Annotated in this window: 55 protein-coding genes and 1 tRNA gene (1 of these 56 running past the window's edge); 38 read left to right on the plus strand and 18 right to left on the minus strand. The window is 35.4% G+C overall.

Translation table 11 applies throughout. The features are described 5' to 3' along the window. A protein-coding gene (locus IJE64_RS09745) for a Coenzyme F420 hydrogenase/dehydrogenase, beta subunit C-terminal domain (RefSeq protein ID WP_292785308.1) crosses the window boundary here: on the plus strand, window positions 1-525 show its 3' portion. The gene continues 681 nt to the left of window position 1, outside the view; 525 of the gene's 1,206 nt are visible here — the last part of the coding sequence; the start codon falls outside the window, past its left edge; the stop codon is at window positions 523-525. An 86-nt stretch (window positions 526-611) separates the two neighbouring features. Here IJE64_RS09745 and moaA read toward each other — a convergent pair whose 3' ends face one another. Together moaA and mobB are read right to left on the minus strand one after the other, a co-directional pair. Beyond that, window positions 612-1,541: a GTP 3',8-cyclase MoaA gene (moaA, locus tag IJE64_RS09750; protein ID WP_292785310.1), complete on the minus strand. Its 930-nt coding sequence runs from the start codon at window positions 1,539-1,541 to the stop codon at window positions 612-614. A 1-nt stretch (window position 1,542) separates the two neighbouring features. Beyond that, window positions 1,543-2,580 (minus strand): molybdopterin-guanine dinucleotide biosynthesis protein B, encoded by a 1,038-nt coding sequence (gene mobB / locus IJE64_RS09755; protein ID WP_292785312.1) that lies wholly within the window; start codon window positions 2,578-2,580, stop codon window positions 1,543-1,545. 400 nt (window positions 2,581-2,980) lie between these two features. Here mobB and IJE64_RS09760 point away from each other — a divergent pair, with 400 nt between their 5' ends. The 9 genes from IJE64_RS09760 to IJE64_RS09800 all read left to right on the plus strand — a co-directional run bounded on the left by IJE64_RS09760 (window position 2,981) and on the right by IJE64_RS09800 (window position 10,070). After that, window positions 2,981-3,442 carry a 4Fe-4S binding protein gene (locus IJE64_RS09760; RefSeq protein ID WP_292785314.1) on the plus strand — a complete coding sequence of 154 codons (462 nt, stop codon included), beginning with the start codon at window positions 2,981-2,983 and terminating at the stop codon, window positions 3,440-3,442. 1 nt (window position 3,443) lies between these two features. Continuing rightward, window positions 3,444-4,535 carry a tungsten-dependent formylmethanofuran dehydrogenase subunit FwdF gene (gene fwdF / locus IJE64_RS09765; RefSeq protein ID WP_292785316.1) on the plus strand — a complete coding sequence of 364 codons (1,092 nt, stop codon included), beginning with the start codon at window positions 3,444-3,446 and terminating at the stop codon, window positions 4,533-4,535. A gap of 8 nt (window positions 4,536-4,543) precedes the next feature. Beyond that, window positions 4,544-4,774, plus strand: a complete 231-nt coding sequence (locus IJE64_RS09770; RefSeq protein ID WP_292785318.1) for a ferredoxin family protein — start codon at window positions 4,544-4,546, stop codon at window positions 4,772-4,774. A gap of 12 nt (window positions 4,775-4,786) precedes the next feature. Further along, complete coding sequence (locus IJE64_RS09775) at window positions 4,787-5,356, plus strand: molybdopterin dinucleotide binding domain-containing protein (RefSeq protein WP_292607480.1); 570 nt, start codon at window positions 4,787-4,789, stop codon at window positions 5,354-5,356. Beyond that, on the plus strand, window positions 5,346-6,722 hold the full coding sequence (locus IJE64_RS09780) for a formylmethanofuran dehydrogenase subunit B (RefSeq protein ID WP_292785320.1): 1,377 nt from the start codon (window positions 5,346-5,348) through the stop codon (window positions 6,720-6,722). Before IJE64_RS09775 ends, IJE64_RS09780 begins: the two co-directional genes overlap by 11 nt. Before the next feature lie 7 nt (window positions 6,723-6,729). Further along, window positions 6,730-8,448 carry a formylmethanofuran dehydrogenase subunit A gene (locus IJE64_RS09785; protein WP_292785411.1) on the plus strand — a complete coding sequence of 573 codons (1,719 nt, stop codon included), beginning with the start codon at window positions 6,730-6,732 and terminating at the stop codon, window positions 8,446-8,448. A gap of 2 nt (window positions 8,449-8,450) precedes the next feature. Continuing rightward, entirely contained in the window at window positions 8,451-9,326 is an 876-nt protein-coding gene (locus IJE64_RS09790; protein ID WP_292785322.1) for a formylmethanofuran dehydrogenase subunit C, read from the plus strand. Between the two features lie 41 nt (window positions 9,327-9,367). Then, entirely contained in the window at window positions 9,368-9,658 is a 291-nt protein-coding gene (locus IJE64_RS09795) for a DUF2097 domain-containing protein (protein WP_292785324.1), read from the plus strand. Window positions 9,659-9,779: 121 nt separating this feature from the next. After that, window positions 9,780-10,070 (plus strand): DUF2097 domain-containing protein, encoded by a 291-nt coding sequence (locus IJE64_RS09800; RefSeq protein ID WP_292785326.1) that lies wholly within the window; start codon window positions 9,780-9,782, stop codon window positions 10,068-10,070. Here the strand turns inward: IJE64_RS09800 and IJE64_RS09805 are convergent, their stop codons facing one another. The 4 genes from IJE64_RS09805 to IJE64_RS09820 all read right to left on the minus strand — a co-directional run bounded on the left by IJE64_RS09805 (window position 10,071) and on the right by IJE64_RS09820 (window position 14,875). Beyond that, window positions 10,071-11,753 carry a DUF128 domain-containing protein gene (locus tag IJE64_RS09805; protein WP_292785328.1) on the minus strand — a complete coding sequence of 561 codons (1,683 nt, stop codon included), beginning with the start codon at window positions 11,751-11,753 and terminating at the stop codon, window positions 10,071-10,073. 76 nt (window positions 11,754-11,829) lie between these two features. Then, a complete protein-coding gene (gene glnA / locus IJE64_RS09810) occupies window positions 11,830-13,185 on the minus strand; it encodes a type I glutamate--ammonia ligase (RefSeq protein ID WP_292785330.1) in 1,356 nt (451 codons plus the stop codon). 293 nt (window positions 13,186-13,478) lie between these two features. Then, window positions 13,479-14,645, minus strand: coding sequence for an aldo/keto reductase (locus IJE64_RS09815; protein ID WP_292785332.1), 1,167 nt, complete (start codon window positions 14,643-14,645; stop codon window positions 13,479-13,481). 120 nt (window positions 14,646-14,765) lie between these two features. Continuing rightward, window positions 14,766-14,875: transfer RNA gene (locus IJE64_RS09820), tRNA-Met, on the minus strand. Window positions 14,876-15,017: 142 nt separating this feature from the next. Between IJE64_RS09820 and IJE64_RS09825 the strand changes: the two genes are divergently transcribed. Then, window positions 15,018-16,268: an adenosylhomocysteinase gene (locus IJE64_RS09825; protein WP_292785334.1), complete on the plus strand. Its 1,251-nt coding sequence runs from the start codon at window positions 15,018-15,020 to the stop codon at window positions 16,266-16,268. 23 nt (window positions 16,269-16,291) lie between these two features. Continuing rightward, window positions 16,292-16,942, plus strand: a complete 651-nt coding sequence (locus IJE64_RS09830) for a DUF2119 domain-containing protein (protein ID WP_292785336.1) — start codon at window positions 16,292-16,294, stop codon at window positions 16,940-16,942. A gap of 201 nt (window positions 16,943-17,143) precedes the next feature. Here the strand turns inward: IJE64_RS09830 and fen are convergent, their stop codons facing one another. From fen to cyaB, 6 genes are read right to left on the minus strand one after another with little or no spacing between them, the layout of a single operon-like run. After that, complete coding sequence (fen, locus tag IJE64_RS09835) at window positions 17,144-18,127, minus strand: flap endonuclease-1 (protein ID WP_292785338.1); 984 nt, start codon at window positions 18,125-18,127, stop codon at window positions 17,144-17,146. A gap of 7 nt (window positions 18,128-18,134) precedes the next feature. Beyond that, a complete protein-coding gene (locus tag IJE64_RS09840) occupies window positions 18,135-18,695 on the minus strand; it encodes a chorismate pyruvate-lyase family protein (RefSeq protein WP_292785340.1) in 561 nt (186 codons plus the stop codon). Between the two features lie 10 nt (window positions 18,696-18,705). Beyond that, the gene (locus IJE64_RS09845; RefSeq protein ID WP_292785342.1) at window positions 18,706-19,269 is read right to left on the minus strand and encodes a chorismate lyase; all 564 of its coding nucleotides are present in this window, start codon (window positions 19,267-19,269) and stop codon (window positions 18,706-18,708) included. A 9-nt stretch (window positions 19,270-19,278) separates the two neighbouring features. Continuing rightward, complete coding sequence (gene hacA, locus IJE64_RS09850; RefSeq protein WP_292785344.1) at window positions 19,279-20,532, minus strand: homoaconitase large subunit; 1,254 nt, start codon at window positions 20,530-20,532, stop codon at window positions 19,279-19,281. Between the two features lie 9 nt (window positions 20,533-20,541). After that, window positions 20,542-21,705, minus strand: a complete 1,164-nt coding sequence (locus IJE64_RS09855) for a homocitrate synthase family protein (protein ID WP_292785346.1) — start codon at window positions 21,703-21,705, stop codon at window positions 20,542-20,544. Window positions 21,706-21,763: 58 nt separating this feature from the next. Then, complete coding sequence (cyaB, locus tag IJE64_RS09860) at window positions 21,764-22,303, minus strand: class IV adenylate cyclase (RefSeq protein WP_292785348.1); 540 nt, start codon at window positions 22,301-22,303, stop codon at window positions 21,764-21,766. A 354-nt stretch (window positions 22,304-22,657) separates the two neighbouring features. Between cyaB and IJE64_RS09865 the strand changes: the two genes are divergently transcribed. The 20 genes from IJE64_RS09865 to IJE64_RS09960 all read left to right on the plus strand — a co-directional run bounded on the left by IJE64_RS09865 (window position 22,658) and on the right by IJE64_RS09960 (window position 41,162). Next, entirely contained in the window at window positions 22,658-23,203 is a 546-nt protein-coding gene (locus IJE64_RS09865) for a TATA-box-binding protein (protein WP_292785350.1), read from the plus strand. A 13-nt stretch (window positions 23,204-23,216) separates the two neighbouring features. Further along, window positions 23,217-24,920, plus strand: coding sequence for a phosphoserine phosphatase SerB (gene serB, locus IJE64_RS09870; protein ID WP_292785352.1), 1,704 nt, complete (start codon window positions 23,217-23,219; stop codon window positions 24,918-24,920). A 40-nt stretch (window positions 24,921-24,960) separates the two neighbouring features. After that, on the plus strand, window positions 24,961-25,122 hold the full coding sequence (locus IJE64_RS09875) for a hypothetical protein (protein ID WP_292785354.1): 162 nt from the start codon (window positions 24,961-24,963) through the stop codon (window positions 25,120-25,122). Window positions 25,123-25,233: 111 nt separating this feature from the next. Beyond that, window positions 25,234-27,387 (plus strand): DNA topoisomerase I, encoded by a 2,154-nt coding sequence (gene topA, locus IJE64_RS09880; protein ID WP_292785356.1) that lies wholly within the window; start codon window positions 25,234-25,236, stop codon window positions 27,385-27,387. Window positions 27,388-27,683: 296 nt separating this feature from the next. Continuing rightward, window positions 27,684-30,416: an STT3 domain-containing protein gene (locus tag IJE64_RS09885; protein ID WP_292785358.1), complete on the plus strand. Its 2,733-nt coding sequence runs from the start codon at window positions 27,684-27,686 to the stop codon at window positions 30,414-30,416. A 72-nt stretch (window positions 30,417-30,488) separates the two neighbouring features. Next, window positions 30,489-31,583: a GTP-binding protein gene (locus tag IJE64_RS09890; protein ID WP_292785360.1), complete on the plus strand. Its 1,095-nt coding sequence runs from the start codon at window positions 30,489-30,491 to the stop codon at window positions 31,581-31,583. An 11-nt stretch (window positions 31,584-31,594) separates the two neighbouring features. Then, window positions 31,595-32,140 (plus strand): adenylate kinase family protein, encoded by a 546-nt coding sequence (locus IJE64_RS09895; protein WP_292785362.1) that lies wholly within the window; start codon window positions 31,595-31,597, stop codon window positions 32,138-32,140. 272 nt (window positions 32,141-32,412) lie between these two features. After that, on the plus strand, window positions 32,413-32,778 hold the full coding sequence (locus tag IJE64_RS09900) for a ribonuclease P protein component 4 (RefSeq protein ID WP_292785364.1): 366 nt from the start codon (window positions 32,413-32,415) through the stop codon (window positions 32,776-32,778). Continuing rightward, window positions 32,747-33,004: a YhbY family RNA-binding protein gene (locus IJE64_RS09905; RefSeq protein ID WP_292785366.1), complete on the plus strand. Its 258-nt coding sequence runs from the start codon at window positions 32,747-32,749 to the stop codon at window positions 33,002-33,004. Before IJE64_RS09900 ends, IJE64_RS09905 begins: the two co-directional genes overlap by 32 nt. 95 nt (window positions 33,005-33,099) lie before the next feature. Then, window positions 33,100-33,537, plus strand: a complete 438-nt coding sequence (locus tag IJE64_RS09910) for a 30S ribosomal protein S19e (protein ID WP_292785368.1) — start codon at window positions 33,100-33,102, stop codon at window positions 33,535-33,537. Between the two features lie 21 nt (window positions 33,538-33,558). Continuing rightward, window positions 33,559-33,921 carry a DNA-binding protein gene (locus IJE64_RS09915; protein WP_292785370.1) on the plus strand — a complete coding sequence of 121 codons (363 nt, stop codon included), beginning with the start codon at window positions 33,559-33,561 and terminating at the stop codon, window positions 33,919-33,921. A gap of 5 nt (window positions 33,922-33,926) precedes the next feature. Further along, window positions 33,927-34,511 carry a hypothetical protein gene (locus IJE64_RS09920; protein ID WP_292785372.1) on the plus strand — a complete coding sequence of 195 codons (585 nt, stop codon included), beginning with the start codon at window positions 33,927-33,929 and terminating at the stop codon, window positions 34,509-34,511. Window positions 34,512-34,531: 20 nt separating this feature from the next. Beyond that, a complete protein-coding gene (locus IJE64_RS09925; RefSeq protein WP_004032463.1) occupies window positions 34,532-34,687 on the plus strand; it encodes a 50S ribosomal protein L39e in 156 nt (51 codons plus the stop codon). 11 nt (window positions 34,688-34,698) lie between these two features. Beyond that, window positions 34,699-34,944 carry a 50S ribosomal protein L31e gene (locus IJE64_RS09930; protein WP_292741864.1) on the plus strand — a complete coding sequence of 82 codons (246 nt, stop codon included), beginning with the start codon at window positions 34,699-34,701 and terminating at the stop codon, window positions 34,942-34,944. A 45-nt stretch (window positions 34,945-34,989) separates the two neighbouring features. Then, window positions 34,990-35,664 carry a translation initiation factor IF-6 gene (locus IJE64_RS09935; RefSeq protein WP_292785374.1) on the plus strand — a complete coding sequence of 225 codons (675 nt, stop codon included), beginning with the start codon at window positions 34,990-34,992 and terminating at the stop codon, window positions 35,662-35,664. Window positions 35,665-35,688: 24 nt separating this feature from the next. Next, window positions 35,689-35,913, plus strand: coding sequence for a 50S ribosomal protein L18Ae (rpl18a, locus tag IJE64_RS09940; RefSeq protein ID WP_292785376.1), 225 nt, complete (start codon window positions 35,689-35,691; stop codon window positions 35,911-35,913). Window positions 35,914-35,930: 17 nt separating this feature from the next. Continuing rightward, window positions 35,931-36,365, plus strand: coding sequence for a prefoldin subunit alpha (gene pfdA, locus IJE64_RS09945; RefSeq protein ID WP_292785378.1), 435 nt, complete (start codon window positions 35,931-35,933; stop codon window positions 36,363-36,365). A 134-nt stretch (window positions 36,366-36,499) separates the two neighbouring features. After that, a complete protein-coding gene (ftsY, locus tag IJE64_RS09950; RefSeq protein ID WP_292785380.1) occupies window positions 36,500-37,855 on the plus strand; it encodes a signal recognition particle-docking protein FtsY in 1,356 nt (451 codons plus the stop codon). Between the two features lie 14 nt (window positions 37,856-37,869). Continuing rightward, window positions 37,870-39,657, plus strand: a complete 1,788-nt coding sequence (locus IJE64_RS09955) for a putative glycoside hydrolase (protein WP_292785382.1) — start codon at window positions 37,870-37,872, stop codon at window positions 39,655-39,657. A 5-nt stretch (window positions 39,658-39,662) separates the two neighbouring features. Next, window positions 39,663-41,162, plus strand: coding sequence for a hypothetical protein (locus IJE64_RS09960; protein ID WP_292785384.1), 1,500 nt, complete (start codon window positions 39,663-39,665; stop codon window positions 41,160-41,162). 3 nt (window positions 41,163-41,165) lie between these two features. On the opposite strand, the gene IJE64_RS09965 is transcribed toward IJE64_RS09960, so the two are convergent. Then, window positions 41,166-41,543 carry a DUF4258 domain-containing protein gene (locus IJE64_RS09965; protein WP_292785386.1) on the minus strand — a complete coding sequence of 126 codons (378 nt, stop codon included), beginning with the start codon at window positions 41,541-41,543 and terminating at the stop codon, window positions 41,166-41,168. 39 nt (window positions 41,544-41,582) lie between these two features. On the opposite strand from IJE64_RS09965, the gene IJE64_RS09970 reads away from it, so the two are divergent. Continuing rightward, window positions 41,583-43,040, plus strand: a complete 1,458-nt coding sequence (locus IJE64_RS09970) for a sodium-dependent transporter (RefSeq protein ID WP_292785388.1) — start codon at window positions 41,583-41,585, stop codon at window positions 43,038-43,040. Window positions 43,041-43,265: 225 nt separating this feature from the next. Here IJE64_RS09970 and IJE64_RS09975 read toward each other — a convergent pair whose 3' ends face one another. Next, window positions 43,266-43,502, minus strand: coding sequence for a hypothetical protein (locus tag IJE64_RS09975; protein ID WP_292785390.1), 237 nt, complete (start codon window positions 43,500-43,502; stop codon window positions 43,266-43,268). 317 nt (window positions 43,503-43,819) lie between these two features. On the opposite strand from IJE64_RS09975, the gene IJE64_RS09980 reads away from it, so the two are divergent. From IJE64_RS09980 to IJE64_RS09990, 3 genes are all read left to right on the plus strand, one after another. Next, entirely contained in the window at window positions 43,820-44,137 is a 318-nt protein-coding gene (locus tag IJE64_RS09980; RefSeq protein WP_292785392.1) for a hypothetical protein, read from the plus strand. A gap of 1,372 nt (window positions 44,138-45,509) precedes the next feature. Further along, window positions 45,510-47,687 (plus strand): Ig-like domain-containing protein, encoded by a 2,178-nt coding sequence (locus tag IJE64_RS09985; RefSeq protein ID WP_292785394.1) that lies wholly within the window; start codon window positions 45,510-45,512, stop codon window positions 47,685-47,687. Window positions 47,688-47,749: 62 nt separating this feature from the next. Beyond that, window positions 47,750-48,685, plus strand: a complete 936-nt coding sequence (locus IJE64_RS09990) for a hypothetical protein (protein WP_292785396.1) — start codon at window positions 47,750-47,752, stop codon at window positions 48,683-48,685. A gap of 228 nt (window positions 48,686-48,913) precedes the next feature. Here IJE64_RS09990 and dmpI read toward each other — a convergent pair whose 3' ends face one another. Next, the gene (gene dmpI, locus IJE64_RS09995) at window positions 48,914-49,102 is read right to left on the minus strand and encodes a 4-oxalocrotonate tautomerase DmpI (RefSeq protein WP_292785398.1); all 189 of its coding nucleotides are present in this window, start codon (window positions 49,100-49,102) and stop codon (window positions 48,914-48,916) included. Window positions 49,103-49,165: 63 nt separating this feature from the next. Here dmpI and IJE64_RS10000 point away from each other — a divergent pair, with 63 nt between their 5' ends. Together IJE64_RS10000 and IJE64_RS10005 are read left to right on the plus strand one after the other, a co-directional pair. Then, on the plus strand, window positions 49,166-49,624 hold the full coding sequence (locus IJE64_RS10000; protein ID WP_292785400.1) for a deoxyuridine 5'-triphosphate nucleotidohydrolase: 459 nt from the start codon (window positions 49,166-49,168) through the stop codon (window positions 49,622-49,624). Further along, window positions 49,621-51,150, plus strand: coding sequence for a thiamine pyrophosphate-binding protein (locus tag IJE64_RS10005; protein WP_292785402.1), 1,530 nt, complete (start codon window positions 49,621-49,623; stop codon window positions 51,148-51,150). The genes IJE64_RS10000 and IJE64_RS10005 overlap by 4 nt, the downstream gene beginning before the upstream one ends. On the opposite strand, the gene IJE64_RS10010 is transcribed toward IJE64_RS10005, so the two are convergent. The 3 genes from IJE64_RS10010 to IJE64_RS10020 are packed head-to-tail and all read right to left on the minus strand — an operon-like array spanning window position 51,142 to window position 52,394. After that, a complete protein-coding gene (locus tag IJE64_RS10010; protein WP_292785404.1) occupies window positions 51,142-51,405 on the minus strand; it encodes a hypothetical protein in 264 nt (87 codons plus the stop codon). The two genes, IJE64_RS10005 and IJE64_RS10010, sit on opposite strands and share 9 nt — an antisense overlap. Next, complete coding sequence (locus IJE64_RS10015; protein WP_292785406.1) at window positions 51,398-51,973, minus strand: DUF2953 domain-containing protein; 576 nt, start codon at window positions 51,971-51,973, stop codon at window positions 51,398-51,400. Before IJE64_RS10015 ends, IJE64_RS10010 begins: the two co-directional genes overlap by 8 nt. Before the next feature lie 10 nt (window positions 51,974-51,983). Beyond that, a complete protein-coding gene (locus IJE64_RS10020) occupies window positions 51,984-52,394 on the minus strand; it encodes a GerW family sporulation protein (protein WP_292785408.1) in 411 nt (136 codons plus the stop codon). Window positions 52,395-52,765: the final 371 nt, after the last annotated feature.

The raw sequence follows: 52,765 nt of genomic DNA on the forward strand, positions 1-52,765 counted from the left end.
AAAGGTGCAGAAATATTAGACAAAGTCATTGAAGCTGGTTTAATTGCAACCGAAGAACCTATCGAAAAAGGTATCAAAATCAGAGAAAACATCAACAACTTCATGCTTAAAGAATCTCAAGCTAAAAAGGATGTTGATTACGCTGGAACTACTGGAGACATTATTGACGTATTCTACCAATACGAAGATGAATTCTCTAAATGTATGAAATGTTACGGTTGTCGTGAAGCATGTCCATTATGTTTCTGTGAAGACTGCTGTCTTGAAGCTGAAGGTCCTGAATGGGTACCTGGCGGATACACTCCTGCAGCTCCATTCTTCCACTTAACACGTTTAGTACACATGGTTGACGCATGTACCAACTGCGGTCAATGTTCTGAAGTATGTCCATGTGAAATCCCTGTTGCTAAAGTATGGAGTACCGTAAACAACAAAGTAAGAGAAACCTATGGATACATCCCAGGTATGGGTAGTGAAGATCCACTTCCATTCACTGATCACGTATCCAAAGCAAAATGGTTATAATTGGGATTTTTCCCTATTATATACCTTTTCTTTTTTTTGAATTGAAAAATTAACAATGTTATATTAATTGTCAAAAAATATAGGAATCATTTGTTAAATGGTTCTCTGTTATTGATGCCGTCCAGAAATATTTTCTCTAATTCTTCATCACTTTCGCCATTTCTGACATGAGAAATCAATTCGACAAGATTGTCGTTTCTAAGCAGGCATGGTTTGATTTTACCGTCAGGTGTTATCCTTAATCTGGAGCAATTTGCACAAAATGTAGAGTTGTCAACAGGCTTGACTACCTCGATTTCTCCACCGTCTATGTAATATTTTTTACGGCCCTGCATAAACTTACGTTCATGCACCTCATCAGCCATATCAGACAGCCTTTCTTCAATCATGTCAAGCTTATAGTGATAGTCAGCACTGAATTTGTCATCATCGCAGTTTTCACTTTCAATCAGCTCAATCAATTGAAGCACAATATTGTTCTCCTTACAGAATTTGAACATATCCTTCACTTCATTCTGATTGATGTCCTTCATGATTACCATATTGATTTTAACGGGATATAGGCCGACTTCAACAGCCTTTAGGATTCCTGCCTTTGCAGATTCAAGATAATCCTTTTTGGTGATGAACTCATAAGTTTCAGGGTTCAATGTATCAAGGCTGACATTCACCCTGTCCAGGCCCGCATCCTTTAGGCCTTGGGCGTATTTTTCAAGGTAGGTTCCATTTGTTGTCATGGATATGTCTTTAAAGTCAAGGCTAGCTACCTTTTCAACAATCTCAACGATATCCTTTCTGATTAATGGTTCTCCACCTGAAATTCTTATTTTTTTAACACCAATATTTTTGGCAATTTTACAGATTGTATACAGTTCGTCAGCAGTCATTTCCTGCTTTGAGGAAACCATTCCATCATGATGGCAATATACGCAGTTCACATTGCACCTGTTTGTGATTGTGATTCTCAGTGAAATGATTGGTCTTTGATAATTGTCCTTGATGAATTCATCCGCCATGTTAATCTTCCACCGTTATTTCGATTTTCTCAATTTCCTCATCTGTATGCAGTGAATTTATGACCGCATAGATGGTTTCCTTTAGGATTCCTGATGTGAATTCATTTAAACCAACATCATGACCGTTTGTCTTGAGGGCAATTTCAGAATCGACCAATTCATCGTTTTCGATGTCTGAAATTGTGATATTTATTAAGTTAACATTATCTTCAGTTTTTATGGATTTTATCATTGCCTTTATGGAGTTGGAAACAATTTTTCCTGTAAACCGATTTATTTCTAGAGGCTTGCCGTTAATCTTAATGCCGCATTTTGAATAAGCGTTGTCTATAGGTGTTTTGTTGTCAAGAATCAACAATTCGATTTTTTCAACCTTTTCAACATCATATTCATCCAGGTTCAGTACATTAACCACACCCAGCACGCTTTGCTTTAAAAAATCGCTCACGAATCTGTTCAGTCCCACTACGTGCCCGTCAATGGAAAGATAGCTGTGGACATCATCCAACTCATTCACGGTCAAATTTCCATCACGAATTTCTCTGGCTATTGCCTCGCCATTGTTAAAGCCGCAGTTATTGGCAAATAGGGTATCCACTATGTCATGCCCTCTTTTTTCGATTAAATCCGCAAGTTCGCTGACTCCTTCATCATCTATTGTGAATGAATCTACCTCGGCAATTGTGTATTCGTCTCTAACGTCAGGGGATGTGATGATTTTTGGATAGTTATAGCTTTTGTATCCTTCAATTATGACAAAATCGAAGTTATCGAAGTGTTTTAGCAGATATAATATTCTGTTTAGGTCATGCTCTTTTCTTGCATTAAAAAAAGTGGTTGATCCTACACCCACAACCAGATTTGCGCCTGCCTGTTTGTGCTTCCAGGTATCGGTATTCTCCTTGTCCATCTCTATTGAATGGTGTGAATGTTTGATGGAAGCAACATTATAGCCTCTTTTTGTCAGTTCACTGATTACCTTTACGGTCAGTGAAGTTTTTCCCGTATTTTTCTTTCCCACAATAGATGCGATTTTCATTTTATAATCCCCTATTTTAATATTAGTTTTTCAACATTAATAATACTATTTTTTATGTGATGTGTAGTTACTACACATTTTTTTGTCTTGCCTTAAAATTTTGCGATTTTTTTAGTTTTTTATTATTTTCCCCAATGATTTTTATTACATTTTTGCTAAAAATAACCGATATAACTACATTTAACTATCGAATTTTAACGTTTATAATAACTATATCCTCCATAAAATTGCTTTTTGATAATATTGATGAACATAGATCTTTCATTGCTTATTTATACATCTTTCATTATTTTTTCAAAAAAATTTAGTGTAGTTTCTACACAGTAGTATATAAAGCTTGTGTCTTAATTCTATTAGGCAAATATATTTATATAAGTAAACATATGTGTAATCATTACACATGGTGGTTCAAATGCCAAAACATATTGCATCTGGTTTGAAATATTTGGCGGCAGTCAAGTTGAAGGATGCCGGTGAAAGTCACCAAGCGATTGCAAACGAGTTGGGTGTTGACAGGTCTACCATTTCACATTATCTGAATGGCAGCAATTTGTCTTGGAACTCAATTGATGTTGCAAGAACTATAACGGAGCTTTCCCCCAGGGATTTTCTGAAAATGGCTGAAGCTATTTTGGATGAACCAGAACAGAGTCGTAAAATTGTGAATATTTGCCGAGAAAGAGATTTCGAAGTAACTATAAAAGATTCTTGTATTGGTTGCGGATTATGTGTAAATGCATGTTCGATGAAAGCTATTAAATTAGAATCATTAACGGCGCATGCAGACTCCATACACTGTTGCGGTTGTCAGCTTTGTGAAGATGAGTGCCCAACTAATTCTATAAACATTTTGGAGATTTAATATGATTAGAAATTTAAAAGAAGTTAAAGACAACAACTTTGACATTACAAGGTCAGCGGAGGAAGTAAGAAATTTGTCTTTCAATGATCATGTTTGTCTTGGATGTGGGATTTGCGAATCCACTTGTCCTGTTGAAGCAATTACATTAAATGCAATTGCTATTGACTCTCGTGTAGGTTTCGAAACTTACTTCAGTGGACATGACAAGATTGGTCAAAATATCAAAGAAGACCCTGACATCCAAAGGATAAGCATAGATGAAAGCAAATGTGTATTATGTGGTATGTGTAGTGGATTATGCCCTGTAGACGCATTAGTATTAACTATTAATGATGTCCCTATCAAAGAAATTGAAGCATATCCTCATTACAATGCATTCTCAGAAATTGATGACGATGAATGTATCTACTGTAAGAGATGTGAAATTGCATGTCCTCGTGATGCAATCGTCATTGAAAGAATATTGCCAAATCGTGCAGACTTAGTAACTGGTGAAATTGAAGTAAATGAAGACGACTGTATTTACTGTGGCGTATGTCAAGAATTATGTCCTGCAGAAGCTATAGTTGTTGATAGTGAAACTGGAAAAGAATCTATTGTTATTGACAAAGATAAATGTGTATACTGTTTAGTATGTAAAAAATCTTGTCCTACTAATGCTATTAAAGCACTTTGTAGAGCTTGTTCTTACGGAGAATACGATTTAGATCCTGCAAAAGCTGTTGTTACAGGTAACTCTGTAATCGACCCAGATGCATGTGTATACTGCGGATGGTGTGAAGGAGTATGTCCTACCGATGCAGCTAAACACAAAAAACCATTTGAAGGAACTATTGAAGTAGATCAAGACAAATGTCAAGCTTGTGGTGCTTGTGTAGATATTTGTAGTTGTAATGCTTTAGCATTCCCTGTATCAACCGGTCCTGGTTCTAGATTAGATTATATTGTTGCTAATCCGGATTACTGTATTAAATGTAAAGCATGTGCTAACGCATGTCCTAACGATGCTATTACAGTTAAAAGAACTGAAATTGATCACACTCCTATAAACTCAACTACTTGGAAAGAAGCTTTAGATGCTATTAAAGACTAGGTGATTATATGGAACTTAAAGTTAATCAAGATAATTGTTTAGGATGCGGGATTTGTGTAATTGCTTGTCCTGTTAATGCAGCTATCAGTCCTGAAAATGCTGGTGGTGCTGGTGCAAAGACTGAAGAAGTTATTATGATGGTAGAAAACGGATTTATTAAACTTTTCAGTCCTGAAAAATGTGAATTGTGTGGAACATGTCAAATGTTTTGCCCAGTAAATGCTATATGGTTAGAATAGGGGGATTATTATATGCATTATGCTAATACTTATTTAGAAAAACCTGTAGTGCCTGATGTAAAAATTACTGGTGAAGGAACTACCGATGTTTTAAAATGTATGTTAAACACCGGTTCTGACATCTACCAAGGTGCTTGTAAAAAAAGAGGATCCACCTTAAAAGAAGAATACAAAAACGCTTCTGGTACTTGCTACATGGATCCTAGAGACATGGCAAAATTAGGTGTAAACAACTGGGATACTGTACTTGTAAAAACCGATTTCGGTGAAGTAGTAGTAAACTGTGCAGTTTCAAGAGATGCACCTCACGAAGGTACCGTATTCATTTGTAAAGGTCCTTGGGCTAACACTATTGTAAGCCACGACACTTACTGTTGTTCCGACCCTACTTACAAAGGTATTCGTTGTACTGTAGAAAAAACTGATAGAAAAGTATTACTCATGGCAGACTTAATGAGATGGGTATACAAAAAATATGTTGATGAAGAAGATGACGATGTTGTTGAAAACATGGATTCTTTAGGTGAATTGCCTGTTTATCACGGACGTAAATGGGAGGAGTTGATTGACCATGACTTATGAACCACCTGTAACTGATTATGATTACATTGTTGAAAATTGTACCTGTGCATTCTGTGGTTGTAACTGTGATGACTTAGATTACTTGGTAAAAGATAATCATGTTGTTGCTGTAAGACACGCATGCAGGTTAGGGGCAAGTAAAATTATGGAAGATATGGACCAAAGATTACTTGTTCCAATGATTAGGGATGAAAACGGAGAACTTAAGGAAGTAGATTGGGATACTGCTTTAGACAAAGCTGCCGAATACATTGCTAACTCCATCAGACCAGTATTCTACGGATGGTCTGAAACTTCTACTGAATGTATGAAAGAAGGAGTAGCATTAGGTGAATACATCGGTGCTGTATTAGATAACCAAGCTACTATCTGTCACGGTCCTTCCTTGCAAGCTGTACAAAATGCAGGTTACCCTATTCAAACTTTAGGTGAAGTTCAAAACAGAGCAGACGTTATTGCTTACTCTGGAAGTAACGCTATGAACTCTCACCCAAGACACATGGCAAGATATGCTGTATTCTGTCGTGGATACTTCAGACAAAGAGGAAGATTTGACAGAACTGTTATTACCATGGATCCAAAATTCTCAGATACTGCAAAATGTTCTGACAAATGGATTGGATTTGAACAAAACGGAGACTACGGTTTCTACAACGCTATTAGAGCTGTACTCAGAGGAAAAGAATTATATCAAGATGTAATTTCTGGAATTCCTAAAGAAGATATTTACGAATTAGCAGAAGAAATGAAAAACGCTGAATTTGGTGTTCTCTTCTTCGGTTTAGGTTTAACCCACACTTTATCAAAACAAAGAAACATTGATATTGCAATTAAGATGGTACAAGACTTAAACAGATTCTCCAAATGGGGTCTCACTCCAATGAGAGGTCACTTCAACGTAAACGGTTTCAACATTTTCATGGCATTCGAATGTGGATTTGCTTTCGGTGTTGACTACTGTAGAGGTTACCCAAGATATATGATGGGTGAAACCAACACTATCGATTTATTAGTAAGAAAAGAACCAGACTGTTTCATGGTTATTGCAGCTGACCCAGGTGCTCACTTCCCTAATGGAGCAAACCAACATTTAGCTAACATTCCTGTTATTCAAATCGATATTCACTGGGGTCCATCAACCGAATTGGCTGATGTAGTATTGCCTGGTTCATTCATTGCTGTAGAATGTGCCGGTACCAGTTATCGTATGGATGGAGTTCCTATCTACATGAAGAAAGCTATCGACAAACCAGAAACCTGTCGTGACGACGAATGGATTGTCCGTGAATTGAAAGAAAGAGTAATGAAACTCAGAGAAGAGCCAAACGTAGCTCCAAAATATGTGCCAAATCCAAACGCACTCTAAAGGTGATATAATGGAATATATTCTTAAAAATGGTATTGTCTACGACCCTGCTAATGAAGTTAACGGGGAAAAGATGGACGTTATGTTCAAAGATGGTATTATTGTAGATAATGTTTCTGCAGATGCTAAAGTCTTAGACGTTACCGATAAAATAGTCATGCCAGCAGGTATTGACCCTCACGCACACGTTGCAGGTCCTAAATTAGTAGTAGGAAGATTATACAGGCCTGAAGATTCCAGAAGAGGTGTTACTCAAAAAACTAAAGTAATTAGATCAGAATCTGGATTCTCCATTCCAAGTTGTCCTGCAACCGGTTACAGATACTCAAGATTAGGTTACGGTACTGTTGTAGAAGCAGCTATGCCTCCTCTTGAAGCAAAACACACTCACGAAGAAATTGCAACTATTCCAATGATTGATATTCCAGCAATGCCATTATTCGGTAACAACTGGTTTGTAATGGAATATGCAAAAGAGAATAATATTGAAGACATCGCAGCATTCGTAGCTGCATGGTTGAAAATCTCAAAAGGTTACGGAATCAAAATCGTAAACCCATGTGGAAGTGAAGCATGGGGATGGGGTATGAACGTACACGGTGTAAATGATAAAGCACCATACTTTGACGTAACTTCCAAAGAAGTTATCATCGCTTTAGCAAAAGCTAACGAAATGTTAAACTTACCTCACTCTATACACATTCACCCTAACGACTTAGGACACCCTGGTAACTACACCACAACTTTAGAAACCATGGATGCAGTTAAAGACGTTAAAAAAGGTTCCAAAGCAGCTGAAATCAGAGACCAAACTATGCACGTTTGTCACTTGCAATTCCACTCTTACACTGGTAACAGTTGGAAAGATGCTGGATCTGCTGCACCTGAACTTGCTGATTACATTAACAAGAATAAACACATTACTTGTGATGTAGGTCAAGTTACATTAGATGAAACCACTACCATGACTGCAGACGCTCCTATGGAATACGACTTATTCAAATTGTCCGGTCTCAAATGGACCAACAAGGATATTGAATGTGAAACCGCAGCAGGTATCATTCCATGTATCTACTCTGGTAAAAACCCTGTTAACACATTACAATGGGCTATTGGTCTTGAATTGTTCTTAGGAATTGAAAACCCATGGCAAGTATGTTTAACTACTGACCACCCTAATGCAGGACCATACACAAGATATCCTAGAATCATCTCCTGGTTGATGAGTAACCAAAGAAGAATGGAAATGATTGAAAACAGAGAAGTACACAAATGGGCAGAAAAAAGAACTACTCTTGCAACTCTCGACAGAGAATACGATTTCTACGATATTGCAACTATTTCCAGAGCTGCTCCTGCTAGAATCTACGGATTCACAGACAGAGGTGCACTTACTCCTGGATACAGAGCAGACATTGCTGTATATGACATAAATCCTAATGATATTGACCCATCTAGAGAAGCTGCTGCAATTGAAGAAGGTTTCAATGTTGCTGATTACACTATTAAAGATGGTCAAATCTTAGTAAAAGATAAAGAAATTGTTAAAGTTAAAGAAAGTCAAAACATTTGGGTTAACGTAAAAGGATGGGAACAAAACGAACAAAAAGTAATCGACAACATTATGCCATTCTTTACTCAATACTACTCAGTTAAATGGGAAAACTACCCAGTACACGACCACTATGTATCTAACCCAATTAGAGTAGACGTTGATGGTAAATAGGGGTGTTTAGTTTGAAAACAATTACATTTGATCAAATAAAAACTTCTTCAATCGCTTTAGAATTCGATGAATTAATTCCTGATGAAATTTATTCATGGACTGAAGCTGATTTCGCAAAATATCAAGTTCCAATTGGAAACTCCAGATTCCCAATCACTGATTTCTTTGAAATCACTGTAGAAGGAGAAGCTAATGGACCTGATGAAGTTGAAATGATTCTTAACGGTGATTTAAACAGAGTTAAATACATCGGTTGTAAAATGAGTGCTGGAAACATCGTCTGTAACAGTAGTGTAGACTTACACGTAGGTGCAGAAATGTCCGGTGGATCCATCCTAGTCAAAGGTAACGCAGCTGCTCACGCAGGAAGAGAAATGTCTGGAGGATACCTTGAAATTGAAGGAAATACCAAAGAATTCACTGGTGCTTCTTACATTGGTGAATGGAGAGGTATGACCGGTGGAGAAATTGTTGTTGGCGGTAACGCTGGTAAACAATGTGGTGAATGTTTAACTGGTGGAAAGATTCACGTTAAAGGTAACTGTGATATCTTAGCCGGTATTCACATGACCAAAGGTATCATCGAAATCGATGGTGACGTAAACCGTTGGCCTGGTGGTCAAATGAAAAACGGTAACATTATTATTCACGGATTCCTCGGAAGATTACTCGAAGGATTTGTGCTTGATGGTATCGTAGTTGACCCTGAAGTTGATGGAATCACTTTTGAAGGTAAATACATTAAATATACTGGAGATATTGGTCTTAACGGTAAAGGTAATCTTTACTTAGGTGCTGAAACTAACAAAGAAAAATTAGCTAGTTACGGCGAATTAGACGACGAATATACTTCAATCAGAGAATACAGGAATTTATAATTCCTTCTCTTTTTTCTTTTTTTTAAAATGTAGGCGATATTATGGTAGAAGAAATTCAAATGACCTTTGATGAAGCAGTCGAATATGTCAGAAATGAAGTTAAGGTTAGAGATATATTGGAAATATCCTATAATCGTATTTTTGCTCCTGGTGAAGTTTTAGGAATCACTGAAGAAGATGAAGTAACTGGCGAAGGTCTTAGGGTTGCAATGCAATTAACTGGTGAAATATTAAACCAATCCATAGAAATCGATCTTAATGAGATTGAGGATGATTTAATAGAAATGCGCCACATCACTGATGATAAAGAAATCATCATTGAAATTTTATAATCTCTTTTTTTTAATTATCATGTCTGATTCGATTTTCATTGAAAATTATTTTTGTTCGATTATATACAAACAAATTTATATATGATGACTTATAGTATATGGTATAGTGAGGTTGATTGTCATGAAAGAATTAGAATTAACCACAAAAGATGCTATAAACTACCTAAAAGAAAATGTAAAGATACATGATAAGATTGAAATATCTTATAATAGGGTTTTTGCAGAAGGGGAAGTCTTGAATGTTGATTTTTCCGAATATTTCGGTGAACCGGGTTTTAGATTGCTGGTTTCACTTGATGAAAGCGATATAGGCTCTACTGTTGAGATTGACATATATGAATTTGAAGAGGATATAATTGAATTCGTCCATTATCCTAAAGATGGGGAAGAAGTGGATGTTACTGTAATCTAGTTACAATCTGTCCATTTCTTCAAATGGTATTAATTTTTCAATAGCTTTAACTTCAATGTCTATTCCTTTTTCTTTTATTGCACCGATAGCGTTAAGTCCACTTCCTGCAACAACACCGAAATTATAATTATCTGCTTTTGCATTGTAAGTTACTTCTCTAGGCTTTCCTATTTTATAGATTGAAAATCCTGTATTTTTTAATATTTCAAGTAAGTAGACTGCATAATCTCGTGCAATATACGGAACCTCTTTAAAGCTGGCCAATATCTTTTTGGTTCCGATATTTGAAGATATTGAGGTCATGTTCTTTGATAGGAATATTTTGTGAGGATCAATTGTTGTTCCATTGTAGGATATTAGATCAATGAACAATGGAGGTTCGGTTAACTCAAGCAATCCTCCATAAATCGGATTGGACATGATTCCATTGTTTATTAATAGTCCATCAATGCTTAAGCTGCAGATTGTGGCTATTCCTACTTTGCTGTCGTCAGTTGGATGGTCAACAAGCTTATAATAAGGATTAATGTATTTTGGATTTGAATTGTATGTCTCTTCCATTATGGCTATTGCGTTGTCCAGCTCGTCCTTTTTAATGTATGATACATTTGCTATGATGTCCCCTTTTCTTTTTTCGACATTAAAGTTGACTTGTTGGATTAAATTCCATGATTTTGAAAGTAAAAATGGGATGTGCGGGTGAATTTTTTGATTTACAGGTTTTAATGTTGGTTTGTTCACGTTTGTAATTGGAGACAATGTTTTAAAATCGGTTATTTCTTCAGCTATCTTAATGTCTATTTCCTCTCCAAGCTCTTTGATTGCGCAGAATGGTGTTATCCCTCCAACAATGGATATTCCAACCATTCCTTCAGGCACTGGTATTCCTAATGTGTTTTCGCCCTCATTTGAGATGTTAATGATGCCGCCTATTCCAATCTTGTTTAATTGGTTGATTATGTCGACGGCTTTTTGCCTGCCTATTGCAGGTATTAATCTGAAGTTTGCAGGTATGATTCCGCTTCCTTTGGTAATCACGTCCAAAACAGATGTTTGATTGGTGTTTGAAAAGGCATCCAAGGGAGTCACGGATGTCTTTTTGTAGGATATTAATTCTGTAAATTTGGTTGGGTGGTTGTCTTCAATTTTTAAGAGCCCGCCGTATTTGAGTTGTGTAGGTATTCCTTCGTTTAGAAGTATCCCGTCGATTGTTGTTCCACACAATGTTGTTACTTCAATTTCACCTTTGCTTCCAACTTTATTTAAATTGACATAAGGACTAACAGAAAGACCGGTTTCAATAATTTCTTTCATTATATTGATTGATTCTTCATTATAAATGATTGACCTATTGACAACAACATTTCCGCTTTGTGCCATATAGTCGAAGTCTGCCAAATAAATCATTTCTTCAAATTTTGAATGGATAAAATCAACCTGATCGTAAATCAATCCTTTCTCTAATTTTTCACGACCCAAATCCGTAATTTGCCTTCCGGAGTATCCCATTCTCTCGGTATATCCCTTTTCATCCAATATCTGCATATGATATCTTACTGCACGCTCTCCTAAATTAAATCCTTTGTTTTTTAGTTCATCAGCTATTAATTTAGAACCGGTTGGTTTATCCTGTGCACTTAATATCCTTAAAATCTCTATCATTCGGTGTTCTGATTCTGACATAAAAATAGCTCCCTATTTTAAATTTAATCATAAATGGTTATCATTAAATTCAAAATAAAAAAAATAATATTTAGATTTAGATATCTAAATATTTTCTTTGTTCGTATCCAAATACTTGGACACGGTATTCGTCCCATTCTTGGTATTTGAGCTCTAGGAATTTTTCACTGATGTGAGGGCCTAAAGCGCCAAGGATTAATGGATCCTCTTCAAGAGCATGGTAAGCTTCCCATAAACTTGATGGTAAGACTTTAATGCCCATTTCTTCCCTTTCTTGTTCGGTTAACTGGTAAATGTTGATTTCGGTAGGTTCACCTGGGTCAATCTTGTTCTGAATACCGTCGATACCTGCCTCTAACATTACAGCAAATGCAAGGTATGGGTTACATGCAGGGTCAGGTGCCCTATATTCGATACGGGTTGCTTTTCCACGAGCTGCTGGAACTCTGATTAAAGCGGATCTGTTTTTAAGACCGTATGCTCTGTATACTGGAGCTTCATAACCTGGCACTAAACGTTTGTATGAGTTTACAATAGGGTTAGTGATTGCGGTTAATGCAGGTGCGTGTTTAAGTAATCCTCCCATGAAGTGGAGAGCATCTTTTGACAGACCGGTTTCTGAATCAGGGTCGGAGAATAAGTTTTTGTCTCCTTTGAATACGGATTGGTGACAGTGCATTCCACTACCGTTTACACCGAAGAACGGTTTTGGCATGAATGTTACCCTGTAATCCAATTGATCAAATGTAGCCATGTTGTCTACAATAGCTTTGATAGCTTGTTTGAATGTAATTACTGCATCTGCAGTTTTAAGAGCATCTCTAAATCTGAATGCAATTTCGTTTTGACCCGGAGCCACTTCGTGGTGAGAAGCTTCAACTTCAAAGTCCAATTCCTCTAAGTTTAAAGTTAGCTCTCTTCTGAAGTCAGGTCCTTTGTCTAAAGGTTCCACATCAAAGTAACCTGCTTCATCGTATGGCATCGGATATCCGTTTTCGTCAATGTCAACAATAAAGAATTCAGGTTCAGGACCGATGTTATATTTCAATCCCATTTTTCCGATTTTTGCTAAGGATTTTTTAAGAACGCTTCTTGGGTCTCCAATGAATGGTTCGTGTTCTGGGGTCCATACATCACAGATGAATCTACATACAGCAGATTCTTCAGGTCTCCAGGATAATCTGGAGTAAGTGTTGATGTCCGGTTTTAAAACGAGGTCACTTTCATTGATTCCGACGAATCCTGCAATTGAAGATCCGTCAAATAACATTCCTTCAACGATTAGGTCTTCCATATCTTCTTCATTGAATGGAATGACAATATTTTTTACTGTACCATTTATATCGACAAATTGTAAACGGATAAATTTAATGTTGTCCTCTTTCATTTGTTCGATAACGCTTTGCATTTTTTCTTCATCAATTTCGCTCATAAGATCATGCTCCAATATTTCTAAATAATATTGAGTAAATTAAAGTAGTCGGAAAGTATCTTCCTACCTTGGAAATATATTTCCATCTTATTGTATATAAATGTTTTGAAAATTAGTAATTAATGTTTATTATGTGCGTTTTCATATATTAATGTATAATATTTATTTTTTTTAATGGAAATTTCAGTATTGATTTTAAAATTTCATAGTATTTTGTTTAAATTTGAATAAAAAATGAGTAAAATGTTGGGTCATTGTTTAAATTCCAACACTAAAATTTAACTTTTACAAGTTCAGAAATGGTCAAATTCACTTCCAAAGTATTCATGCACCTTTTCAAGTTCTTCGGGAATATTTAGCATTTGAGTGCAGAACGGCAAACATTCCATGCATTGCACGCAGCTGTCCGCCCTTGAATCATCATCCATTAATGTGAAATATTGCATTGCACTGGCTTTAGGGTCATTCAACATATGTGCAATATTGTATTCGGTTAAGCAATTGATGATGTCAACGCCATGCGGACATGGCATGCAGTAACCGCATCTAGTGCATTTGTTTCCAACTGTCTGTCTGTATTCCCTTGCAACTTCCCTTATGATTTCATGATCATAATCGCTGATTTCGTCCATTTTTGAGGCAGTTTCGATATTCTGCTTGACTTGTTGCAGTGAGGTCATGCCGCTTAAGACACAGTCAACATCATCCCTGTTCCATAAATACTGCAGCGCCCATTCGACAGGAGTCCTTTTAACCTCTGCCACGTTCCATAAATCCTGAACTGCTTGAGGTATATTTTGAACCAAGCTGCCTCCGCGAAGAGGTTCCATAACCATGCTGCCAACATCCACCTCTTTTAGATAGTTCAATCCCATCACTCCAGATTGGTAATACTCGTCAAAGTAGTTCATTTGGGTCATTACAACCTCCCATTTGGGGTATTCGTCAAGCACTTCGATTACATAATCGACTTCCATGTGTGAAGAGAAGCCGACATGCTTCACTTTGCCGCTTGATAGGCAATCGTCAAGAAAATCAAAGACCTCCAAATCCTTGACCTTATACCAGTCAGGCTCTGTAAGTGAATGAAGCAAGTAGATGTCTATATAATCGGTCTGGAGTTTTTTGAGTTGTTCATCAAGATAGTAGTCGAATTCTTCTTTTTTATCGATGGCCCATATCGGTGATTTTGTTGATAAGATGATGTCGTCTCTGTAGCTATTTTCATTTAAAAAATTTCCTAGGAATATTTCACTGTTCCCTCTTCCTTCTAATGTGGCGCTATGATATGGATAAGCGGTATCGATAAGGTTTATTCCATTTTCAATTCCATAAGTCAGCATCTTTGATGATTCTTCCTCATCAATTTCATCATTGGAGCCCTTTGTTGGAAGTCTCATGGTTCCAAAACCAAGTCTTGAAACCTCTAGGTTGGTTTTTCCAAGTCTATTGTATAACATTTCAAATCCTCAATAACTTAACAATAAGATTATCTTTCATTAATGAAATATAAAATTGTTATGATTTGAAAAACAAAGTTTTAAAAAAAGTAGTTTAGATGGAATTCCTGGGATATTGGATGCCGGGGGCGGGATTCGAACCCGCGATCTCACGGTATCCCAGGAATAAGCTAGAGCACTGCTTTATTACCCTATGAGCCGTGCGCTCTAACCAGCTGAGCCACCCCGGCATCTAACAAATATATTTATTCTAATCATTACATTTAAAGTTTTTGTTTTTTTAATTATTTTAGCTATTTTTTAAAATTTTGGGAAATATTTAATAACTTTTGATGATATAATTATAATTATTATTTATATCATGGTGATTTTATGAGCAAAGTTAAAGACATGTCATTAGCACCTGAAGGTGTTAGAAAAATCGAATGGGTTCAAAAACACATGCCTGTTTTGGAACACATCAAAGCTGAATACGAAGAAACCCAACCTTTCAAAGGAATTACAATAGGGTCATGCCTGCACTTGGAACCTAAAACCATCAATTTAGGTTTGACATTAATGGCCGGTGGAGCAGAAGTTGCAATGACTGGATGCAACCCGCTTTCCACTCATGACGATGCCGTAGCTGGAGCAGCCGATTTGGGATTGAATGTTTATGGTTGGAGGGAACAAGACGACGAAGAATACTATCAAACCATTAACATGGTGCTTGACCATAAACCGGACATAATCATCGATGACGGAGCAGACATGATTATGGTGCTCCACAACGAAAGAACAGAACTCCTGTCCCATATCAAGGGGGCCTGTGAAGAGACCACAACCGGTGTTCACAGACTACAAGCAATGCATGCTGACGGGGCACTAAAATTCCCTGTAATCGCTGTTAATGATGCTTACACCAAATACCTATTCGACAACAGATACGGTACAGGCCAATCCAGTTTCGATGCAATCATGGGAACAACCAATATGGTGATTGCAGGTAAAACTGTAGTTGTCTGCGGATACGGCTGGTGTGGCCGTGGACTGGCACTCAGGGCAGCTGGTTTAGGTGCAGATGTAATCGTAACAGAAGTAGATCCAATCCGTGCTTTAGAAGCAAGAATGGACGGATACAGAGTAATGACCATCAGAGAAGCAGTAAAACAAGCGGACTTAATCATTACCGTAACAGGCAATGCAGACATCATATGTGGCGATGACTTCAAGTACATGAAAGACGGATGCATGCTTGCAAACTCAGGACACTTCAACGTGGAAATTAACAGGCCAGACCTTGAGGCAATCTCAACCGAAGTAAAAGAAGTAAGGGAAAGTATTGAAGAGTTTACCACAAAAGACGGTCGTAAAATATACCTGCTAGCTGACGGCAGATTAGTGAACTTATCAGCAGCAAGAGGACAAGGACACCCTGCAGAAATCATGGACATGAGTTTTGCAGTACAGGCACTATCCGCAAAACACATCCTAGAAAACGACTTGCCAGTAGGCGTAACAAAAGCGCCTGATGAAATCGACTACAATGTTGCTTCAATGAAACTAAAAGCAATGGGAATTGAAATCGATTCATTGACTGACAGTCAAAAGGCATATTTGGCAAACTGGCAGGAAGGAACATAAATTCCTTCAAATTTTCTTTTTTTATGTCTTATTTTAGATATATTGATAATGGAAATGGCCCGACCAAACTGTTTATTGGTGGGGTTCATGGAAACGAGGGCGCTACCTCTTTAAAATTCATTGAAAGAATTAAAATTGAAGACCTATCGCCCGGACAATTCTATTTTTATAATTTTGATAAGACTCCCTACATTTCAACAATCAAAAAGGAGTATTATGACTCTCCTTTAGGTCAAAGGATCTTGGATTTGATAGAGCATTTCGAACCGGATTTCTACACTGAGCTTCATTGCTATGACCTAAAAAATTATGATAAGCTAACATCAATGGAGAGATATAAAAAAACAGGCATTCCTCCGTTGATTAAAGTAGGCAATTATGTTTTGGTATCGTCTGTATCTCCATTAATTAGAATGACCTATTTTTCAACAAAAACTGTATGTAAAACTTTAGAATTCCCATGCTTTGAAAAATTAACTCCTGATTTAGTTGAGGAATTTGATTTTAATAAGGATTTGGCCATTGAAACTTATGAGAAACTTTTAAGACTTATTCTCAAATCACCTTCAAGGGAAAATTTTGAAAGTGAGATAGTGAAAGATTATGCTCCACAAGTTGAGTTGGCTATGGAATATGCAGAAAAAGTATTTGGAAAAGATTTTCCACCTTATTGAAGACATTGATGGCTCCTGGGTAATTGGTGGTGAGAAACCATCAACATCTGGATTCATTATCTTATCAAATATTTTTCAAATAGCTTTCGCCGCATCCATTACGGCTGCCATTTCGTGTTTTGCAATCTGGGGTGCGTGGTGGTAGATTGCATTGGATATTCAATGAAATGAATCCAATTAATTATATCATATTAATTATATTTAAAACCATGCGTCAAGGCTTCCTTGAGATGAATTTAAATTTTTAAGTCTGTCAGATGCCTTTGAAACACGTTCTTCAGAAAAACCATGCTCGTAGCATAAAAATTCAATGAGTTTGTCCTTTTTTGGTTTTTCCCATTTGATTTTGTAGTCGGTGTTCACATTATGGTTTAGGAATAATTCTCTTACTTCATCCAAATCATGGCTTGATTGCTGTTGGAGTTCGGCTATTTTTTCTTTTAGTTGCCCTTTATGAGCTAATTTAAGTGCAGTTTTAGCGCCAACTCCTTTAAGGCCTTCGCAAAAATCAGTTCCAATTAAAATTCCCATGTCAATTAATTCCTCTCTGGTAATGTCCAGTTCTCTTAGCACCCTATTCAATTCGTAATATTCCAGATTTCCCAGATTTGAATTGATTGCCAGGTTTCTTACAACTCGTTTAGCTCCAAAAAGTAAACAGTCATAATCCTGGGAAGCCACTGCATATGCATCACCATTAGCCACCAGGTATGCGGCCTGGGCTTCTCCTTCTCCTTTAGCTTCAACATAGGGTATTCCCATCAATGTCAATAATTTTTTAGAAGATTCAATTATTTCGGGCGACAGTTTTGATGATCTCTTTGCGAATTTACGTGCTTTTTCTGTATCTCCTTTGGCTAAGGATTCTTTATATATCTTTTCTGCTTCGTCTCGCACTTCTCTTCTTTTTGCTTGTGTGTCACTTTTAAGCTCGGAAGACCTTCCATCAAAAACGTAAATTGGTTTGATGTCCTTTTCAACCATTGATGAGTTTCTGTATAAAATTCCACTTAAATGTGAGGTGATGTTTCCGTTTTCATCAGTTAGCGGTCGTCCATCTCTTTGCCTTATTGTGGATAAAAATTGATAAAGGGTATTAAATGCATCAATTGAAACTGCTCTTCCTTCAAGGTCTTTGAAATCAATTTTTTCAGGTTCGATTATGTCTTTTAGCTTAACACCCATGATATCACTATTCTTTGAAATAACTTATAGGATATACCTCTTTGGACCATATGACCACATTTTTCTTGTGTATCAGTATGTATTCACGCACTAACATGTCTTCGTTGGCGTGGAATAGGTTTAAAATTTTTGCGGATGGCTTTTCAAGATAAATGTCATTTACCTTTGTTATTGTTTCGATTTCATGTTCCAGTATTATTCTGCCGGTGGTTTGGTCTTCTTTAAGCAATTTTTCAATAACTGTATTGCTGCATCTGTCTTTTGGAATGTAAGATAGGCCGTAAACAAGAGGGCGGCCATGTTTATGAAGAATGACTTCTCTTAAATCTACTTCATCGCCTACATTTATTTGAAGTTTTTCAGCAATGTCTTCATCAGCTTTTTCCATGTGTTGGTCTAGTATGAATAGGTTAATGTCACCATATAAGACATCTAGAATTGTAACAACTGGCCCCTCTATTGATGAAAAAACTTTTTGCAATGTTGAAAGTTTTATATCGTTTTTCTCCTCTAACTCTTTTATTTTTTCTCTAACCACATTTGGTATGGTTTTAGGTTTGGAATTCATTTAAACACCTCTAAATTTCTGTAAAATGGCTTATTGGAAATATTTCTTTAATCCACATTAAAATTTCATCGCAATTGATGATTACATAGTCACGAGCTAACATGTCCTCATCAGTGCCGAATATTTCTTTTAGCCTGTCATTTGGCTTTTCAATGCATATATTTCTGATCTCTCTTCTTGATTCGATATCGTAATTTTTTAAAATCCTTCCGATTGGGATGTCTGCTCTAATTAAATCCGCACAAATATCATTGTTACATCTTGATAATGGAATGTGTGAGATTGCATATATCAAAGGGTTGCCGTCTTTGTGCATTATAACTTCCCTGAAATTGATTTGTTCGCCTTGACGAACATTTACTAATTTTGCCTGTTCCGCATTGGCATCTTCAAAATGTTGGTCCAGGGTTTTTAGAGTAATTTTACCATATAAAACATCTAAAATGGCCGTAATTGATCCATCAGTTGTTAGAAGGATTTTTTGGGTGTTTGAAAATGTTTCACCGTAATTTTTTTCAACGTCGTTTATTTTATCTATCAGTGCTTTGTTTGCTTCGTTTTTTTCTTGCGTCATTTAAATCATCTATAAATCTTTTGGATTTGTGATAACTCCTGTAATTGCTGAAGCAGCCACTACTTTTGAGTTAGATAAATATACTGAAGAATTAGGATCTCCCATTCTTCCTTTAAAGTTTCTATTTGTTGTGGATATGCATGATTCGTTTTCGGATAACACTCCCATATGTCCTCCAAGGCATGGTCCGCAACCTGGATTGCATATGATTGCTCCTGCATCTATAAATGTGTCAATGTAGCCTAAATGCATTGCTTGCTGGTATATCTCTCTTGAAGCGGGGAGTATTAATAGTCTGATATCATTATTAATCTTTTTGTCTTTTAATATTTCAGTGGCATCTTTTAAATCTGACAATCGTCCATTGGTACATGAACCAATTAAGCATTGGTCGATTGGAGTACCTTCGATTTCAGACATTGCCTTAACATTGTCAACATCGTTTGGGCATGCTATTTGGGGCTCCATATCTGTAATGTCAAAGTGCAATTCCTGTGAATAAACAGCATCAGTGTCTGATTTAACAACATTGAGTTCAGATTCTTTTTTGCCGGTTCTGGTGCAAATATAATTGATTACATCATGGTTTGGTTCCATTATTCCATTTTTTGCTCCCATTTCAATGGCCATATTGCACATGGTTGCTCTTCCTTCAACGCCCATGTTCTCTATTGTCGGTCCGCAAAACTCGGCGGTTTTGTAAGTGGCGCCGGCAATGCCGATTTCACCAATAATGTTCAGTATAATGTCTTTTGGAGCAATATATGGATTGATTTCACCTTCAACAGTCATTTTTATAGCTTCAGGAACCATGAACCAGGTTTTTCCGGTTGCCCAAACCATTGCAAGGTCTGTCGCTCCCATTCCGGTTGAAAATGCTCCAAAGGCACCATAGGTACAAGTATGTGAATCGGCGCCGACAATGACTTTTCCAGGTTCTACCAATCCCATTTCGGGGACTACCTGATGGCAAATTCCCTCGCCGTGAATATAATTTTTTGTGATATTTTGAGTTTTAATGAAGTTTCTGCACACCTTTTGAAATTCGGCGGAGCCAATTGTATTTGCCGGAACATTGTGGTCGAATATAATCGCAATCTTTTCCGGGTCCCATACATTGTCTGCTATTTTCTCAAAGGTCTTGATAGCAGGGGGGCTTGTTCCGTCATGGGACATTGCAAGGTCAACAGGTATTTCAATTATTTCTCCGGGTGTTACTTCATGACCTGCCTTTGATGATAGGATTTTTTCAGTAATGTTCATAATATGACCTTATCCTTTTGTATTTTTAACTATCTCTTTAAATACTTTATCGTTAATGTATTTTCCTTCTTCCCTTGATTTTTTAACCTGTTTTACAATTTCAATAAGCTCGTCATCAGTAACGTCTAATTCGCATTCATTTAATTTAGCCCTCACGGCTCTGCAACCGGAATGCTTGCCCAATACGAGCTGCCTTTTTTGACCGACCAATTCAGGGACATATGGCTCGTAGCATAACGGTTCTTCAATTACTGCATCAACGTGGATTCCGGATTCGTGTCTGAATACATTGTTTCCTACAACTGGCTTGTTGTATGGTATTGGAAGGCCGCTGGCCTTGGATACCATGTCTGATATCTCCTTTATGTATTTTGTTTTGAAACCATAATCCTTTCCGTATAATATCTTTAAAGCCATGACGAGTTCTTCCAGTGATGCGTTGCCCGCTCTTTCACCGAGTCCATTTACAGTGGTCGATATTCCTCCTGCACCTGCAAGCACTCCTGTAATTGAGTTGATGACAGCAAGGCCGAAGTCATTGTGGCAGTGAAGTGCAAGCATTACTTTTAAATCTTTTACAAGTTCTCTAACTAAATAGTCAATCCCTTGTGGAGTGATTGCGCCTGTAGTGTCTGCAATATGGACTCTATCGGCACCGCATTCTTCGGCTTTTGAGTATATTCTTTTTAAGAAATCAATATCTGTTCTTGTTGCATCCTCGGCAGAGAATGCTACATATAATCCATGATCTTTTGCATAATCCACAGCGGTTTCACAAAGGTTAATTGCATCCTGTCTTGTAATGTGCATTTTATGGTCTAAATGGATATCTGAAGTTCCAACGAAAGTGATAATTCCATCCACATCACAATCTAGGGCGGCGTCAATGTCTCCTGGCTTTGTCCTGGTTAAAGCAATGATGTCTGCATCCAATCCTTCAGAGGCTATTGCTTTAACGGTTTCCTTTTCTTTTTCTGAAACTATTGGAAAACCGGCCTCAATCTGATGGATTTTAAATTTATCAAGCTTTCTGGCTATTTCTAGTTTCTCTTCAAAGCTAAAACAAACTCCTGGTGTTTGTTCCCCATCTCTTAATGTTGTATCATATATTATTAAATCATCTGGGAATTTTAGTTCGGATTCTTTATTGTAATGGCTTATAAAGTATTGCAAGATATCACTTCAATAAAATTAATATTAATAATTATATAATATTATTATTTATTTATTATTATAACTTTTCTAAAAGTTCCAAATATGATGTTCTTTCAAATCCATCTGTGATGCCTAATTTTTCAAATAATTTGAATATTGACTCTTGAGCTTCACTGTAGTCTTTTCCGTCATCTAAAGCTATTTCTATTTCCATATAAGGGTCAAGACCTTCAACATCGTCTAGTGATATTTCAAAATTTTGGTATGAGAAATATTGGCGGTCTTTTCTCACTGTTCTGACTTTTTCAAATCCGAGGGCTTCAAATATCTCGCTGCATTGACTGCTATTGGCGATTCCCATCTCGATTTCCTTTCTGGTTTTTGATTTTGCATCGATTTTGGGGCCCTTGTATGTTATGAAAATATTGGTTTCATTGTTTTGTTTTGTAGTTCTTATTCTCAAGGCCTCATCAGTCTCTGCAAAATCGACGACTGGGCTGTTAAAGTAGATGTCCTCTTGAAATTCATCTTTGGTTTTTACAGCACCAATTTGGGAGAGTTTGTCCTCAATTTCTTTAAAACTATTTATTTTAGCTTTGACTTCAACTTCTATCATATTATATTATTATGTTGCAGTTGATTGTTATAGGTATCTCATCAACAGTATTGTGTTGTAGATGAATGTTGTTAAAAGTGGTGTCCTTATTTGTTTTTTAGATATTATTATTAAAAAGGGGTAACATTTATAAATGAGTATTATCAATATGATGTTTTTAAATTCATTTATAAATAAAAACCTATTTTGAGAAATTTAAAATTTCTAATTTTTTTCAAAATTTCTTTATATGCTTTATATAAACATACCTTTATATACTATTTAAATTAAATATTTTATTAGTAAAAATTTAAAGGACTTTTTTGTTTTCTTAAATTTTACTCACTACTTTTAATAACTTATGGAGGTTTTAAATTGACCGATGTTGATATAAAAATTGAAAACATTGTTGCTTCTGCAAGCATTGGTAAAGACATAGTTCTTACTGAAGTGTCTCAAGCTTTGGAAGGGGTTAATTTTAATCGTGAACAGTTTCCGGGACTAGTTTTTAAACTTAAAGATCCTAAAACCGCAGCATTAATTTTTAGCTCTGGTAAGCTTGTTTGTACTGGAGCAAAATCTATAGATGATTCTAAATTAGCAATCAAGAAAACTGTAGATTTAATGAGGACTGTCGACACTGACATTCCCGAAGAATTTGAAATTAAAATTCAAAACATCGTGGCTTCTGCAAACTTAGAATCCACATTAAACTTGGAAGCTGTAGCTTTAGAACTTGAGGATACAGAATATGAACCTGAACAATTCCCAGGTTTAGTATACAGATTATCTGATCCTAAAGTTGTTTTATTATTATTTGGTTCTGGTAAAGTTGTCTGTACCGGAGCTAAAACCCGTAGTGACGCTAAATTAGGCGTCGAAAGAGCTTACGATAGATTAAGTGAGCTAGATTTAATATAATTTGGTGGTATTATTGATTAAACTTGTAGTATTTGACTTAGATAATGTTATAATTGATGGTGAAGCAATAGATGAGATAGGAAAATTAGCAAATGTTGAAGATGACATAGCTGAAATTACTGAAAAAGCTATGCAAGGTGAAATAGACTTTGAAACTTCTATTAAAGACAGAGTACAACTTCTCGAAGGAACTTCCATTGAAGATATCGAGAAAGTGGCTGATGATCTTCCTTTAATGGCTGGTGCAGAAAAAACCATCAATTGTTTAAAAGAAAAAGATGTTGATGTAGCTATCATTAGTGGTAGTTTTGATGTAGTAGCTGAGAAAGTAAAAGATAAACTTGGAGTAGAAACAGTTTATACTAATAGTTTCACAGTCGAAGATGGTAAATTAACTGGTGAAGTGACTGGTCCTTTGGTATCTGGTTCTAAATTAGATGTCTTAAAAGACCATGTTGAAAAAGCAGGGCTTACTTTAGATGAAGTAGTCGCTGTTGGAGATGGCGCTAACGACATTTCCATGATTGAATCAGCAGGTTGCGGAATTGCATTCAATGCAAAAGATTCTGTAAAGGAAATTGCTGATGTAATAGTAGAGGAAAAAGACTTGTGCAATGTCTTAGATGAAATTCTTAATCAATTAACCACTGAAGAAGAAACTGAAACTGTTGACGACGAAGAAGCTGTTGAAGAAGAAGCTGCTGATGAACCTGCAGAAGAAGAAGTAGTTGAAGAAGAAGCTGCTGAAGAAGAAGCTGTGGAAGAGGAAGTAGTTGAAGAAGAGGCTGCTGATGAACCTGCAGAAGAAGAAGCTAAAGATGAAAAAACTGAAGCTAAAAAAGGTAAAAAGGATAAAAAAGAACTTCCTAAATCTGATTTTGTTCTTGCTGACACTATGGAAGGTGTAAGAAAACAAAAAGATGAAAAAGAAGCTGAAATCTCCAAAGTTGCTGATGAAAGAGAAGAATTCAATAAAATAGCTAAGGAACAACGTAAAATACGTGATGAATTGAACGCATCACTAAAAGAAAACTTAAACAAAGCTATTGAATACAGAAACGAGCGTAATGAAATCAACAAAGAAGTTGAAGCTGCTAAAAAGGCTCGTAATGATGCAAATAACAAAATCAAAAGCCTTGAATGGTCTTCAGGTAAACGCGATAAAATCAAAATAGAAAATGAAATCAAAAAGATTGATAAAATCATTGAAACTCGCGTTTTAGACATCAAAAAAGAAAATCAGCTTGTTAAAAATGCAAACGATTTGAGAAAACAGTTAATGGAAATTCATGAAGATGAATCCGTTAAAACTGAAGCTCAAGAACTTAAGAAGTTATCTGAAGAAGAGCATGAAAAAGTTATTACACTTTCCGAAAAAGCTCAAGAAGCTCACGAAAATATGCTTACCTACTTCAGAAAGACTGATGATATTAGGACTGCAGCTGACGAAGCTCATAAAAAATTCATCGAAGCACGTAAAAACGCTTCTGCTAAACATGAAGAATTTAAAGTTATCTTAAGCGACATCCATGTTATCAACAAAAAATTAGGTTCCAACAAGCCTAAAAAGAGGAAAAGTGATAACAAAGGCGGTTCTGGTTCTAACAAAAATCGTGAAGAAAAAGAAAGAGCTGAAGAAATCTTTGCTAAATTCAAACAAGGTGGAAAAGTTTCCACTGAAGAGATCTTACTCTTGCAAAAATACAATATAGGTTAAATTTTTTAACCTTTATTTTTTTTATTTTTAAGGTTATAACATGTCAGAAGAAAAAATTGAAACTTGTTTTATTTGTGGTAAAGAATTTGACATGGCAAAAGCGGAGTTAGGCTATTACAGAAACGGTCAATTTCCTATTTGTGATTTTTGTGCTGATTTTTACCGTTTTTATAATGAAGATTTAACTTCCAAGAATGAATAATCCTTTTTTTAATAATCTTTTCTCATTTTCACTAATCTTCTAAATAGAAATATTTTTATATAATAAATTTTATCATAATAATTTGTAATAATTTAGAGGTTGGAAATATAAATGCATGAAGTAATAATTTGCGAAAAGCCGAGTTCTGCTGAAAAAATAGCTAAAGCATTATCGCCTGGCGCTAAAAAGAAAGTTTATAATAAAAAAGTTAAATATTGGGAACTTACACGTGATTCTAAGGATATTACAGTTGTATCCGGTGTTGGTCATTTGTACTCATTAGTCCCCGAAAAATCCAAAAGATATAAGGTTTCTTTTGACCTTCACTGGGCTCCTTCTCATGAAGTAAATAAAAGCAGCTCATATACTCGCGATTATTTAAGAACCATTAAAAAAGTTGGTAAAAATGCAGACTCATATATTCATGCATGCGATTATGATGTCGAAGGAACCTTGATTGGGTTCAATGCCTTAAAATATGCCTGTGGGGAGGATTCTTTAAGCAAAGCATCAAGAATGAAATTTTCCACATTAACAAAAAAGGATATCATCGACGCTTATGAGAATCGAATTGACATTGACATGCATCAGGTAGATAACGGTATTGCCCGCCATATTCTCGATTATTACTTTGGAATGAATATTTCCATTGCACTTTCCAATTCCGTTAGAAAGACTAAACACAGATTCTTGAAATTATCCGTTGGAAGAGTGCAGACACCAACTTTGTCCATTCTAGTCAAACGTGAAAAGGAGATTAGGGAATTTGTACCTGAACCTTATTGGGTTATCAGAGCTATTTTGGACTTTGAAGGCATTGAAATTAAGCACGTTGCCGGAAATATTTTCGACCGTGAACTGGCTGAAGAGATATTCAACAAGTGCAATGGCAAAGATGCTGTCGTTGATAAGATCAACTTCACCAATTCAAAGACCAGGCCTCCAGTTCCATTTAATTTAAGCGGTCTTCAGGCTGAAGCTTATAGCGTATTTGGATTTTCACCTAAAAGAACTCAGATTGCTGCTCAAAACCTTTATAGTGCAGGTTATACTTCTTACCCACGTACTTCATCTCAAAAATTGCCGGAAAGCCTGGGTTTCGATTCAATATTCAAACAGTTATCCGCCAATCCGGAGTTTAAAAAACACATTTCCAAGCTTCCTTCTAAATTAGTGCCTCATAACGGTAGAAAGGATGATGCTGCCCACCCTCCTATTCACCCAACAGGAATATTGCCTAAGAAATTGAATAGTGATGAGCAGAAGATTTATAGTCTTATCGTTTACAGGTTCATTGCGGTATTTTTCGAATCAGCCAAATTCGAAACCATGAGTGCCACTTTGGATATTGAAGGTGAAAAATTCCGTTTCAAGCGCAGGAGAGTTACTCATAAGGGATGGATGGAACATTATCCGTTCAAAAAGATTGATGATGAAAAATTCCCTGATGTTCAAGAGGGGGATATAATGAGCGTTAAGGAACTTATTTCTGACGAAAAGGAAACCAAACCTCCTGCTCGTTACAATCAGGCTTCTTTAATCAAAGAACTTGAAAAGAAAAATCTCGGAACCAAAGCCACCCGTGCCGATATTATTGATAAGCTGTATGACAGGAAATACATAGACGGAACCAAGATTGAAGTTAACCAATTGGGGGAAAATCTAATAGATACCCTAAATACCTATTGTGATAATTTGACTTCAGAAGAGCTTACAAGGGATTTGGAAAATAAACTTGAAGGCATTAATCAGGATAAGGCCACTAAAGAGAGCGTCATTAACGAAGGAGAAAAGGATGTTAAAGAAATCCTAACAGACATAGACAAGAATGTTAACGGTATCGGATCTAAACTTTACGAAGCTTACCAGGCAAGCAATATTGTTGGCGAGTGTAAGTGCGGAGGAAAACTTGTTAAAAGGTCCGGCCGATATGGGGACTTTGTAGGATGCACCAACTATCCAGATTGTAATGTAACCTATTCCCTTCCAAGAAATGCAAGCATTATCAAAAGCACCTGTGAGAGATGCGGTCTTCCAATGATTATTGCAGGCAAAGGCAAGAACAAGCAGGAAATGTGCCTTGACCCGAATTGCGGTAAGGATAAGACCAAACCTCATGACCCTAAAGTCGTTGGGGAATGTCCAAAATGCGGAAAGGATTTGCTAAAACGTTCAGGCAGATTTGGGGATTTTGTAGGTTGCAGCGGTTTTCCTAAATGTAATTTCACATGCTCTCTGGAAGAACTTGAAAGCAAATTGAAATAATTATTAAAGATATTGGAACTTTAATCCAATATGCATTACTTTTTAATGTTTTTGATTAGGTTATAATATTTTTTCATTGAAAATTATTATCTTTTTTTAATATGTTTGTAATTTTGTATAAAGTCCCATATGCAAAATACTTAATAAGGTTAAAAAATAAAAATATAATCTAATAAAAATATTAGCAAAAATTTTAATATTTTTATTTAATATCGATATTAAATTAAGAAATTTTAATAATTATAGGATTGTTTTTTAAAACAATTTTTCAAATTAACTTAAAATGAGGATTTTTGATGAAAAGAGAAACAATGATGACAGTAGCTAAATCAGTTGTTATTATACTAATTTTATTAGCTGTTGTCTTCGCATTAAAAGCTCCTGCAGCGGATTTAAACATATTCACTGACGAAGCAAGAGGCGAATATGTTGATTCTTCAGGTCTTCCTTATTTCAGTGAAATGGATTCATATTATAACCTGAGGTTGACTGAAGATTATGTAGATCACGGCTATGTAGGGGATGAAAAGATAAACGGTAGTGAGTGGGATATGCATAGGTACGCTCCTACCGGTGATGAGATTAATTACGAACTTGGAATTGTATACGTTACTACGTTCTTCCATGATGTTGCGAATAATTTCTTTGGAGGAGATTATTCTGTAAAAGAAATTGCATTTTGGACTGGAGCCATCATTTCTTCTTTAGCCGTTATTCCGGCATTCATATTTGCCAGAAGACTGACTAATAATTATGGTGCTATTGTAGCTACCCTGCTTATAGTGCTTGCTCCGAACTACTTTGCGCACACATTCCCAGGATTTTTCGATACAGATATGTTTTACTACATATTTTCACTGTTCTTTATATTCTTCTTTATAGAGAGTATACGGGCAAAAAATATCCTGTATAAGGTTTTATTTGCAATTTTATCTATTATTTCAATAGGTTTATTCTCCCAATCATGGACAGGTTATATCTTTTATGTAGGTCTTATGGGAATATTCTCAGTTGTTTACTTAATTGCTTGTTACATCTTTAATGTTGGTGACGACAATCAAGAGGAGTATCCAAATAAACTTCAATGGTTCATACATCAAAAACACCTGCTGTCTATTATTATTCTAGGTGTTATCGGATTCGTCGGCATTGCATTTTTCAAAGGTTTCGACGGAGCAATTGGTATATTTAGTGAATTGCTTAATTTGCTTTCATTGCAATCTGCTTCTCGTGCTGTAAGCGGATTCCCGAACGTACTTGTTTCTGTTGCAGAGATGCAAATGCCATCCATGCTTGGTAGTGGAATGACATCAGCATTTTTAGCTAATACTAACGGTGTTGTAAACGGTATTGGTGGTATTACTATATTATTTGCTGGTTTATCCGTATTGTATGTCTTTGTAAAGAAAACTTTCAAATTTTGGAGAAGTGGAGTCAAATCTACTAGCAGTAATGATAAAAAATTAACAAAAGGCAAAAATAAGTCTTCTAAAAAACCACCAAAAAGCAAAAGGGAATCTTCTGCTAAGAAAATTGATGATAAACTTAAATTTAAAATCAATGTTGGTGACATTGGATTCGGTTCCACTGATGAACTTTTATCATCAAAACGCTTAACTGTATTGTATACTTGTCTGTTTGTTGTTTGGGTAGTTATTACAATTCTTGCTGTAACTAGAGGTTCAAGGTTCATTACAACAATCGTATTGCCATTTGGACTTTTAGCTGGTATATTTACCGGTTTCGCAATCGATTATATTAAGAATAAATTAAGCAATGACAAATGGATAGCTGCATTGTTCTTCATTTTTGGATTTTTGGCTGCAGTTCCAGTAGCCCAAATAAATATGATGTTTGGTATCTTATTGTTCTTGGCCATTGCAGCATTTGGAATAATTTCAGTATATGGCATCAAATCCAATTCAGCAACTATAAAGATGCCTGTTAAAAAGTACGTGCTTATTGTGGCATTAATACTCGCATTATTATCTCCAACTGTTTGTGGTGCTTTTATCACTTCCGAAACAGTTGTTCCAGGTACCAGCGATTCAATGTGGAATGCTATGAAATGGGTGGGCGAAAATACTGATGAAGATACTGTAATCACATCCTGGTGGGACTTCGGTTACCTCTTTGAGATTGCTGCTGATAGACAAGTAACATTCGATGGAGGTTCTCAGTCAGGTGAACGTGCATTCTGGCTGGGTCAGGCGATGACGACGGATAATCTGGAATTGTCCGCAGGTATCTTTAGAATGTTGGATTCAACAGGTACTCAGGCTACTGCAGCGTTAGTTAATTATACTAACGATACAGGTAAGGCTACTGATATCCTAATTGACATTTTACCTAGAACATCTGAGGATGCTAAGAACACTTTGATGAATAACTATAGTTTGACTGCCGAGCAGGCAGATGATGTAGTACAGTACACTCACCCTGCTGAAGTGCGTCCTGTTATATTTGTAGCGTCTGCGGATATGCTTCAAAAAGCAGGTTGGTGGAGTTACTTCGGTGCTTGGGACTTCGAGAACCAATCATCTGAAAACTATAATTACTACATACCTCAATCAGGTTCAGCAAACATTACTCCTGGAAATTCAGGTAAAGTGCTTTTATTTGAAGACCAAGGTATGACTATCAATGCAGTCATTGATAGGAAAGACAATAATACCACTGGATACACCGAAGCGGTATACACCGAAACCGGTGAACAAATATATGTCAATGATACTCCGTACAACCCATTGAACATTTCAAATATACTCGTAATCGAAGACGGATATATTGTGAAAAACGAATCTGTAGGAGATGTTGAAAATGCCAACTATACATTATTCGTGATGGGTTACGGCAATGACTACACACCTATCTTAATCAGTAACGAATTGGTTAATTCGATGTTTACCAGATTGTACCTGTTAGGTGGTGCCGGTCAGGACATCTTTGAAAATGTTCACATGGAAAACGGTGTGATGCTGTTCAACGTAAACTTTGACAACACTGTTGCCGGTGGATCCACTGGATAGACAAAATACTTAGATTAGGTCTGCCTAATCTAAACTTTTTTTTTATTTTTTTTAAATTAATATGGTGATTTGATGGGGATAGAGGAGAAAATAAAAGACATTGAAGAGGAAATTCAAAAGACACCATATAATAAAGCAACTTCACACCACATAGGTAAACTTAAAGCTAAATTATCTAAACTAAAGGAAGAATCACTTCAAAGAAGCAGTGGTGGGTCTAAAGGACAAGGTTTTCATGTAAAAAAATCTGGTGATGCTACCGTTGTGCTTGTAGGTTTTCCTTCCGTTGGTAAATCCACTCTATTAAATAACATTACAAATGCTGAAAGTAAGGTTGGAGCTTATCAGTTTACTACTTTAGATATTGTCCCCGGAGTGATGGAGCATAAAAATGCTAAGATTCAAGTTTTCGATATTCCTGGAATTATTACCGGTGCAAGCAGCGGTAAAGGAAGGGGTAAAGAAATATTGTCTGTTGCAAGAACTGCAGATTTAATTTTAGTGGTGTTGGATACATTCAATCCCCAACATGTTAATGTAATTTTAAAAGAACTGAGAGCTATTGGTATCAGGCCAAATGAACAACCGCCTGACGTTACTGTTAAGAGAAAAAAACTTGGCGGTGTGAAAGTTTCATCCACCTGTAAGTTAACACATATGGATGAAAAGACAATAAGGTCAATTCTAAACGAATATGGCTACATTAATGCAGATGTTCTTTTCAGAGACGATGTAACAATGGACCAGTTCATTGACGTGCTTGATAGAAACAAATCCTATGTTCCGATGTTGATTCTGCTCAATAAGGTCGACCTTGTCGATGATGCGTATGTTGAAGAGCTTAAAAAGTATATCCCTGAATTTATTCCGATTTCTGCTGATAAAAATACGAATATTGATGAGTTAAAAGATATAATATTTGATAATTTGGACCTTGTCAGAGTTTATCTAAAGCCACAAGGAAGAAAGGCAGATATGGAAGATCCATTGGTCATTAAAAAAGGTTCTACAGTCATTGATGCATGCGGCAAGCTGCACCGTGAGTTTGTTAAAAACTTTAGGCATGCCAAGATTTGGGGAACTTCAGTCAAATTCCCAGGCCAAAAAGTAGGTCCTGACCATGTGCTTGAAGATGAGGATGTCTTAAGGGTCATTCTTAAAAAATAATTCTGATTATCATGTTTAAAACTATTTTTATAACTGGTACTCCTTGCACTGGCAAGACGACTGTTGGTGAAGTATTGTCAGATAAATTAAATTGCAGATTAATTAAAATCAACGATTTGGCTATTGAAAACGGTTTTGTTTTAGGAATTGATGATGAAAAGGGTTATAAAGTCATTGATATTCCAGCATTGAATGAAAAAGTTTCAGAGATTATTTACGGTAGTGAAGAATTGCTTATTTTTGAGGGGCATCTGTCTCATTTGTGCTCAGGTGCGGATAAAGTGATAGTCTTAAGGGTTAGGCCAGAAATTTTAAAGTCCAGGCTTGAAGCCCGTGATTATTCAGATGCTAAAATTCAAGAGAATCTGGAAGCGGAAGCTATGGGAGTATGCAGTGCTGAAGCTTATGAGCTTTATGGCGAGGATATTTCAGAAATTGATGCTACTGACATGTCCGTTTTAGAGATTGCAGATTTAATATCTGATATTGTTGGGGGAAAGATTAATCCTAGTGTTGGCGAAATTGATTTTATGGATTGGTTAATTTCAAATCCCTGATTTTTTGCATTGATTTTGATAAATTAAATGCATTGAAAGAGTATATGGGTTAGAATAACTCATTTATTTATTTATTTTTTAATTATCTAGTTTTGAAGGTAAATTGGTATAAAATCCATAACCTTTATAAATGGTAATATACATATTTATTCTTAATATTCATATTAACCTAAGGTTTATTTTAACTATGGTTTTTGTTTTAATTTGCGCAAATCATTTTAATTCAATTTTGAATATTATATCCTATTTTCATAATTATGAGGAGGATATTTTTGAGTAGAGGAAAACGACCTAAATGGATGATTAACATAGCGATTGAAAGAATGAACATTCTTTTTGAGCGTGCTGAGATGGAATTCATCACCCATCCTGAGAGATCCAATCGTTATGTGGAACTTGCATTGAAATTGTCCACTAAATACAATACCAAGGTCCCTGAAAAATGGACTCGAAGGTATTGTAAGGAATGTAAGAAGTTTCTCTACCCTGGCCATAATTGCACCGTCCGGCTAGTTAACTCAGAGGTTAACATTTTTTGTGGTGAATGTGGTCATGTAATGAAAATTCCTTATCGCAAGGAAAAAAAGTTAAAAAGGAGAGCTAAATATGAGTCACACAAAAAAAGAAATGATGAATAGAGCTCTTAATGCGATGACAATTAACATTGGTAAAAGTGGCGTTAATGATAATGTTATTGAAGAAATCAAGCGCCAACTCAAGGCTAATGAGATTGTTAAACTTAAATTTGCAAAAAATATCGCTAGAAATAAAGATGATTACATAGATGAAATAGTCTCTAAGACAAGAGCGCAGCTCATTGACGTTAGAGGCCACGTTGCTGTAATCTACAAGAAAAAGCCTTAAACATTTTAAATTTAGAGTTACAGGCCCTATTTTTTAGGTCTTAAATTTACAGTGGATTAAGCTACAATTATTTAATAAAATATTGGAGAATTAATATGACTACTGTATTTGATGTACCTGCAGATTTATTAATTAAAAAAGTCGCAGAAGAATTTAAAAATAACGAAAAAATCAATTCCCCTGCATGGTCCAATTTTGTTAAAACTGGTGTTCACAAAGAAAGAAAACCAGAAAATGCTGATTGGTGGTATATAAGAACTGCTTCTATCATCAGAAGAGTTTACATGGACGGTCCTGTAGGAGTAATGAGTTTAAGAACTTTCTACGGTGGTAAAAAAGACCGTGGTGTACGTCCTGAAGTATTCAGAAAAGGAAGCGGATCCATTGTCAGAACCGCACTTCACCAACTGGAAGACGCAGGATACGTGGAAAAAGTTGAAGGTGGAAGAGTTGTTTCCCCAGCAGGAAGATCATTCTTAGATAAAATTTCTGCTGAAATCATTAAAGATATTCCTGAACTTGAAAAATATTAATTATAATTCGGAGAGTTTGATATGAGCGATTTAGATGAAATTCGTCAAAAAAGAATGGCTGAATTACAAGCTCAACAGGCTGCTATGCAAAATCAAGCACAGCAACAACAAGCTGCTGCTCAAGCACAACAGCAAGAAGCACAAAGACAACAGTTCGAGGCTCAGAAAAAACAAATTTTAGGTCAGATATTGACTCCTGAAGCTCGTACTAGATTGGGAAATCTTAGATTAACTAAACCTGAACTTGTTGAAAATATTGAACTTCAATTAATTCAATCAGCTCAAGCTGGAAGTTTAAGAGGCAAAGTCACTGACGAACAACTAAAAGTTCTTTTAAGACAAATTGCTGGTCAAAAAAGAGAAATTAAAATTACAAGGAAATAATATCGATGAAAGCTGGTGTATTGTATAGTGGTGGAAAAGATTCATCTTTCATGGCAGTCATGCTTAAAAGATTAGGTCTTGACGTTGAATTATGCACAGCCAATTTTGGCGTTTATGATTCATATATTCCGGCCAGTAAATCAGCAGCATCCTTAGGTTTTAATCATAAGGTTTTAAAATTAGATTTCGAACTTCTTGATAAAACCTGTGACATGATAATGAAGGACGGATTTCCGAATGATGGAATAAAGTTTATTCATGAAAATGTTATAGAAGAGGTCTCGGAAAAATACGATATTATTGCCGATGGGACAAGACGTGATGATAGGACTCCAAAATTAAATGTCAATCAAATAAGAAGTCTTGAAGATAGAAAAAATGTTCAATATATAAATCTGGACAGTTTCGGCCATAAGTCTGTGAAATTGATTACATCCAATTTATTTGAAATTTCTCATGAAAAGTCAAATAAGGACAATAGCTCAGATTATGAGGTTGAAATCAGGACTTTAATTGATGAGAAAGGAGGAAATTCATTAAACATATTCCCGGAACATTATCAAACTCGTGTTATTGGATATAAAGAATAATTATTATTACAGGTGAGAAAATGAGTAGAAATAAACCATTAGCTAAAAAATTAAGAATGGCAAAAGCAAACAAACAAAATAGGAGAATTCCAATCTGGGCTTATGCTAAAACTAACCGTAAACTTAGATACAGACCAAAACCTAGACATTGGAGAAGAAACAGTCTTAAATTATAAGAGGGGTTAAAATGGAAAGAGTTTACACAATTCCACTTAGAAACGTAAAAAATGTCAAAAGGACCATCAGAGCTCCTAGAGCAATCAGGGAAGTACAAAACTTCTTAACTAAACACATGAAAGCTGAAGAAGTTAAACTTGATGAGTCTATCAATCATGCAATTTGGGAAAGAGGTATTCAAAAAATACCTTCTAAAATTACTGTAAAAGCAGTTAAAGATGATGATGGTGTTGTAAAAGCTACTTTAGCAGAATAGGCTATAGTACCTTCGCCATATATTTGATTAATGTGAGGTAACAATATGTTGAAAAGAGTCGATATTGTAGGAAATCCGAATATAGGAGTATTCATTCTTGCAACTGATGATGTGGCTATTGTTCCTTATAATCTTTTAGATGAAAAAGCTGAAATTATTAAGGAAACATTAGGAATCGATGTTGTCAAATCTTCTATTTCCGGCAGCAATCTTATAGGATCTTTAGCTGTAGCTAATTCAAATGGTATTGTTGTTTCCCCACATGTTTTGGATAGAGAAGTTAAGCAATTTGAAGAATTGGACTTAAAAGTTGCCACTATTCCTTCACAGTATACTGCTGTGGGAAATATTGTAGCTGCAAATGACAATGGCGCTATTGTAAGTCCGTTCTTATCTGAAGATGCATGCAATATAATTGAAGAAACTTTGGATGTAGATGTCGAATCCCGCTCAATTAGTGGAAGCGACATTATCGGATCTTTAATTAAAGTTACTAATAATGGATTTTTAATAACTAAAAATGCAACTTCCAGTGATATTAACTTGGCTCGTAAAGTATTTGGTGTTGAAGGAGATATTGGTACTGTCGGTAAAGGTATTTCTTTAGTTGGTGCTTGCTCCATTGCTAATTCACATGGTGCAATCGTAGCTAAAGATAGTACTGGTCCTGAAATGGCTAGAGTTGAAGAAGCATTAGGCTTTTTAGATGATAATTTTTAATTAATATATCATGAGGGATTTTATATGTTAACAAAAATTTACAGAGTTAAAGGTACTTTTGTAATGGGCGATGAATATCATAAGTTTACTAAAGAATACAAAGCTACTTGTGAAGCTGATATTGAAGAAAAAATCTTTGAACGTTTCGGAAGTAAACATGGTATTAACAGGAATCAAATTTCAATCAAATCTATTGAAGAAATTGCTCCTGAAGATGTTGAAGACCCAATTGTAAAAGAAATTTTATAAGTTTTGTTGGTGTTACCATGGAAGATCAACAAAGATTAAATAATCTTCTTAATGACATTAATGCATACAAACAACAAGCTGAATTAATTCAACAACAAATTGAAATGATTCAATCTTCCATTGCTGAAGTTGATGCATTATTCAATACTTTAGAAGATATTGAAGGTAAAGAATCTGTTGAGGCGTTTGTTCCTGTAGGTGCAGGTTCTTTCATTAAAGGAGAACTTAAAAGTACTGATGAAATTATTGTAAGTATCGGTTCTGGTCTTGCTGTTAAAAAAGATGCAGACGGCGCTCGTGAGATTCTCACAGGGCAAAAAGAAGATTTAAGTGAAAGCTTAGACAAAATGCTGGCTAACTTACAACAATGCACTGATATTGTTGGAAATCTTCAAGCTCAAGCTGAGCAAATCGCCGCTGCAGCTCAAGGCAACATGACTCAAATGGGATAAATACTTTACAATTTTTTCTTTTTTTTCTATTTTTTTAATATTTCTTCTTGTTTTTTATAATGCCTTTAAATACTATGAAAAAGGTAAATATTAACAGTATAGATTTTTAACTAAAATAAAAGGTTGGGTTAATTTTGTTTGAATCATTAAAAAAGAAGTTTTCACGTACTAGTGAAAAGTTAGAAGAAGAGATTATCGAAGAAGCTGAAGCAGAAGATAACCTTCAAGAGGAAAAAGGCACTAGATTTTCATTTTTCTCATTTGGACGTAAAAATAAGGAAGAAAAAGAAGAAGATAAGGAAGATGAATCTAATTTGCTTCCTGAAGCTGAAGATACAAGTATGGATGAAGAAACTTCTGCAGATGAAGTTGAAGAGGACAAAAAGTCCGGATTTTTCAGCAGGTTTAGATCTAGTGATGATGAAGCCGAAGAAGACTCAGAAGAAGATTCAGAAGAAGAAGTCGAAGAAGATTTGGAAGAGGACATTGAAGAAGTTCAAGAGGAGAAAAAATCTCACTTCTGGAGCAGAAATAAAGATAAAGATAAAAATAAGGAAGATATTTCTGCAGATGGTGAAGCTACCGGGGGATTATTCTCATTTGTTCGTGAAAAAACAATTTCTGAAAAACATGTGGAAGACATATTATTCGAACTTGAAATGGAACTCTTACAGGCTGACGTGGCCATGGAAGTGGCTTCAGAAGTTGTTGATAGTGTTAAAAATGATTTGGTTGGCAAAAAAATTAAAAGAAGTAATGATATTACTGAATACACCTTCCTTGCTTTGAGAAATGCCGTTGCCGAAATCATTGATATTCCGGGCAAATCAATGACAGAAATGATTGAAGCCAAAAAGCAAGAAGGGGAACCGTTGGTGGTAATGTTTGTAGGTATTAACGGTACTGGAAAAACCACAACAATTGGAAAATTAGCTAATTATTATCTTAAAAGAGGTTATACTCCTGTTATTGCGGCATCAGATACATTCAGGGCAGGAGCTATCGAACAAGTAACCTATCATGCCGATAATGTCGGCGTTAAAATTATCAAGCATAAGAAGGGGTCTGACCCTGCAGCCGTTGCATTTGATGCAGTGGAACATGCAAAAGCACAGGGGAAAGAATTGGTTTTAATCGACACTGCCGGAAGAATGCAGACCAATACAAATCTAATGGATGAAATGAAAAAGATTAAGAGGGTATCCAAACCTGATTTGCTCGTCTTCGTTGGTGATGCTTTAACCGGTAATGATGCAACCGAACAGGCCAAAAAGTTCAACGAAGCGATTGATATTGATGGCGTAATTTTAACCAAGGCAGATGCCGACAGTAAGGGAGGAGCATCTCTTTCAATAGGTTATGTTATTAAAAAGCCGATCATGTTTTTGGGTGTCGGTCAAGGATACGATGATATTAAGGAATATGATGCTGAATGGATGTTAAACCAATTATTCTCAGAAGATGATGAGGCTATTGAGGTAGAGGAATAGATTTATTGTAACTGATGGTGATTGATATAAATTATAAAAGGATTGTTATTGTTTGCATTGTTTTAAGCATATTCTTATGTTTAGCGACAGTCAGTGCAGCCGATAATCAAACTTCAGATTCTCCGATGGCAGATAATGGCGCTGATAATTTAAGTGTCGTAAGTGATGATGGCTTAGAGTCTAATAAAGTTGTTGCAACTTCATCAAAATGCACTCCCCAATCAGTGTTAATTAAAGGCACTAATTTTGATTTTCAGCTTTTAGATGAGAAAGGAGTGGGCATAGCTAATAAGAAAGTTCAAGTTAGCTACAATAACAAGATTTTAAATAAGACTACTAATGCCAAAGGGCATATCTATTTGAAATTATCCACAACTGGGACATATGAAATAAATTTTGATTTTGATGAAATGGGATATGTGCCATTAAACATTTCTAAAAGGGTTACAGTAATTAGCAATAAAGTTTCAAAAATTACCGCACCTTACTATGTGGCGTATGTTGGTGTTAAAAATACTTATGAGGTTGTTTTAACTGCGGGGGGCATTAAATTACCTTATAAAAAAGTTACTTTTGTTATTAAAGGTAAAAAATACACAGCCACCACTAATGGAAAGGGTAAAGCAACTTTGGATATTAACTTGCCAAAAGGAACATATAAAATTAAATGTTATTTTAGTGGTTTGAAATATGTTAATCCATCCAGTGCATCGGCAAAAATTAATGTCAAAAAGGGAATGCCTACAGACATTATAAGAATGACGGATATCGATTATAGAAATCAGAAATCTGACGTGTTCACCATCGTCTATAAGGATTGCCGTGGAAAGGTAATACCTAAAAAAACTATTTTATTTAAAATCAATGGAAAAACCTACACTAATGTGACAAACAGTAAAGGTCTTGCTAGTTTCAATATTAAACTGCCTACAGGAGTATATAAGCTTTCCGTAAGTTCATATGATACTGCAGCATATAAAAAGACAATTAAGCATTATGATATTGAAGTTAAATCCGATCATGTTAGAAATTATGGATTTTGGCTATTCGGAGCCGACATGAAGAAGGTAAACTTAACAAAAATGGCGAATTATGGTGTTAATCAAATATTTTTAAATGCACATGCTTTTGATTTATATGGAAAAGAAGGTGTGGCTAGCTTTTCAACTCAGGCCAAATCATTAGGAATTAATGTTCATATATGGGTGCAAACATTTTATAGCGGAGGATGGATTTCTCCTTTAACTAAAAATGGAACATACAATTATGCTCTATTTGATTCCATTATTAATAAAGTAAAAGATTACGCCTCAACAGATGGAGTGGCGGGAATTCATTTTGATTATTTAAGGTTCCCTGGAACAGCATATAAATATGCAAATGCCGTAAATGCCATTAATTACTTCATGAAAAAGGCTTGCGATGAGTTGCATAATTTAAGTTCTTCTTTAATACTTTCCGCCGCATTGATGCCGGAGCCGTCTGCGATGAAATATTATTATGGCCAGGACATTTCGGAGCTGTCAAAGTATCTGGATGTCATCATCCCAATGGCATACAAGGGAAATTATGCAAAAACTGCTACTTGGATTAAGACAGTGACTGCAGAATTTGTTAAAAGGTCAAATGGAGCTGAAGTATGGACTGGCCTTCAGGGATATGTGTCCGATAATAATTCAAATAAATTAGAAGTATCCACTTTAATCAAGGATACAAATTATGCCGGAATTGGTGGAGCTACAGGTGTGGTTGTTTTTAGATATTCATTATTTAACTTTTTTAATTACACAGAACTGAGATGAAACATATGAAAGCTAAGATCATAATTTCATTCCTGTTAATATTAACATTGCTTTCTATTTCAGCCGTATCGGCCAGTGAAAATTCAACAGTTTTTGAAGATGTTGGTGGGGCAAATAATGTTTTGGAGGTCAGTGATGGCTCATCTAATGAAGTTATAAAAAACGATTCTTATATTTCTGTTGATTCTACAAGATGTTTTGAGAATGCTTCAACAAGATTCACATTGACATTAACATCTCAAAATCAGAGCCTATCCAATTGCTCTGTAAAAATTGACATAAACGGTGTCAATTACTCTAAAAGGACTAATGATGACGGTCAAGTGTTTCTAACTCTTGCATTAAAAAAAGGAACTTATGATTTAAGCTATTCTTTTAAAGGCAATGATAATGCAAATCCGTTCAATGGAACAACTAAGATAACTAGTTATGCCCCTGTCAAAACTACTTTAAAGCAATCAGATGCGGATATCAGTTACAGGCAGGGTTCTAAATCTGCATTTATAGTTCGCCTGCAGAAAGCAAAGGGGGCTTCTGTTAAAAACGAAACTGTCACTTTTAAAGTAAATGGAAAGACTTACACTAGTAAAACAGACTCAAAAGGTTATGCGCAGATTTTTTTAAGCTTAAAGAAGGGGACTTACACGGCCGAGTTTTCTTTCAAATCAAATTGCCCTTATCTTGCATCATCAGGGTCATGTAAAATAACTGTAAATCCTTCAATCACAAAAGGCAATGGATATTGGGTCCGGGCTTCTGGAATGAAAAGTGTAAACTTCAAAACACTTAAGAACAAAGGAACTAAGCAAATTTTCCTACATTCTGAAGCAATATCTCATTTTGGCAAATCGACAGTCCAATCTTGGATTGCAAAAGCAAATAGATATGGAATCAAGGTTCATATCTGGATGAAAGTATGCTACAGCAATGAAAAATGGATACTGCCTGTTAATGAGGGCGGGTCTATAAAGTACTCTTATCTGAATAAAAAAATCGCCGAAGCCAAAAAATATGCAAAAATCAAGGGGGTGGCTGGTGTTCACTTCGATCATGTAAGATTTGCTGGAACGGCTTATTATTACAACACTTCTTGCAAAGCCATTAATTACTTCGTCAAAAAGGCATGTGCCGAGGTTAGGAAAATAAATTCTAATTGCATATTGTCTGCTTCAGTAATGCCCGAACCGCATGCGATGGAGTATTATTATGGCCAGGACATTCCAACAATGACAAAATACTTGGATGCCATTGTTATAATGGCTTATAAAGGCAATTACAAAAAGGGCACGGATTGGATTAATGATGTGACTGCAGCATTCGTCAAGCAATCAAATGGGGCTCAGGTATGGACTGGCCTTCAGGCATATCAATCGGACAGCAATGTTGTTCGTCTGAGCCACTCTGAGCTTTTGAAGGATGCTAAAGCGGCCATGGCTGGTGGCGCAAAGGGAGTTGTATTATTTAGAATAGGCATTACCTATCTTTTGGATTTCAATAAGGTTTAATCATTACCATTTTCTTTTAGATAATGCTTTAAGCCTCTTTTTTTCTATATTTTTCTTTTTGTCTGATTGGTATTGTCTGTTTTGGCGGTTGGTTGTCGTTTCATTATTTCTCATTACAGTAACAAGGTCAATCGAGTTGTCGCTGCATGCCATTACCACTCTGATTTCCTTGTAGTCTTTGGATTCGGGTGCCTTGAATACTGCAGCATATTTTTCCCTTTCTATATGCTCCCAGCTAATTGGCTCTTCATTTAAAAGGCAATCTACAACGTACTCTCTTGTAAGTCCATTTTCATCGAGTCTTTGGATAAAATGCCTGTTTTCAAAACACCAATTGATGCTTCCTGTATCTCCCATTAAAAATTTGTCAAAGACATTCATAGTAAACATTATTATATATCTTACAATAAAAATTTTATCATGACTCAACAAGCGCACTGGGATTCGTCACTCGCATTTATTTTTGCTATGATTGGGGCCGCTGTTGGATTGGGTAACATCTGGCGTTTCAGTTATGTGCTGTATTCCAATGGTGGGGGATCATTCTTCATCCCTTATTTTGTAGCAATAGCTATCATGGGGATTCCATTTTTAATATTGGAATATGGTGTAGGATTCAGTTTCAAGGAATCATTTTCAAAGATTATGCAGAAAATCAAACCGCAATTTGAAGTCATTGCTTGGATTTTGGTTCTTTTTGTGTTTATAGTTGTTATTTATTACATGGTGATTCTAAGTTGGGACTTGATTTACCTTTTAAGTAGCTTTACATTTAATTGGGGAACCGATACTGCAGCATACTTTGTAAATACTGTTGGCGGAAGTTCTAATTTATCCAATGCAAGCTTTCTGCTTATCCCAACAACAATCGGTGTTTTTCTTTTATGGGTTGTTTTATGGTTTATTTCACACAGGGACGTTGATAAGGGAATCGGAAAAGTTTCAAAAATATTAATCCCTGCATTGTTTGTTATAATGGCCATAATTATTGGATATTCCCTTACATTGCCTGGCGCCAATGTCGGAATTGACACTTTGCTTACTCCTGATTGGAGCATGCTTTTAAATGTGAACATTTGGCTTGCAGCATTCGCTCAAATCATTTTCTCATTAAGTATGGGACAGGCTATTGCTCTTACTTATGCAAGCTATTTGCCTGAAAACTCAAAATTAACAGACAATGTTTTAATTGTAGTTGCATCAAACTCAGGATTTGAAATTTGCACTGCATTTGGTGTGTTTTCGATTTTAGGATATATGTCTGTCACTGCCGGAACGCCGATGGTTCAGCTAGTTACTGAAGGGACAGGATTGGTGTTTGTTGTATTCCCAATGATTTTCAATGTTATGGGGCCTATTGGACGTATTTTAGCTCCACTGTTATTCCTGGCAATTTTATTTGCAGGAATCACTTCAGCACTTGGATTTTTGGAGCCAATGTTGAGTTCAACATCCGATAAGCTCGGTTGGTCACGTAAAAAGACAGCCACAGTATTGTCTGTTATCGGTTGTGCATTTTCACTTCTTCTGACAACTGGAATCAGCAGTTATCTTGTTGGAATTATTGATACATTTGTAAATGAATTTGGAATATTGCTTTTAATCGGTGTCCAATGTATTATATTTGCATGGTTCTATGGACTTGAACATTTACTTCCGGCTTTAAACGAGAATTCTACATTCAAAGTTGGAACAATATGGATGTTTATAATCAGATACCTGTTGCCTGCTGTTCTGATCATAATGTGGGTAGCTGGAATTATTCAGCTGTTCTCAACTGCAAAGGCATTCGAGATAATGATTGACTTGATTATCATTATAGCTGTCATTGTCTTTGCGTTCATATTGTCTAAAGCTAAACCTGCTGGAGATAGTTGATCTATCTTCTTTATCTTTTTTTAATAGTTGACATTTGATTTTGCAACCTAAATTATCATATTAAATAAGCAATTTCAGGCATGATTTAACAGGTTTCATTCTGAAAAATAGTAGAATTATTCATCGTGATTGTTAATATTTTCATGGTTGGGTTATTTTTTAAAATTAGTTCATGCAATAGATGCATCAAAAAATAAAAAAAGAATGATTTGTGAGCAAATCATTCTAAGCAGTGCCGTTAGCGATTTTCACTTGTTTGTATGTGAGGTACAATCCTGCAATCCATACGATAATATTAATGAATGATAAGAATGGATTTACAAACATTGCTAAGATGTTCAATAAAACTGAAATTGCAAAGATAGTAACTCCTTTAACAGCATCTCCAGCATATAGGATACCGATACCTGTAAATATTATGGAAATAATCAATGCTATTGCCATACTTTTTTCTTCAGCCATATAATTTCCCTCCGTCAATTTTTAAAAGCAGCAATGCTTAATGTTAATTCTATTTATTTTCTTATTTAAAATACGTGGTCATGTAAAAAGAAATTTGCTCGGAATTATGATAGTTATTTAGAAAAGGAGCTGTTAAGTAAATCTAAGGGAGACCCTTAGATAAACTTAAACTAAAAATTTTTTTAGAGTATAACACGGAGTGTTATGTTTATTATTATTTTGATATTAGTATTTAAAAATTTAGTTATTTTTGTTCACCTAAATTTGAGAATTTTTTAACATTAATGTTAAATAATATGCTATGTATAAATGTTATTATGTCAAGGACTATAATTCGGGCAAAAAGTAAAAACCCTGCCCAAGACGAACAGATGATTTTGAATATTTTAACAAGCAACGGTTATGAGCAGAAAGTTAAAAATGGAGAAGTTGTCTATCAGAAGGGCACTGGAGTACTTTTTGTTCCAAAATTCATTAAATATACATTCAATGGCAATGAAGTGATTTTAGAGGGTTGGGTTAGAAACTTTGGAATATTCGGAGAATCTAAATTGGAAGGCTTTGTCGGTGCGGTTCCAAAACAAAACTGCAAAGATCTAATGATGACCATTGCACGGACCATTGGGTTTGATTAACTTCCGATAAGCTTTTAAAGCAATTGCTTTTATGCTCCTTAGATTGGAGTCTAAACATTTTTCTTCTTTTCAGATGTTTTAACGTTAATGTTCCACAATCAAGTTCATAAATAATTTATCCTAGCATAAGTTTCTCCTGGGGTTCCAATGATATAGAACACAGCGCATATGATTAAAAAAGCCAGGAAAATAAATCTAAAATTGGATTCTATGAAGTTAAATCTATTTTTATGATTATCTGGAAAAACTCTTGAAATAAGATAAATCAAGCAGATTAAAAAGAATATGCAAAATGGACTTGCATAAACAAAATATCGTATTGTTCCAACAGTAATGAAAGCTGTTAGATAAAGATAACTCATTATTGCTGAGAAAACTAGGGTTACTGCAAATATTAGTTTTTTCATAATGTTCATTTCACTCACTTAATTAAATTGTTTTGTTGTCGAATTGTTATAATTTTTGTGCCATCCAAGAGAATTTTCAAAAGTGGCAAATTTGAATTCAATGATGAAAAGGCTGAAATTTCAATTCCATATTGCGATAATGAACATGAAGTGTAGTTATTAAAAAAAATTTTCAAATCAAAAATAATTTCCGTATCTATAAATATTTTCTGTCACAAGATTGACTTAACTGGTATAATTTTTGCCTTTTTTTACACTTTCAGCTAAATTTTTCTATTTACTGGAAAAGATTTTTGTTATTGAAAATTGCAAAATACTTCCTAAATCAATTTTAAATATTAGAATAATCTCCAGATTACAAATTTTATTCTGTAGTTTTGTAAGATCTGAAAATATTTTAATCTTATTTCTCTTTCTAAAATTATATTGATCGGAGGTTATGATTAAATTTTCTAGCTAGTTTTTGAATGTTTTTTTCAATTTAACTGGATATGATTGATATTCCTGAAATTCATTAAAGTTGGGACAAATTCAGAGGCAGTGTTGTTTTTTCCCATCTCTACTTTTTTTTCAAGATTTCAAAAAGTCAACCCCATATCTGAAATGTTGTGGTTTTAAGCAAAATGCATAGTTTCCTTGTTGGAATCTAGTGAAATGTAACTAATTTTTAATCCATTTTGATTTTTAAGAGGAGGATGTTAGTTATTGTAAAATAATTCATTCCAAGTAACTCAAGATTTTTTAGACATTTCTCATTTAAATACTATTTAAATCCGGTTTTTCAATTTCAAGGTAGGTTATTCGGAAATGACGTAAATGGCTTTTAATTTTGAAAAATGCTGTTTTTAAGCCGTTACACTTGAAATGCACCTTTAAATTTAACATGATTCGTTTGAAAATATTAAGTGTTATATAGTATATGGATACAAAATTAATAGTATATACAATTTGGGCATGGTTATAATATGAAGATAAATAAGATTTTAATAGCGGGCATTTTATTGCTGGCTATAATGATGATGGGGGCTGTCAGCGCTGAGGGAAATGCAACAGCAGATTCGAGTGCAGCTGACAATATTAATGTTACTTTTGACCAAAAGGTCTATGAGAAGGATATGGGGACAATCGATGTTGATGTTCCGGCAAATGCTTCTGGAAATCTGAAGGTGAAAATCAACGGTGTTGAATTCTACAATGAAAACATCACAGGTTCCGTTAAGATTCCAATCACAATTCCAAAAAGCGGAATGCCCATACTTATATCAAACAGGGACACAGACCACACCACATACTATCTTTATCTTTACTTCAATGACACAGAAATTAAATCAAACCACACTCTTATGGTGATGAGGGTCAGTCCAGATTATGAAATCCAAGCATTCAGAGAAGAAATTTTACAGTATGATGATAGCGAGTATATGATGTTATATTTCCCTGAATCAGCACGGGGGTTAATTAACCTTTATGTTGACGAGGAATTTTTACAGAATCTCACTGCAAACCACTACACATTCTTAAACATTACCAACTTCAACAGGTTGCCATTGGGCAATCACACTGTCAGAATCAAATATGAGGGTGATGACTATTACCATCCGTTCGATAAGACATTCCCATTTAGTGTGGAGGACATGACAATCCACATTCCAAAAAACATTGTTCTGGATCATGATGATTGCCTTACCGCAAAAACAATAAACAACACTGATGGAAAAGTTTCAGTCTTTGTCGATGGTGTTTTGGTTTATAAAGACAAATTAGATAGAAACGGTGAGTTCCTGCATTCCATATTTTACAATATCACCTGCGGTGAGCATTTGATTGAAGTGCAATACAATGCAAGCAATTTCACAAAATCAAAAAAGGCATTGGTCAATGTAAGCTATGTCGTTTATATGTATGCATATAATTTCGTATATGGCATTGACAATGAAGTCAATTTCTACCTGCCGGAGGATATGGATGAAAAACTAATCAATGTCACAATAAATGGTGTTAGATATCCTCTCAAATTGGAAAACAACTGGGCGGATTTGGATGTTTCAAATCTTGCTGCAGGCAACTACACAATAATATTTAACTATCCTGGCGATTCAAAATATACTCCAATGACACTTGAGGATAACTTCACAGTCAGATATGAGATTGAAGTTGATGATCTCTTCCGCTATCAGGATTGTGATGTAAGCATTGCATTGCCAAAAGAAGCTAAAGGCAATCTGGAAGTCTATATTGATTCCAAACTTTACAAATCAGTTTCTTTAGTTAAAGGTATTGCCAAAATTAATGTTAATGGGTTAATTCCTGGATACTATAATCTATTTGCAAGATATACTGGTGATGATTTCGATGTCGATGAAGAAAATACAACAATTGAAATAATCCCTGCTTTGAATTACCAATACGAGATGAGATGCGGTGATGATAATTCAATCGATGTTGTTGCAACCAAAGACAGCAAAGGATATGTGCTATTTTCCATTTTGGATAAAACCTACAAGGTTTCAATTAAGAATGGAAAAGCAAGCTTGCCTTTAAAGGACCTTGCAGTTGGAGAGTATTATGATATTGCCATAGATTATGTTGGAGATAATGGGTATAACACTACATTATGGTGTTACCTTGATGTTTTGCCGGCTAAGGTAAATTTCGACAGTGTTAAAGTATCTTCAGAAGGCGTTAAGATAAAAGTCTACATCAACTATAAATTAGCTAAAAATACTTATGTGGCCTTTAAAGTCGACAAGAAAACAGTTAAAATTAAAACTGATGCTAATGGTGTTGCCAATATTAAGTTGGGTGCTGGAAAGCACAAAATCGAAGCTAGCTTTAAGAACGCTAAAGAGTCAATAAATGTAGAGATACATCATATTACATTAAAATTTGGTGCCGTTAAAAAATCAGCCAAGAAATTAGTTTTAAGCGCAACTGTTAAAGTTGGCAAAAAACCTGTGAAATACAAAAAAGTTACTTTCAAATTCAATGGCAAAACATATGCTGCAAAAACCAACTCCAAAGGTGTTGCAAAAGTCACAATTCCGAAATCTGCATTCAAAAATCTTAAAGTTGGCAAAAAAATAATCTACCAGGCGACTTGCCTTGGAGATACTGTTAAAAAGACAACTATAGTAATAAAATAATTTTTTTAAATTATTTTTTTCTCTTTTTTTTTTTATCGTGTTTTATATAGGGGTCATGATTGATGAGTGAAAAATACTTGCGGGAAAACAAGTCCTCTTATAATATTGTTAAAGGCTCTAGGGTATATGCAAAAATCACTAATTTGGAAGATGCGATTTTCATACGGGACTTGCTTGTCAAAAACAATTGGGATTTAACCGAGATTCCCCAAACCATAAGATATGGAGAGGATTATTTGATTTTAGCTATTCTGGACGATAAAATCCAGCTGATTGGAAAATCCAAAAGCAAACCCTCTCAAAAGACAATAGATAAACTCACTAAAGAACACATCAGAAATCCAAACAACTCCAAGTATGGCTTGAACATCTCAAAAGTGTTCGACATTTTCATAATCAAAAAACAGATTGCCGGTGATGACTATATCTTCGGTTATTATGATAATCTTGAGGATGCGCAATTTGTGAGAAATTACCTTCTTGAGCATAACTGGAATGTCAATGAATTCGGCACAATCAGCTATTGTGACATGTCAGAAAAATACAAGGTCACCCAAGTCATTGACGATAAGGTATATGTTCTTGACTCATCAGACACTAACAATTTTGATTTAGATGAAGTGTATGGGGAGTTTTTAGCCAAGATATCAAAGCATAAATATGGTCTTGCCAGCTATCCTCACTTGGATGAATTGAAAGATAACATCAAAGACTTGGAAATCGAATTTGGCGTAAAGACAAACGATGAGGTATGGTCATTTGAGAACATTGACGAATCAAAGTCACCTTTGAATCAAATTGTCTTCAATTTGACTCCTTTTGAGAAAAGCGTTTATGATTCAATCGAGGGCGAAACATCTTTGGAAGACATTAAGAAAGCGTTAATCAGATTCAAATCAAAAAACTTCGACGAAAAGATTAATAAAAATCTCGATTTACTAGTCGAGAAAGGCCTTGTTGAAAAAATTGGTGACGGATACAGAAAGACAAATGTATAAATATTTTTTAATACTAATATTAATTTGGTGTTTGCTATGCAAATGCCAAAGTTCTTTTTTGGTTTGAACGAGGAAATTCTTTTTAGAATTTCCTTTTAAAATTAAGGTGATGTGAATGTTTTCACCCCTAAGAGTAAAAGAAAATATCAAAAAATTTCATTCAAAAAGAAAAAATAATAAAAAATTTCCAAAACCAGTTTTAAAGAAATAGTTTCCAATAAGGAATAATTATTCCCTATCAGATAATAGTTCGCCAGCCACTCCAATACTTTCTTTTGGATAAGCTTGCACGAGAACAGTTATAGCTTCAATAGGCAAATCATATGCTTCAGCTACTGTTTCGGATACTTTTTTAACCATTTCTCTTTTTTTCTCAATACTAATTCCATCATTTCCAGCAATTGTTATAACAGGCATCTTATCACCAATTAAAATTTATAACAAAGATAATATAAATAAATTATTAAAGGATTTGATATTATGCTTGGTGAAGAGGAACTTGTTAAGCTATTTCCGGATTTTGCAGATTTGGTGCAACCATCTGGAATTGATTTAGAATTGGATAAGATTTACGTTCAAAAAACTTCCGGGTCATTGATTGACAATGAAAAGAATTTGCCTGAAATTGAAGAGCTTGAAGGAGATGTTTACACTTTGAAACCTCATACGGCCTATTTGGCAAGCATCAAGAGGAAAATAAAAATTCCAAAAGGATATACCATGCTTTATCTTCCACGCTCAACACTTCTAAGGTCATTTGTTTCTGTTCAGACTGCAGTTGGCGATCCAGGTTTTTATGGGACATTGATGTTCATGATTTACAATCATGGAGATTTTGAGTATAAAATCAAATCCGGTGACAGGATTGCTCAGGCAGTCGTATTTCCAGTAGAGGGCTCCGGCGAATACAGCGGATCTTATCAAGAGGAAGAAAAATGAACGTTTCAGATAATTTTGTCAAAATTCTAGAAGAGGAAGGCATCACAGAGGTGTTTGGAATACCTGGTGAGCAGATAATGCCACTTTATAAGTCCCTTTCCACTTCAAATATTAAGCATGTCTTAACACGCCATGAACAGGCGGCGGCTCATGCAGCAGATGGATATTCAAGGGCAAGCGGCAAGATTGGGGTTTGCATTGCAACAGCATCTCCTGGCGCGCTGAACTTTACAATGGCACTGGCTACTGCATTCAAGGATAATGTTCCGATACTTGTCATAACCGGAGATAATGAGCTTAAGTATAGGGGAACCGACCAGTTCCAAAGCCTGCCGCAAGTGGAAATATTTAAAAACATCACAAGAGCATCATATAATCCTTTAAATGGCACTGAAGCGATGTATGTTTTAAGAGCATCCATTTTCGAGCTTAAAAATAATCCAAAAGGTCCAATTCACATTAACCTATCAAAAGATGTATTGTTATCCGATGAGTTTGAGGACTTCGATTTATGTTATTTGTGTGAAGATGATTTGTCCAATATCTCAAAAGCTCAAGAGCTGATCAATTCATCTCAAAAGCCATTGTTTATATTGGGTGCAGGTGCGATTTCACAGAAATCCAATATAGAGTTAATCGCAAGGCAATATCAGATACCTGTCACTACAACTTTTCATGCTAAAGGCATCATATCGGAAGATGATGACCTGAATTTGGGTTTGGTGGGAACACGTTCAACACCGCGTGCCAAATATGCATTTGAAAATGCGGATTGCATCGTGGCATTGGGCATAAAGGCAAGTGAGAGAACACTCCCTACAGTTCCGGACAATCTTGTCCATGTCAACATTAACAAGGACGTTTTGGTGGGAAATTTCCCGATTCATGGAAAGGTTAGTGACTTTTTAGCGGAAATCGAGTTTAGGGATGCTGACTGGTTAGGTGAAATTTTGGAAATCGACAATAGTATAGATATTGAAGGTCTGGATAAGGACTTATATCCTCAAGCGGCAATTAAAAGAATTTTAGATAAATTTGATGATAATATAATAGTTTCAGATGCGGGAAGCCACACTACCTGGACTGCACTTTTGAAAAAGTCACTGAAACCAAGGCAATTATTATTCTCGGGAGGTCTTGCACCTATGGGTTACGGTCTTCCCGCCGCAATAGGTGCCGGTGTTGCAACAGGTGAAAAGATTGTTGTAGTTAATGGGGATGGGGACTTCCAGATGAATCTGCAGGAACTTGCAACCCTAAAAGAGAATAATCTGAATGTTATTGTGTTCATTTTAAACAATTCGGAGTTTGGAATAATAAGGCAATGGCAAGAAAGCTTTTATGACATGGAACCTTATCAGGTTGGCCTTGAAAATCCTGATTTTGTAAAGTTGGCTTCAAGCTATTCAATTGATGCGGTTCGTGTTGATAACTTGTCTGACTTGGAATATTTGCTTGAGAGTGACCTGTCAGGTCCGCTTGTTGTTGAGGTCGTTGTTGAAAGTGAGGATATCCCGTTACCTTGACAGTTCCTTTTCAACAAATTCTTGAATAATTTCATCTATCTCATCATTTCCATATAGGGGAGCATAGCAAAATTCATCATTTTCTTCATAAATTATGCCAACGGGAAGTATTTCAGCTGAGGTCACCTTGTCATTTAGTGTTGTAATGTCTCGCCTGAAGACAAATGTGAAACCATATAACTTATGAAACAGATATTCATTTGTCGTGTTGAAATTAAAGATGTAGTCAAAGATTTTTTTAATTTCCTTATCCATTTCTGATCCCCCGTATTAGCTGGCGCACTTCTTTTTTGGAAAGCAGTTTTATTAATGGCGGCATTAACTTTAAAATGTTGATGTCAATATAATTTTCTCCTTTGGCATCTAAAACGCTCCCATTGAATGAAGGTTCTGCCGTCAGCATTGAATTTTCATGAGCACTGTTTATGACAATAAGCAAGCTCCAAATGTAGCCAATGTATTTTGCGGTGTCTGCATAGGAGTCAAGACCAAAAATGAGATGATTTTGTAGTTTTGTAATTCGGATACATTTGTTCAATGACTTCAGGAATTCCTTAATGTATCCAAAGCAAGGTTTGGCCAGTTCGATTATATTTTTCACATTATGCGATTCGTCTTCCTCTTCATCATCCTCATCTTTGTCATCTTCACTGGGATAATGTTTGGAATAGACTTTTATTTTTCTTAAAATCAGTATTTTTAAACATCCTTCTAATTTTCTTCCTTTTTTATCGTAGATGAGTGCTATTCTAACTCCTACATATAATAAAATAAGAATAAATATGATGATTATGAGAATAATCATCAATAGGATGTTTAACATGGGATAGTTCCTATTCTTCTTCGTCTTTAGTTGTGAACTCAGGTTCTATGTATTCAGATTCATCATAATCATTATTTGAGGAATCCATATATTTTTTAATTAGGTCAGTAATTATTAAGCCTAAATCGGATAATGCCTTATTCGCATCACTTCCTTTACTTAAATCAAGCACGCGAACTCCTTCAGCGCTATTTCCTTTTTTAGGAATCATTACCATGGAAATTGGTTCTACTCCTGCTCCGGCACCTGCCGCATCGCTTCCCTCTTTGCCTAATAGGTTTTCACCAATTCCAAATCCAACTCCCATTCTCATCACTGGAACTAAGATCTTATCTTCAGTTTCAATTGGGGAGCCGATAACATTGTCTACATTTATAAGTTTGCGTAATTCTTCGACTGTTATTTTAATATTGTTTGTCATAGTTTCACATCCTAATTGTTAATTAATATTTGTTGTTAATGTTTAAAATATTTTTATCTTAATTTTGCAAGAATACCTCGACCTCTTTAAGGTTGGGGATGAATTGCACTGTTGGGTGTACTATTTTTTTTAATTAATTTTGTTGCATTTTTTTTATTTTGTGTTTTCTTGAGGCTATTTTAGGTCATGACTTTTTGTTCGGTATACTTTCTTTTTTTTTATTGTGGGGCATATTAAATTGTTTTGGGTGTGAAAAATTGCTCTGAGTTCGTTATTCGATTACTTTTCAAATGCTCTTTCTCTTTTTTTATATAGGAGTAATTTATAAATGATATATTATTCAATTAATAGTAATTAATTGTGGTTTTAAA

The organism is Methanobrevibacter sp., assembly GCF_017409525.1.
In the GTDB taxonomy this organism is placed as follows: Archaea; Methanobacteriota; Methanobacteria; order Methanobacteriales; family Methanobacteriaceae; genus Methanocatella.

Excerpts from the sequence above, each read along its gene's own strand:
- IJE64_RS09885 (WP_292785358.1), top strand. The coding sequence starts at position 27,684 with ATGAAAAGAGAAACAATGATGACAGTAGCTAAATCAGTTGTTATTATA.
- IJE64_RS09975 (WP_292785390.1), bottom strand. The coding sequence starts at position 43,502 with ATGGCTGAAGAAAAAAGTATGGCAATAGCATTGATTATTTCCATAATA.
- IJE64_RS10000 (WP_292785400.1), top strand. The coding sequence starts at position 49,166 with ATGCTTGGTGAAGAGGAACTTGTTAAGCTATTTCCGGATTTTGCAGAT.
- IJE64_RS09925 (WP_004032463.1), top strand. The coding sequence starts at position 34,532 with ATGAGTAGAAATAAACCATTAGCTAAAAAATTAAGAATGGCAAAAGCA.
- IJE64_RS09910 (WP_292785368.1), top strand. The coding sequence starts at position 33,100 with ATGACTACTGTATTTGATGTACCTGCAGATTTATTAATTAAAAAAGTC.
- hacA (WP_292785344.1), bottom strand. The coding sequence starts at position 20,532 with ATGAACATTACTGAAAAAATCCTATCATCAAAGGCAGGTCATGAAGTA.
- pfdA (WP_292785378.1), top strand. The coding sequence starts at position 35,931 with ATGGAAGATCAACAAAGATTAAATAATCTTCTTAATGACATTAATGCA.
- IJE64_RS09890 (WP_292785360.1), top strand. The coding sequence starts at position 30,489 with ATGGGGATAGAGGAGAAAATAAAAGACATTGAAGAGGAAATTCAAAAG.
- IJE64_RS09775 (WP_292607480.1), top strand. The coding sequence starts at position 4,787 with ATGCATTATGCTAATACTTATTTAGAAAAACCTGTAGTGCCTGATGTA.
- IJE64_RS09770 (WP_292785318.1), top strand. The coding sequence starts at position 4,544 with ATGGAACTTAAAGTTAATCAAGATAATTGTTTAGGATGCGGGATTTGT.
- dmpI (WP_292785398.1), bottom strand. The coding sequence starts at position 49,102 with ATGCCTGTTATAACAATTGCTGGAAATGATGGAATTAGTATTGAGAAA.
- mobB (WP_292785312.1), bottom strand. The coding sequence starts at position 2,580 with ATGAAAATCGCATCTATTGTGGGAAAGAAAAATACGGGAAAAACTTCA.
- IJE64_RS09915 (WP_292785370.1), top strand. The coding sequence starts at position 33,559 with ATGAGCGATTTAGATGAAATTCGTCAAAAAAGAATGGCTGAATTACAA.
- IJE64_RS09845 (WP_292785342.1), bottom strand. The coding sequence starts at position 19,269 with ATGACGCAAGAAAAAAACGAAGCAAACAAAGCACTGATAGATAAAATA.
- IJE64_RS09795 (WP_292785324.1), top strand. The coding sequence starts at position 9,368 with ATGGTAGAAGAAATTCAAATGACCTTTGATGAAGCAGTCGAATATGTC.
- IJE64_RS09760 (WP_292785314.1), top strand. The coding sequence starts at position 2,981 with ATGGTGGTTCAAATGCCAAAACATATTGCATCTGGTTTGAAATATTTG.
- IJE64_RS10005 (WP_292785402.1), top strand. The coding sequence starts at position 49,621 with ATGAACGTTTCAGATAATTTTGTCAAAATTCTAGAAGAGGAAGGCATC.
- IJE64_RS09955 (WP_292785382.1), top strand. The coding sequence starts at position 37,870 with ATGGTGATTGATATAAATTATAAAAGGATTGTTATTGTTTGCATTGTT.
- fen (WP_292785338.1), bottom strand. The coding sequence starts at position 18,127 with ATGGGTGTTAAGCTAAAAGACATAATCGAACCTGAAAAAATTGATTTC.
- IJE64_RS09990 (WP_292785396.1), top strand. The coding sequence starts at position 47,750 with ATGAGTGAAAAATACTTGCGGGAAAACAAGTCCTCTTATAATATTGTT.
- IJE64_RS09825 (WP_292785334.1), top strand. The coding sequence starts at position 15,018 with ATGAGCAAAGTTAAAGACATGTCATTAGCACCTGAAGGTGTTAGAAAA.
- IJE64_RS10020 (WP_292785408.1), bottom strand. The coding sequence starts at position 52,394 with ATGACAAACAATATTAAAATAACAGTCGAAGAATTACGCAAACTTATA.
- topA (WP_292785356.1), top strand. The coding sequence starts at position 25,234 with ATGCATGAAGTAATAATTTGCGAAAAGCCGAGTTCTGCTGAAAAAATA.
- cyaB (WP_292785348.1), bottom strand. The coding sequence starts at position 22,303 with ATGATAGAAGTTGAAGTCAAAGCTAAAATAAATAGTTTTAAAGAAATT.
- IJE64_RS09965 (WP_292785386.1), bottom strand. The coding sequence starts at position 41,543 with ATGAATGTCTTTGACAAATTTTTAATGGGAGATACAGGAAGCATCAAT.
- IJE64_RS10010 (WP_292785404.1), bottom strand. The coding sequence starts at position 51,405 with ATGGATAAGGAAATTAAAAAAATCTTTGACTACATCTTTAATTTCAAC.
- IJE64_RS09840 (WP_292785340.1), bottom strand. The coding sequence starts at position 18,695 with ATGAATTCCAAACCTAAAACCATACCAAATGTGGTTAGAGAAAAAATA.
- IJE64_RS09920 (WP_292785372.1), top strand. The coding sequence starts at position 33,927 with ATGAAAGCTGGTGTATTGTATAGTGGTGGAAAAGATTCATCTTTCATG.
- rpl18a (WP_292785376.1), top strand. The coding sequence starts at position 35,689 with ATGTTAACAAAAATTTACAGAGTTAAAGGTACTTTTGTAATGGGCGAT.
- IJE64_RS09980 (WP_292785392.1), top strand. The coding sequence starts at position 43,820 with ATGTCAAGGACTATAATTCGGGCAAAAAGTAAAAACCCTGCCCAAGAC.
- IJE64_RS09780 (WP_292785320.1), top strand. The coding sequence starts at position 5,346 with ATGACTTATGAACCACCTGTAACTGATTATGATTACATTGTTGAAAAT.
- IJE64_RS09815 (WP_292785332.1), bottom strand. The coding sequence starts at position 14,645 with ATGTTATACAATAGACTTGGAAAAACCAACCTAGAGGTTTCAAGACTT.
- IJE64_RS09930 (WP_292741864.1), top strand. The coding sequence starts at position 34,699 with ATGGAAAGAGTTTACACAATTCCACTTAGAAACGTAAAAAATGTCAAA.
- IJE64_RS09905 (WP_292785366.1), top strand. The coding sequence starts at position 32,747 with ATGAGTCACACAAAAAAAGAAATGATGAATAGAGCTCTTAATGCGATG.
- IJE64_RS09970 (WP_292785388.1), top strand. The coding sequence starts at position 41,583 with ATGACTCAACAAGCGCACTGGGATTCGTCACTCGCATTTATTTTTGCT.
- IJE64_RS09875 (WP_292785354.1), top strand. The coding sequence starts at position 24,961 with ATGTCAGAAGAAAAAATTGAAACTTGTTTTATTTGTGGTAAAGAATTT.
- IJE64_RS09960 (WP_292785384.1), top strand. The coding sequence starts at position 39,663 with ATGAAAGCTAAGATCATAATTTCATTCCTGTTAATATTAACATTGCTT.
- IJE64_RS09800 (WP_292785326.1), top strand. The coding sequence starts at position 9,780 with ATGAAAGAATTAGAATTAACCACAAAAGATGCTATAAACTACCTAAAA.
- IJE64_RS09830 (WP_292785336.1), top strand. The coding sequence starts at position 16,292 with ATGTCTTATTTTAGATATATTGATAATGGAAATGGCCCGACCAAACTG.
- IJE64_RS10015 (WP_292785406.1), bottom strand. The coding sequence starts at position 51,973 with ATGTTAAACATCCTATTGATGATTATTCTCATAATCATCATATTTATT.
- IJE64_RS09985 (WP_292785394.1), top strand. The coding sequence starts at position 45,510 with ATGAAGATAAATAAGATTTTAATAGCGGGCATTTTATTGCTGGCTATA.
- glnA (WP_292785330.1), bottom strand. The coding sequence starts at position 13,185 with ATGAGCGAAATTGATGAAGAAAAAATGCAAAGCGTTATCGAACAAATG.
- IJE64_RS09895 (WP_292785362.1), top strand. The coding sequence starts at position 31,595 with ATGTTTAAAACTATTTTTATAACTGGTACTCCTTGCACTGGCAAGACG.
- IJE64_RS09805 (WP_292785328.1), bottom strand. The coding sequence starts at position 11,753 with ATGTCAGAATCAGAACACCGAATGATAGAGATTTTAAGGATATTAAGT.
- moaA (WP_292785310.1), bottom strand. The coding sequence starts at position 1,541 with ATGGCGGATGAATTCATCAAGGACAATTATCAAAGACCAATCATTTCA.
- fwdF (WP_292785316.1), top strand. The coding sequence starts at position 3,444 with ATGATTAGAAATTTAAAAGAAGTTAAAGACAACAACTTTGACATTACA.
- IJE64_RS09935 (WP_292785374.1), top strand. The coding sequence starts at position 34,990 with ATGTTGAAAAGAGTCGATATTGTAGGAAATCCGAATATAGGAGTATTC.